The organism is Dorea sp. AGR2135, assembly GCF_000420885.1.
In the GTDB taxonomy this organism is placed as follows: Bacteria; Bacillota; Clostridia; order Lachnospirales; family Lachnospiraceae; genus Dorea; species Dorea formicigenerans.
In genome coordinates, this window is the sequence record NZ_ATVU01000026.1 from 1 (window position 1) to 47,909 (window position 47,909).

The 47,909-nt window shown below is 41.2% G+C and carries 44 protein-coding genes; 40 read left to right on the forward strand and 4 right to left on the reverse strand.

What is annotated here, in order from left to right; genetic code table 11:
• Window positions 1–435 precede the first annotated feature (435 nt).
• From G593_RS0114160 to G593_RS0114225, 14 genes are all read left to right on the forward strand, one after another.
• A complete protein-coding gene (locus G593_RS0114160; RefSeq protein ID WP_029732121.1) occupies window positions 436–885 on the forward strand; it encodes a MarR family winged helix-turn-helix transcriptional regulator in 450 nt (149 codons plus the stop codon).
• Window positions 886–963: 78 nt separating this feature from the next.
• Entirely contained in the window at window positions 964–1,125 is a 162-nt protein-coding gene (locus tag G593_RS0114165; protein WP_242827102.1) for a hypothetical protein, read from the forward strand.
• A complete protein-coding gene (locus G593_RS0114170) occupies window positions 1,125–1,349 on the forward strand; it encodes a hypothetical protein (protein ID WP_242827103.1) in 225 nt (74 codons plus the stop codon). Before G593_RS0114165 ends, G593_RS0114170 begins: the two co-directional genes overlap by 1 nt.
• Before the next feature lie 184 nt (window positions 1,350–1,533).
• Window positions 1,534–3,426, forward strand: coding sequence for a fructose-bisphosphatase class III (locus G593_RS0114175; protein WP_005340755.1), 1,893 nt, complete (start codon window positions 1,534–1,536; stop codon window positions 3,424–3,426).
• A 196-nt stretch (window positions 3,427–3,622) separates the two neighbouring features.
• Complete coding sequence (locus G593_RS0114180; RefSeq protein ID WP_005335465.1) at window positions 3,623–4,159, forward strand: hypothetical protein; 537 nt, start codon at window positions 3,623–3,625, stop codon at window positions 4,157–4,159.
• Window positions 4,156–4,800: a lysoplasmalogenase gene (locus G593_RS0114185; protein ID WP_029732124.1), complete on the forward strand. Its 645-nt coding sequence runs from the start codon at window positions 4,156–4,158 to the stop codon at window positions 4,798–4,800. Before G593_RS0114180 ends, G593_RS0114185 begins: the two co-directional genes overlap by 4 nt.
• Window positions 4,801–5,478: 678 nt before the next feature.
• Window positions 5,479–6,372 carry a DMT family transporter gene (locus tag G593_RS0114190; RefSeq protein ID WP_029732125.1) on the forward strand — a complete coding sequence of 298 codons (894 nt, stop codon included), beginning with the start codon at window positions 5,479–5,481 and terminating at the stop codon, window positions 6,370–6,372.
• Window positions 6,373–6,408: 36 nt separating this feature from the next.
• Window positions 6,409–6,855 (forward strand): D-aminoacyl-tRNA deacylase, encoded by a 447-nt coding sequence (dtd, locus tag G593_RS0114195; protein WP_005340750.1) that lies wholly within the window; start codon window positions 6,409–6,411, stop codon window positions 6,853–6,855.
• 326 nt (window positions 6,856–7,181) lie between these two features.
• Window positions 7,182–7,688 carry a MarR family winged helix-turn-helix transcriptional regulator gene (locus G593_RS0114200; RefSeq protein WP_005340748.1) on the forward strand — a complete coding sequence of 169 codons (507 nt, stop codon included), beginning with the start codon at window positions 7,182–7,184 and terminating at the stop codon, window positions 7,686–7,688.
• Window positions 7,689–7,743: 55 nt separating this feature from the next.
• Complete coding sequence (locus G593_RS0114205) at window positions 7,744–9,975, forward strand: ABC transporter ATP-binding protein (protein WP_029732127.1); 2,232 nt, start codon at window positions 7,744–7,746, stop codon at window positions 9,973–9,975.
• Between the two features lies 1 nt (window position 9,976).
• Entirely contained in the window at window positions 9,977–11,794 is a 1,818-nt protein-coding gene (locus G593_RS0114210; protein WP_029732128.1) for an ABC transporter ATP-binding protein, read from the forward strand.
• Between the two features lie 358 nt (window positions 11,795–12,152).
• The gene (locus G593_RS0114215; protein WP_022278638.1) at window positions 12,153–13,115 is read left to right on the forward strand and encodes a C39 family peptidase; all 963 of its coding nucleotides are present in this window, start codon (window positions 12,153–12,155) and stop codon (window positions 13,113–13,115) included.
• A 159-nt stretch (window positions 13,116–13,274) separates the two neighbouring features.
• Complete coding sequence (locus G593_RS0114220; protein WP_044994556.1) at window positions 13,275–14,729, forward strand: citrate/2-methylcitrate synthase; 1,455 nt, start codon at window positions 13,275–13,277, stop codon at window positions 14,727–14,729.
• A gap of 28 nt (window positions 14,730–14,757) precedes the next feature.
• Window positions 14,758–15,372 carry an HD domain-containing protein gene (locus tag G593_RS0114225; RefSeq protein ID WP_005340739.1) on the forward strand — a complete coding sequence of 205 codons (615 nt, stop codon included), beginning with the start codon at window positions 14,758–14,760 and terminating at the stop codon, window positions 15,370–15,372.
• Window positions 15,373–15,463: 91 nt separating this feature from the next.
• On the opposite strand, the gene G593_RS0114230 is transcribed toward G593_RS0114225, so the two are convergent.
• Complete coding sequence (locus tag G593_RS0114230) at window positions 15,464–16,108, reverse strand: YkgJ family cysteine cluster protein (protein ID WP_022278636.1); 645 nt, start codon at window positions 16,106–16,108, stop codon at window positions 15,464–15,466.
• Window positions 16,109–16,308: 200 nt separating this feature from the next.
• Here G593_RS0114230 and G593_RS0114235 point away from each other — a divergent pair, with 200 nt between their 5' ends.
• On the forward strand, window positions 16,309–16,617 hold the full coding sequence (locus G593_RS0114235) for a YerC/YecD family TrpR-related protein (RefSeq protein ID WP_005335489.1): 309 nt from the start codon (window positions 16,309–16,311) through the stop codon (window positions 16,615–16,617).
• A gap of 82 nt (window positions 16,618–16,699) precedes the next feature.
• Here G593_RS0114235 and G593_RS0114240 read toward each other — a convergent pair whose 3' ends face one another.
• Both G593_RS0114240 and G593_RS0114245 read right to left on the reverse strand, forming a co-directional pair.
• Window positions 16,700–17,950: an MFS transporter gene (locus G593_RS0114240; protein ID WP_005340737.1), complete on the reverse strand. Its 1,251-nt coding sequence runs from the start codon at window positions 17,948–17,950 to the stop codon at window positions 16,700–16,702.
• Between the two features lie 4 nt (window positions 17,951–17,954).
• Window positions 17,955–19,127: a M20 metallopeptidase family protein gene (locus G593_RS0114245; protein WP_029732130.1), complete on the reverse strand. Its 1,173-nt coding sequence runs from the start codon at window positions 19,125–19,127 to the stop codon at window positions 17,955–17,957.
• A 260-nt stretch (window positions 19,128–19,387) separates the two neighbouring features.
• On the opposite strand from G593_RS0114245, the gene G593_RS0114250 reads away from it, so the two are divergent.
• Window positions 19,388–20,707, forward strand: a complete 1,320-nt coding sequence (locus G593_RS0114250) for a hypothetical protein (RefSeq protein WP_029732131.1) — start codon at window positions 19,388–19,390, stop codon at window positions 20,705–20,707.
• Between the two features lie 10 nt (window positions 20,708–20,717).
• Here G593_RS0114250 and G593_RS0114255 read toward each other — a convergent pair whose 3' ends face one another.
• A complete protein-coding gene (locus G593_RS0114255) occupies window positions 20,718–21,332 on the reverse strand; it encodes a DUF1836 domain-containing protein (RefSeq protein WP_005340732.1) in 615 nt (204 codons plus the stop codon).
• Window positions 21,333–21,521: 189 nt separating this feature from the next.
• Between G593_RS0114255 and G593_RS20545 the strand changes: the two genes are divergently transcribed.
• The 24 genes from G593_RS20545 (at window position 21,522) to G593_RS0114385 (ending at window position 47,846) form a co-directional block, all read left to right on the forward strand.
• Entirely contained in the window at window positions 21,522–21,659 is a 138-nt protein-coding gene (locus tag G593_RS20545) for a hypothetical protein (RefSeq protein ID WP_022278633.1), read from the forward strand.
• Window positions 21,660–21,811: 152 nt separating this feature from the next.
• Window positions 21,812–22,867 carry a sensor histidine kinase gene (locus G593_RS0114265; protein WP_005340728.1) on the forward strand — a complete coding sequence of 352 codons (1,056 nt, stop codon included), beginning with the start codon at window positions 21,812–21,814 and terminating at the stop codon, window positions 22,865–22,867.
• Complete coding sequence (locus G593_RS0114270; RefSeq protein ID WP_005335503.1) at window positions 22,857–23,567, forward strand: response regulator; 711 nt, start codon at window positions 22,857–22,859, stop codon at window positions 23,565–23,567. The genes G593_RS0114265 and G593_RS0114270 overlap by 11 nt, the downstream gene beginning before the upstream one ends.
• 136 nt (window positions 23,568–23,703) lie before the next feature.
• Entirely contained in the window at window positions 23,704–24,099 is a 396-nt protein-coding gene (locus tag G593_RS0114275) for a DUF3783 domain-containing protein (protein WP_029732132.1), read from the forward strand.
• A gap of 21 nt (window positions 24,100–24,120) precedes the next feature.
• A complete protein-coding gene (gene pcrA / locus G593_RS0114280) occupies window positions 24,121–26,379 on the forward strand; it encodes a DNA helicase PcrA (RefSeq protein ID WP_029732133.1) in 2,259 nt (752 codons plus the stop codon).
• A 174-nt stretch (window positions 26,380–26,553) separates the two neighbouring features.
• A complete protein-coding gene (locus G593_RS0114285; RefSeq protein WP_005340723.1) occupies window positions 26,554–26,796 on the forward strand; it encodes a hypothetical protein in 243 nt (80 codons plus the stop codon).
• A gap of 71 nt (window positions 26,797–26,867) precedes the next feature.
• The gene (locus tag G593_RS0114290) at window positions 26,868–27,794 is read left to right on the forward strand and encodes an NYN domain-containing protein (protein WP_005340721.1); all 927 of its coding nucleotides are present in this window, start codon (window positions 26,868–26,870) and stop codon (window positions 27,792–27,794) included.
• 28 nt (window positions 27,795–27,822) lie between these two features.
• Window positions 27,823–29,517, forward strand: a complete 1,695-nt coding sequence (gene rlmD / locus G593_RS0114295) for a 23S rRNA (uracil(1939)-C(5))-methyltransferase RlmD (RefSeq protein WP_029732134.1) — start codon at window positions 27,823–27,825, stop codon at window positions 29,515–29,517.
• 100 nt (window positions 29,518–29,617) lie between these two features.
• Window positions 29,618–30,916, forward strand: a complete 1,299-nt coding sequence (locus G593_RS0114300) for a hypothetical protein (protein ID WP_029732135.1) — start codon at window positions 29,618–29,620, stop codon at window positions 30,914–30,916.
• A gap of 93 nt (window positions 30,917–31,009) precedes the next feature.
• Window positions 31,010–31,189 (forward strand): hypothetical protein, encoded by a 180-nt coding sequence (locus G593_RS0114310; RefSeq protein WP_029732136.1) that lies wholly within the window; start codon window positions 31,010–31,012, stop codon window positions 31,187–31,189.
• Between the two features lie 125 nt (window positions 31,190–31,314).
• Window positions 31,315–32,142: a ParA family protein gene (locus G593_RS0114315; RefSeq protein ID WP_029732137.1), complete on the forward strand. Its 828-nt coding sequence runs from the start codon at window positions 31,315–31,317 to the stop codon at window positions 32,140–32,142.
• Window positions 32,096–33,031, forward strand: coding sequence for a ParB/RepB/Spo0J family partition protein (locus G593_RS0114320; RefSeq protein WP_029732138.1), 936 nt, complete (start codon window positions 32,096–32,098; stop codon window positions 33,029–33,031). Before G593_RS0114315 ends, G593_RS0114320 begins: the two co-directional genes overlap by 47 nt.
• 189 nt (window positions 33,032–33,220) lie before the next feature.
• Window positions 33,221–37,363, forward strand: a complete 4,143-nt coding sequence (locus tag G593_RS0114325) for a SpaA isopeptide-forming pilin-related protein (protein WP_029732139.1) — start codon at window positions 33,221–33,223, stop codon at window positions 37,361–37,363.
• Window positions 37,364–37,508: 145 nt separating this feature from the next.
• Window positions 37,509–37,811, forward strand: a complete 303-nt coding sequence (locus G593_RS0114335) for a hypothetical protein (protein WP_029732140.1) — start codon at window positions 37,509–37,511, stop codon at window positions 37,809–37,811.
• A gap of 10 nt (window positions 37,812–37,821) precedes the next feature.
• A complete protein-coding gene (locus G593_RS0114340) occupies window positions 37,822–38,094 on the forward strand; it encodes a hypothetical protein (protein WP_029732141.1) in 273 nt (90 codons plus the stop codon).
• Complete coding sequence (locus tag G593_RS19725; protein WP_226840188.1) at window positions 38,084–38,230, forward strand: hypothetical protein; 147 nt, start codon at window positions 38,084–38,086, stop codon at window positions 38,228–38,230. The genes G593_RS0114340 and G593_RS19725 overlap by 11 nt, the downstream gene beginning before the upstream one ends.
• Complete coding sequence (locus G593_RS0114350; RefSeq protein ID WP_029732142.1) at window positions 38,223–38,825, forward strand: hypothetical protein; 603 nt, start codon at window positions 38,223–38,225, stop codon at window positions 38,823–38,825. The genes G593_RS19725 and G593_RS0114350 overlap by 8 nt, the downstream gene beginning before the upstream one ends.
• Window position 38,826: 1 nt before the next feature.
• On the forward strand, window positions 38,827–39,522 hold the full coding sequence (locus G593_RS0114355) for a hypothetical protein (RefSeq protein WP_029732143.1): 696 nt from the start codon (window positions 38,827–38,829) through the stop codon (window positions 39,520–39,522).
• A 14-nt stretch (window positions 39,523–39,536) separates the two neighbouring features.
• Window positions 39,537–39,743, forward strand: a complete 207-nt coding sequence (locus G593_RS0114360; RefSeq protein ID WP_006857236.1) for a hypothetical protein — start codon at window positions 39,537–39,539, stop codon at window positions 39,741–39,743.
• Between the two features lie 47 nt (window positions 39,744–39,790).
• The gene (locus G593_RS21785; RefSeq protein WP_442852376.1) at window positions 39,791–44,899 is read left to right on the forward strand and encodes a tyrosine-type recombinase/integrase; all 5,109 of its coding nucleotides are present in this window, start codon (window positions 39,791–39,793) and stop codon (window positions 44,897–44,899) included.
• Entirely contained in the window at window positions 44,883–46,400 is a 1,518-nt protein-coding gene (locus G593_RS0114370) for a tyrosine-type recombinase/integrase (RefSeq protein WP_029732145.1), read from the forward strand. Before G593_RS21785 ends, G593_RS0114370 begins: the two co-directional genes overlap by 17 nt.
• On the forward strand, window positions 46,366–46,749 hold the full coding sequence (locus G593_RS0114375; protein WP_029732146.1) for a DUF6262 family protein: 384 nt from the start codon (window positions 46,366–46,368) through the stop codon (window positions 46,747–46,749). The genes G593_RS0114370 and G593_RS0114375 overlap by 35 nt, the downstream gene beginning before the upstream one ends.
• A gap of 273 nt (window positions 46,750–47,022) precedes the next feature.
• On the forward strand, window positions 47,023–47,445 hold the full coding sequence (locus G593_RS0114380) for a cupin domain-containing protein (protein ID WP_005340178.1): 423 nt from the start codon (window positions 47,023–47,025) through the stop codon (window positions 47,443–47,445).
• 38 nt (window positions 47,446–47,483) lie between these two features.
• The gene (locus G593_RS0114385) at window positions 47,484–47,846 is read left to right on the forward strand and encodes a carboxymuconolactone decarboxylase family protein (RefSeq protein ID WP_029732147.1); all 363 of its coding nucleotides are present in this window, start codon (window positions 47,484–47,486) and stop codon (window positions 47,844–47,846) included.
• Window positions 47,847–47,909 lie beyond the last annotated feature (63 nt).

The following is a 47,909-nucleotide window of genomic DNA, read 5'->3' on the forward strand; positions in this document are numbered from 1 at the left end:
AAAGTCGTATGCTTATCGTAGTTAACCTTGTTTTTGTTCCATATGTTTCATCAGGCCTCCCTATGGAAGGTCTTGTCGGCATGCCTTGAAACAAAAAGTGTTTATTTAACACACTTGTTTTCAATTACAAAACACTTGTTTTCATTGCTTTTTGAGAAGATTTGAAAGATACAATCCCCATATACTTCTCAGAAAAACGTCCGCGAATTGGTACAATTATGAAGAATCACATTTAGAGCAGTTCCACATTTTTGAAAACTGCTCTTTTTATGTCTGCTAAAAATGTGATACTTCGCTTAAGAATTATAGCACAAAATGAAAGTGGCATGAAGAACTGATTGAAATGTTTTTGGTTTTTCTAACTTTATAAAAATAGTTGACAAATAATAAATATCACTCCACAATTGTTCTAAAAAGAACGATAAGGAGGAGGAAATGTATTTTTGGGATAAGCATAAAACAATAATAAGTTATTACGAGTTGCTTTCAGGTGCGGTATGTGACCGGTATGAGTTAACACAGATGGAATATGACATACTTATGTTCTTGCATAATAATCCGCAGAATAATACTGCAGCAGAAATTGTAAAGATTAGAAAATCAACAAAATCGCATGTGTCCACTTCGTTGAAAACCTTGGAAAACAAAGGGCTTGTTGAAAGGAAACAAAGTAAAGAGAATAAAAAGCATATTGAGATTTTTTTGCTGGATAAGGCAGAGCTAATTGTGGAAGCAGGATTAAATGCACAAAAAGAGTTTGCGAAAAATGTTTTAAGTGGAATGACAGATGAAGAGAAGCATATGTGTATGAAGGTATTTGATAAAATCTGTAATAATGCAGAAAAATGTTTAAGGGAGTATAAGGAGAAGGCAAATGAAAACTAAGTTTTGTGTAAAGAAAAAACAATTACTGTTGATTACCGGCCATTTTGGCATTTCTTTGATTGGAAAGCATATTTAATTATGACATGTATAATGAGTGGCGGAATCGGATTCCGGGCAGCTGGTATATTTATCGCATTTTTTTATTCCGGTCTGGGCTTAGCTTTGGCACTGGCAGGAGTTATTTTTACAAAAAATTATATGTTTTACAATCAATTAATTGAAAAGGAGCAGGATTTATAATGAAAGAGAACAGTTGCAAACCACAGATGCCAGATGTGATGGAAGCAATATTTGATGCAGCGTATTTGCTTTTTGATCTGGTTGCAGCTATCGTTATTTCTTTTGGCTGTTATCTTCCGGTAACTTTATTTTGTAAAACAAAACCAAAGATTGGATTATTAATGATTCCAAAGACTTGTGCATATATGTGGATTATTGCAATGGGACTTCAGCTTTTATTTTAACAAAATATAGCAAGAATGCCTCTTCCTCTACAGGTGGGAGCAAGTTACTTGATTGTGGATTTAGGAGAGCCGGGAAACCGACTCTCTTTTTGGGAGTATAGTTGCACTGGTGTGGAAAAAAATGTATACTTGTAACAGAAGCGGGAAAGCAATAATTGAGATAATATGGAAGGACAACAATTTTATGAATGACGATAGATATCTGGAATTATTAGCGGAGAAATATCCGACAGAACAGGCTGTCAGCAGGGAAATTATCAACCTGACGGCAATATTAAGCCTGCCAAAAGGAACAGAACATTTTATGAGCGATCTTCATGGCGAATATGAAGCGTTCTGCCATATTTTAAATAACTGTTCCGGTGTTATCCGAGAAAAAGTAGACCTGCTGTTCGGTGAGACACTTTCTGATTTTGACCGCGAGGAAATCTGTACATTGATCTATTATCCGGTGGAGAAGCTGGAACTTGTGCGCAAAGAAGGAAAGAATAATGAGGAGTGGTATCGTGCAACACTTGGAAAACTGATTGATATCGCACGGCTTCTTTCTTCAAAATACACACGTTCTAAAGTTCGTAAGGCAATGCCGAAAGAGTATGCATATATTTTAGATGAGCTGATTCATGTACAGAAAGATGAAGATGATAATCAGGTAGTTTATCACAGAAATATTCTAGATACGCTTCTGGAACTTGACAATGCAGATGAATTTATTGAAGTGCTGGCAGGGCTGATCAAACGTCTTGCAGTGGATCATTTACATATTGTGGGAGATATATTTGATCGTGGTGCATGTGCAGACCGGATTATGGATCTTCTGATGCAATATCACTCCCTGGATATTGAGTGGGGGAACCATGATATTCTCTGGATGGGAGCGGCAGCGGGAAGCAAGGCATGCATTGCAACGGTTGTCCGAAATAACCTGAAATATAATAATACGAAGATTCTTGAGAATAGTTATGGAATCAGTCTGCGGAATCTGGCTCTTTTTGCAGAAAAGATATATCCGAGCGAGGAACCAATGAAAGCTGCATTAAAAGCGATTTCTGTCATGCTTTTTAAGTTGGAAGGACAGGTAATCTTAAGAAATCCGGATTACAATATGACAGACAAACTGCTTCTTCACAAAGTAAATGTGGAAAAGCAGACAGTAGAAATTGATGGAACTGAACATGCAATTAAAGAAGAGGCATTTCCGACAGTGAATTTTGATTCGGGCGATATAGAAGATGTTTATCAGTTGTCTGAGGAAGAAGAACAGGTGATGGAAGGGCTTCGTATGGCATTTGTGAACAGTATACGTCTCAGACAGCATATTGAATTTCTGTATCAGAGGGGAAGTATGTATCGCATTTTTAATGGGAATCTGCTCTATCATGGCTGTGTGCCATTAGATGAAAGTGGTAATCTGGAAGGCGTTGCATTTGGCAAGAAGAGATATCATGGAAGAGAGTATCTGGATTACGCGGAGAGAATTGCCAGACGGGCGTGGTCAAAAGATGCCAGACAAAAAGACCGTGATTTTATGTGGTATCTCTGGTGTGGAAGAAAATCCCCTCTTTCCGGAAGAAATATTAAGACATTTGAGCGGACTTATGTACTGGATGAAAATACGTGGGTTGAACAATCAAATCCATATTATAAATTCTATCATGAGGAGAAAGTCTGCAATATGATTCTTCATGAATTTGGATTGTATTCCGAGAGCTCTCATATTATCAATGGACATACGCCAGTCAGAACATCAAAGGGAGAACATCCGGTACGGGCCAATGGGAAACTGCTTGTCATTGATGGAGGCTTCTGTAAGAGTTATCATAAGACGACTGGAATAGCAGGGTATACATTGATATTTAATTCTCATGGAATCCGAATCAAATCACATCAGCCATTCCAGAGTGTCTATGCGGCTTTGACAGAGAATAAGGATATCGAATCCAAATCAGAACTGGTGGAGACAGAGAGTGAACGACTGATGGTGCGCAATACGGACAATGGTAAGAAAATCAAAGAAGATATTGAAGGATTAAAGATGTTACTGCGTGCTTACCGAAGTGGAGATTTTGATGTATAGAGAGTTGAAACACAGATTGGAAATATAGATTAAAAATATAGAGGACAGTATCTTATTGTAAGTCATGATTTGACAAAAGTAGTTGGCGTGAGATAGAATAAGAAACAGAATGTAGAGGTATTCTTGAATTCGCCAGAACGGTGAAATATAACAGCAGAGTCCCATGAAGATTTGAGAATGGAGGCGGAGTGGAGTAATGAAAGAAAAGATTATACAGGGCGGTATTGTGAACGGCGTTAAGATGCTGGTATGTCCGACTTGGGAAGAGGATTTTCAGACTGAGATCCATAAGACCGGAGGCTGTCTTAGAATCAGCATGAATTATTCGGCTGTAGATGTTTCTTATTGGAAAGAATTGGAAGAGATAGCTGAGAGATACGGATATGATCTGGATGAGGAAGCCAAAGAGATTATAAATGAATATGTAAAAAAATATGAACAGTTCGATGATATGATCTGGATGAGTGGAGAGACTGAAATTGGGTTCGAGACTTTTTGCCGGGCACTTGCAAAAAAAGCAGGGATATCACCGCGTCAGGCAAAAGAATATGTTGTGTCAAATCTGCATAATCTGGAGCATGAAGAAGCAGTAGATGCATTGCTTCTGGCTTTGCAGATCATAAAATCAGAAAATGGACTGGAAGGGACACAGTGGAACAAACCGACCTGTGATTTTCTGAAGAAGGAATTTGAAAAGATGCTCGGACTAAACGACGGGCAGGCAAACGCATGATACATCAGATAGCAGCAACGCTGCTACTTATGATAGTATTTGGAACTTTATATGGTGCCCTTCGGGATCGCTGCCCGAAGGGTTCTTTAGGATTTAAAGCGTCAGCAACCTGTATGGCGGTCTGGAATTGTGGAAGCGGTCTGGCAGCGGGAAAACAGGGATTTTCAGACTGGATGATATTTGTCGGCCTTTTGTTCTGCGTGCTTGCAGATGTGCTTTTAGAATTGGAATTTTTATGGGGAGTCGTTACATTTGGTATTGCACATTTTTGTTTTATTGCAGGAATTTACAGGATAGAAGGGATTCAAATTGGCAGTATTCTGGGAATACTTGGAATCTACGGCGTGTTTCTTATGATTTTTCATAAAGGATTGCCGAAACTTGGGAAATTAAAGATTCCTGTACTTCTCTATGCAGCGGTCTTAAGTTCTATGGTATCTATGGCAGTTAGTGCAGCGGTTATTGTACCAGGAAGAAGCAGATATTTTCTGGCAGCAGGCGCCTGTGCATTTCTTATATCAGATAGCTTGATTGCAGTAAGAACTATTGAGAAAAAGCAGAGCCTTCTGATGGGTGCTGTGTTACTCATATTGTATTATGGTGCAGTTTATATGATGGGGATGTCAGTCTATATGCGCTAATCCTTGCAGTAACAATGTTGGAGAATTTTTGAATAATTAGGATGATATAAATTATTAAGAGCGCTTCATCAATTTTTTGTTTTGATGAAGCGCTCTTAATTTATCTCTTCTGAGTACATTGGACTATACCTTTCGGTTGATAACCCGTCCTTTCTTTTTATTATGGGGTATTTCTTTTATGTTCCTGGTGGTTTGTCCTCCTTTCGGATTTCTAGTCTTTTTATTTTTAATTTCTTCTTTTGTTTGACTATAATATATCACTCAATAATGAAAATGTCAATATAAAAAATGAAAATAATAAAAATAAAATCGAAATGTCAGATAATAGTGAAATTCAGATTGAAAAAATAGATTTTATCTCAGTCGAGAAGACTCCAACCTCTTCAGGTGGTGAGTAATAGCAAATTTGTCTCAGTGGGAGTTAGGTCTCCGACTAAGATAAACGCTCCGCGAGGATGCGCAGTGATTCTGATAGGAATATGTCAGCTTCTCTGACCAGAATCACGCGCCAAGTCTCACGGACGTTCGACTTGAATAATGGGAATAAGACATTGAAACAAGAATGTCGAGGTTATTATTGAAGAGATAAATAAAATACGAAAAGGTCAATAGAAGAATTTATGCAATATTTATAGAAAATATGCTATAATAATTTGAATTGCGCAAGGAGGAAGAGAGATGAAACCAAAGAATGCAGTTATGTTGTTACTGACTTCTCTGATTTGGGGAACCGCATTTGTTGCACAAAGCGTAGGAATGGACTTTCTTGAACCATTTACATTTAACGGAGTGCGAAGCTTTATTGGAGGAGTGACGCTTTTGCCGTGTATCTGGTTGTTGGAAAAGATGAATGGGAAGCCGGAAGTGGACGGAACAAGAAAAGATCTGATTCAGGGAGGAATTGCCTGTGGTCTGCTTTTATTTGCAGCAAGCAGCCTCCAACAGATGGGGATTCAGTACACAACAGCAGGAAAGGCGGGATTTATTACCGCATTTTATATTGTGTTTGTTCCGGTTCTTGGGATATTTCTAAAGAAAGCAGCAGGTTGGAAAGTGTGGATGTCAGTATTTCTGGCACTGATAGGTCTGTATTTCTTATGTATTAAAGAAGGATTTTCAATTGGCAAGGGCGACATTATGATTTTTGCCTGTGCATTGGTTTTTGCAGTACATATTCTGGTGATTGATTATTATTCACCAAAAGTAGATGGTGTGAAAATGTCATGTATCCAGTTCTTTGTGTGTGGAATTGCATCACTGCCGTTTATGTTCCTGACAGAAACGCCGCAAATTGGAAATATATTAGATGCCCGGATGCCGATTTTATATGCGGGAGTCATGTCCTGTGGGGTGGCATATACATTACAAATCCTCGGACAGAAGCATGCGAATCCGGCAATCGCATCGCTGCTTTTAAGTATGGAATCTTGTTTTTCTGTACTTTCCGGCTGGATAATATTAGGAGAAACACTGTCAGCGAGAGAAGGAATAGGCTGTGTGTTGATGTTTGTGGCAATTATACTTGCACAGCTTCCGGACAAGAGAGAAAAATTAAAAAATGGGCAGGCATAAAAGGATTATGTAAATACAAAAGACAGGAGAGAGAAAATGAGATTTGTAATTCAGAGAGTGTTAGAAAGTGAAGTAAAGGTAGATGGAGAGAGCCTTGGGAAAATTGGGAAAGGATTTATGGTTTTGATCGGAGTCAGCAATGATGATACAAAAGAAGTGGCTGACAAGATGGTAAAGAAGATGTTAGGACTTCGTATTTTTGAAGATGAACAGGGAAAAACCAATCTGTCACTGGATGCAGTAGGAGGAGAACTTCTTCTCATCTCTCAGTTTACATTATATGCAAACTGCAAGAGAGGAAACCGGCCAAGCTTCATCGAAGCCGGAGCACCGGATATGGCCTCGGAAATGTATGAATACATTATTGAAAAATGCAAGGAACAGGTAGAGGTTGTAGAAAGAGGAAGATTCGGAGCGGATATGAAAGTCAGTCTTATTAATGACGGACCATTTACAATCGTGTTAGATTCTGAAACTTTATAAGATTTAATCCTTGAATGGCAACAGGGCCGGGACGCAGTACATTTGTAATTATGTATTGTGTTCCGGTCCTGTTATTGCATATATAGATGAATCCTGGATAAGATTCCATCATGGATAATTATAAAAAAATAATAAACCCTATTGACATTTACATTCAAAGTGATTATTCTAACCGTTAGGCATTTAATAATTAGCCGTCTAATTATTAAATGATGAATTGATTTTACAAAATAAGTTCAAAACAATTCAAGTCGAACGTCCGTGAGACTTGGTGCGTGATTCTGGTCAGAGATAAAAAGAACTTTGAATTGGGAGGTGAGAAAACTGTGAATGATAAATGGATGGAATCTGGATTTATGCTGATTCAGCAGGTGGCGCATCTTGCTAAATATCAGACTTTGAAAGAGATGGAATCCTGCGGATTAAAACCAAATCAGGCAGGAATATTGGTTGTGTTGCGAAGTGAAGGTGGATTATCCCAAAAAGAGCTTGCTAAGCGCATGGGAGTGACGCCACCGTCTATGACAGCGGCGCTGAAAAAAATGGAAAAACAAGGGTATGTTCTGCGGGAGCAGGATGAGAAAGACCAGCGGATTACGAGGATTCGAATATCTGATCAGGGAATTGAGTGTCTGAATGGACTTCAGCATATGATGCGAAATCTGGAGAAAAGGCTGTATGAAGGTATTTCTGCAGAAGAACGGCAGGAAATGAAGGAGACGCTTTTAAAAATGAGAGAAAATGTGCTCAGGTACAAAGAGTTTCAAGGAATGGATATGTGTGAGATCATGGAGAAGACCAGACCGCCGAAAATGCCGGAAAAATCGATTTAATAGAAAAGAAAAATTTCATTTATTATAGTAATAACGAGAAAGGATAAGACAGCTTATGAGAAAATTATTTCAGTTTTTAAAGCCATATGCACCACGGGTACTTCTGATATTATGTGTCCTTGTCGTGCAGGCTTACTGTGATCTGTCTCTGCCGACCTATACTTCGAATATTGTAAATGTAGGAATTCAGCAGAGCGGTATCGATGAGGAAATTCCGGAGAATATTTCTGAAGAAGAAATGAACCGGCTGCTATTGTTTGTGCCGGAGGACGACAGGCAGGATATTCAGGATGCATATGAAAAAAGTAGTGAAAGCTTTGATTACGATGGAGAAGTGCTGACACTGAAAGATTCAGTGAAATCAGATAATGAAAAGCTTGATGCACTTACAGAAGAGATGAAACTTCCGATGATGCTGACTGCCGGATTTGAGAATGGCAGTGATACAACAAAGCAGATGGAAGGGCAGTTAAAAGAGCAGATGAGCCAGGTGCCGGGAATCGAGAAGATGTCTGTGTTTGACATATTTGGCATGATGGATGATACGCAGAGAGCAGCAATTGTTGATAAGATTACGGAGCAGATGGATAAGATGCCGGATTCGATTCTGGATCAGGCAGCAATTTCTTATGTGAAATCCACGTACGAACAGATTGGTCTGGATACCGGACATATGAGTACGGTGTATATTTTAAAAACAGGTGCAAAGATGCTGGGACTTGCAGCACTTGGCATGGCAGCAAGTATTCTGGCCTGTCTTATGGCGTCAAGAGTTGGAGCTAAGGTCGGACGTGGACTCAGACGTGATACCTTCCGCAAAGTCATTGGATTTTCTAACGCAGAGTTTGACAAATTCTCGACCGCATCATTAATTACAAGAAGTACCAATGATATTCAGCAGATTCAGCTACTGACAGTCATGATTCTTCGTATGGTGCTGTATGCGCCGATCATGGCAATCGGAGGAATTTTGAAAGTATCTAAGACAAATGTGAATATGTTCTGGATCATAGGCCTGGCAGTGCTGCTTATTGTTATGGTTGTGGCAGTGCTTTTCATTGTAGTTATGCCGAAATTCAAAATCGTACAGAACATGGTAGATAAACTGAATCTGGTCAGTCGAGAGATTCTGACCGGACTTCCGGTTATCCGTGCGTTCCATACAGAGAAACATGAGGAAGAACGTTTTGACAAGGCAAATAAAGATCTGACAAAACTGAACTTATTTGTCAACCGTGCCATGACATTTATGATGCCGACTATGATGCTTGTGATGAATGGGATTACCGTTCTGATTGTGTGGGTCGGTGGACACAGTATTAATGACGGAGCAATGCAGGTCGGAGATATGATGGCATTTATCCAGTATGCAATGCAAATTATTATGTCATTCCTTATGATTTGTATGATTTCGGTTATGCTTCCAAGAGCAGCAGTTTCAGCGGAGCGTGTGGATAAAGTCTTGAAGAGCGAGACAAAAATCCATGATCCAAAGGAGCCAAAGACACTTCCTAAAAACGGCAAAGGCGAAGTTGCATTTGAACATGTATCCTTCCACTATCCGGGAGCAGAAGAAGATGTACTGCATGACATTACATTTACCGCAAAACCGGGAGAAACGACAGCATTTATCGGAAGCACCGGATGTGGTAAATCTACACTGGTCAACCTGATTCCGCGATTCTATGATGTGACAGAAGGAAGGATTACGATTGACGGACAGGATGTAAGAGATCTGACACAGCATGAACTTCGTGATAAACTGGGATATGTTCCACAGAAAGGAGTGCTGTTCTCAGGAAGTATTGCTTCTAATATTATGTTCGGTAATCCGGCTGGAAGTGAGCAGGAGATGACAGAGGCGGCTCAGATTGCACAGGCTGTCGAATTTATCGACACGAAGCCGGAACGCTACAAGAGCCCGATCTCACAGGGAGGTGCCAATGTTTCCGGTGGACAAAAGCAAAGACTTTCCATCGCGAGAGCCATAGCAAAACACCCGGATGTATACATTTTTGATGACAGCTTTTCTGCACTGGATTACAAGACAGATACCGTTCTAAGAAGCGCATTAAAAGAAAAGACAACAGACAGTGTCGTTCTGATTGTGGCCCAAAGAATCAGTACAATTCTTCATGCAGAGCAGATCATTGTTTTGGATGACGGTAAGATCGTTGGAAAAGGAACGCATGAAGAGCTTCTGAAAACTTGTGATGCCTACTATCAGATTGCAGCGTCCCAGTTGTCGGAGAGTGAATTAAAAGAAGCAATGAAGGAGGAAGACTAATATGCCAAGAGGACGTATGGGTGGCAGACACGGTATGAGCACCGAAAAAGCCAAAGATTTTAAAGGTACCATGAAGAAGCTTATGGGATATCTTACACAGTATAAGATAGGTCTTCTCCTTGTAGTGATATTTGCAATAGGAAGTACTATATTTAATATTGCAGGACCGAAGATCCTTGGAAAAGCAACAACAGAACTATTTCATGGACTGATAAGTAAAGTTTCCGGTGGAAGTGGAATTGATTTTGATAAGATCGAAAAGATTCTCATCGGACTGATGTGCCTGTATATGTGCAGTGCATTGTTCTCATTTATCCAGGGATACATTATGACAGGAGTTTCCCAGAAACTGACTTACAGAATGAGAAAAGAGATTTCGGAAAAGATTGACAGACTTCCGATGGGATATTTTGACAAGATGACACATGGTGAGATTCTTTCACGGATTACAAATGATGTGGATACTTTAAGTCAGAGTCTGAACCAAAGTGCGACACAGGTCATTACTTCTGTTGCGACAATCATTGGAGTACTGGTCATGATGCTCAGCATCAGTCCGCTTATGACAGTGATCGCAATTTTAATCCTTCCACTTTCCATGGAGCTGATCGGAATGATCGTGAAGCGTTCCCAGAGATATTTCAAGGAACAGCAGGAGTATCTTGGATATGTCAATGGACAGGTAGAAGAGGTCTATGGCGGACATAATATTGTAAAGGCATTTAATAAAGAAGACGATGTCATAGATGAATTTGACAGAGATAATGACAGACTGTATCGTTCTGCATGGAAATCACAGTTCTTATCCGGAATGATGATGCCGATCATGCAGTTCGTTGGAAACCTGGGCTATGTTGCAGTTGTAATTCTTGGTGGTTATCTGGCAATTAAGAAGACGATTGAAGTCGGAGATATCCAGTCATTTATCCAGTATGTGAGAAATTTTACACAGCCGATCCAGCAGGTGGCACAGGTGGCAAATATGCTCCAGTCTACAGCAGCCGCTTCTGAGAGAGTGTTTGAGTTCTTAGAAGAGCCGGAAGAAGAGGCAGCACCAGAAAATCCGGTTGTATTAAAGAATCCAGAAGGAGCTGTAGAATTTGAGCATGTTCATTTTGGCTACAATCCGGAGCATACAATTATTCATGATTTCAGTGTAAAAGTAGAACCTGGACAGAAAATTGCAATTGTAGGACCGACCGGAGCCGGCAAGACAACGATGGTAAAATTACTGATGCGTTTTTATGATGTGTCAGGTGGTTCCATCAAGGTAGATGGACATGATATCCGCGAGTTTGACAGAGGAGAACTGCGTCGTATGTTTGGTATGGTACTTCAGGATACATGGCTGTTCAAAGGAAGTATTGAAGACAATATCCGTTATGGCAAACTGGATGCTACACATGAAGATGTGGTGAAAGCAGCGGATGCAGCTTATGCACACCGGTTTATCCAGACTCTGCCAGGTGGATATGGTATGGAACTGAATGAAGAGGCAAGCAACGTATCCCAGGGACAGAAACAGCTTCTGACGATTGCAAGAGCGATTCTTGCAGATCCGAAGATTTTGATTTTAGATGAGGCTACAAGTTCGGTCGATACACGTACTGAGGTGCGTATTCAGAAAGCAATGGATAACCTGATGAAAGGGCGCACAAGCTTTATTATCGCGCACCGTCTGTCTACGATTCGTGACGCAGATCTGATCCTGGTCATGAAAGAGGGAGATATCGTGGAGATGGGCAGACATGAAGAACTACTTGCGAAAAATGGATTCTATGCGGATCTGTATAATTCACAGTTTGAACAGACTGCTTAAAAAGGAATTTTGAAACATGAATGTGGAGCCGGGAAGGCTGTCAGATTAAGGGCAGTTTCCTGGCTTCATTTAAAGATGTTGGGGTCAAAAGCCCCCAACTATGATACCTACGGATTGTTCCGTGCTTTGCACTCCCACAATCCTCCCAATTATTCGCATATCGTGGGATTGTCATCCCACTTTTAGGCTCATATTGGGACGGATCCCAAGGTCTTTCATCCACTTATGAGCAAGCTCATGTGGATGAAAGACCTTTTGACCCTGGCATCATCTAAATTAAGTATTTTATAAGATTTCTATGGTTGTGCGAAGGACGGATTCTATAGTATAATGTAAATTCGTAAGGAGCTAAAGAGAAATGTTAGAAGAAAAACCAGAATATAAAAAACGAAAAAAATATACGAAAAGACGTCAGCAAGTTATCAGACAGTTATTCTTTACAGGAGTGGCAGTCGTTGTTGTTATCATCGGTTGTGCAACATGGACATTAAAGTCTGATAATATGGCAAGAAAGGCTGATATACAGGCAAAGACATCTCAGACCGGCAGAAAAGCGGATGCAGCAAAGACATCGGTTGAGAATGGGGTACAGGCGAACAGTGAAGCTGTGAAAGAGAAGACAGATGATAAGGATACATCAGATACGACTAAGAAGACAGAGACGACAGAGGAGCGAATTGCAAGGGTAAGACAGGAAGCAGTTACGGCAGGATATCCGGAGAAGGTCATTGAACTTCTGGATAAGAATCCGGAGACGGTACAGTTTGTGGAAGATTATGGAAAGAAGAAAGATCAGGCACCGGCTGCAACTGTGGAAGCAGAAGATGGCTATTCCGGTATGTTTCCGGAGATCCTCCAATGGGATGAAAGATGGGGATATTCTCCATACGGAACGAGTATTATTGCAGTAAGCGGCTGCGGTCCAACTTGTGTTTCTATGCTGGTCGTAGGGCTTACCGGAGATAAGACAGTGACTCCTTCAGTAGTTGCTGATTACGCAACACAGAACCATTATGTAGATGAGAATAATGATACGACCTGGGCATTTATGACATCAGGCGTGGAACATTGGGGACTGACGTGCCGTGAGAGTAATGGGAATGAGAGCGAGATTGCAAAAGAACTGGAGGCAGGGCACCCGGTCATCTGCAGTATGCGTCCGGGAGACTTTACAGATATCGGACATTTTATCATATTGACATCTTATAATAATGGAAATGTCACGATTTGTGATCCATTCAGCCTTGAAAATTCCAAGAAAAGCTGGAATTATTCCCAGATCAGTTCTCAGATCAAAGCAGTTTGGGTATATTCAAAATAATTCATAAAAATTCATAAAAATTCATAAAAATACAGCCTCTAAATAAAAGTAGAGGTTGTATTTTTTTAGAAAATGGGTTACAATTGTTTAAATGTATACAATAACACAATATAAAAAGACATCCCAAAGATACGGGAGGGCGCAAGGAGGGACCCTGGAATGAGTAATAATGAGGTCATGAAATTAGAAGAAGATAAAGATTTAAAAGGAGAATTTAAGGAGCTTTGCAAAGCCCTTCGTAATAACCATAGAATTGATCCCAATCTTTATGTAGAATATGATGTAAAGCGTGGACTGCGTGATTCAGCTGGAAAAGGAGTCCTGACAGGACTGACTGAAGTTTCAGATGTAACAGGATATAATCTGATCAACGGACGTAATATTCCGGCAGAGGGGCGTCTTTATTATCAGGGAATTGATGTTAATGATATTGTAGACAGTCTGAAAGACAGAAAATTTGGATTTGAGGAGACTGTATATCTGTTGATGTTCGGACATTTACCAAATAAGACAGAACTGGAACATTTCCTGGATGTAATGTTTGAATTACAGGAGCTGTCCGGACGATTTGTCCGTGATGTTGTCATGAAAGCTTCTAATGAGAATATTATGAATGCGATGCAGCGTTGTGTATTGACACTGTATTCTTATGATGAGAATCCGGACGATATTTCTCCGGAAAATGTACTTCGTCAGGCACTTGAGCTGATTGCAAAACTGCCACTTATTGCCGTATATTCTTATCATTCATATAGACATTTTCGTAAAGATGAGATGCTCTTTATCCGTAACCCGGAGAAGGGATTATCACTGGCAGAGAATATCCTTCTGATGCTCAGACCAAAGGGAGAATATACAGAACTTGAGGCAAAGGTACTGGATATTGCGCTTGTACTTCACGCAGAGCATGGCGGTGGTAACAATTCCACGTTTACAACGCATGTAGTAACATCTTCAGGAACAGATACTTACTCTTCAGTAGCAGCTTCTATCGGTTCTCTGAAAGGACCTAGACATGGTGGTGCGAATCTGAAAGTTCAGAATATGTTTGATGATATTAAAGCTCATGTGAAAAACTGGGGAAATGAAGAAGAAGTGGGTGCTTATTTACACAAGATTTTGAATAAAGAAGCATTTGACCATTCTGGATTGATCTATGGTATGGGACATGCGGTTTATACATTGTCTGATCCAAGAGAGGTAATCTTGAAGAGATTTGCCAAAGCTCTTGCAGAAGAAAAAGGACGGATGAAAGAGTTTGCTCTCTATGAGCTGGTAGAGAGTCTTGCAGGTAAGATGATCAAAGAGCAGAGAAATCTTCAGAAAAATGTCTGCGCAAATGTAGACTTTTACAGTGGATTTGTGTATTCTATGCTTGGTATTCCACAAGAACTCTTTACGCCAATCTTTGCAATTGCCAGAATGCCGGGATGGAGCGCACACCGACTGGAAGAGTTGACAAATGCGAACAAAATTATCCGTCCGGCTTACAAATATGTGGGACATCATACAGAATTTGAGACAATGGAAGAGCGCAGCGCAGAGAAGATTACAGATGAAGATGTAAAAGAAGAGCCGGAAAAGTGCAAGAAAGAAGAAAAAGGGAAAAAATAAAAAACATATAGATACAGGAGCATGAAATATGGAAGAGAAGCAGGAAAAGAGCAGAATAGACAGACAGTTTGATTTTATCCGGGAGATTGATAAGGAAAAGTTTATTACAAGACAGACTTTTTTATCAGATGCAAAGCGGCGTGAAAACGATGCGGAGCATGCATGGCATATGGCAATCATGACGCTGCTTTTAAGTGAGTATGCCAATGAGGAGATTGATGTTCTTCGGGTTCTCAGTATGCTTCTTATCCATGATCTTGTAGAGATTGATGCCGGAGATACTTATGCATATGATGAGGAAGGAAAGCAAACACAGAGAGTACGGGAAGTAAAGGCAGCAGACCGGATCTACGGAATCCTGCCGGAAGATCAGGGGGAAAAGCTTCGTGAACTTTGGGAAGAATTCGAGGAGGCTCAAACGCCGGAAGCTAAGTTCGCGCACGTGATGGATAATGTTCAGCCGGCGATGCTGAATGATTACACAGAAGGAAAAGACTGGATTGCCAAGGGTGTGCGGTTAAGCCAGATACTGGAACGCAATGCACATACAGCAGAAGGTTCACAAAAACTGTGGGATTATGCATATACAAACTTTATTGAGCCAAATGTAAAAACCGGTAAGATTAAAGATGACACAAAGTAGATACATTAGAATATAAAAGATCATAAATGCCATACAGACTGACAGATATCCGAAATCAGGATATTTATAGTCTGTATGGCATTCTTGTTTATCATTTTGAAAGCCGCTGATAGAACTGCTCATAAAAATCCACATCTTCTATGTAGGGGAGAAGATAAAAAGTCTGAAGTATCTGAATACTGAGTGCCTTTATCTTTTCACTGTCTTCGGATGTCATAGCATAGTTTTGTAACGGTTTGAGATAGTAGTGCCAATCAGATACGAATTTTTCGTGCCTTGAAAAATCCGGCTCATCAATCCATTTACGGACTTTGATCTTTGCCTTTCCGGGTTTTGGACATTCGTGAGTCTGGAGAAAATATGAAAAAGAATCATTTTCATAGTAACGCCCCAGTGGAAAGAGCCGGCAGAATCCCGGACGGAAAGGGTGTATGCTGCAGCGGCTATCTTTATTCAAATACATGCAGGAATCGGTATTTCCATTCATTTTAAGGTGAGGCAGGATCAGTCCGTCTACGACACCAAGTTCCAGGGAAGAAGCAAGAAGAGCCACAGGCGTGGTCTTAAGTCCCATGCATAACCGATACATATCATACGGGTCCAGAACAATGGAATCTCCCATGCCCTGACAGCAGGAAGCACACCCCTGACAGCCCATACAATCAGCTTTTACCATATCGTTGGCAGTATATAGTCTACCGTCTGAAATTTCATTTAAATCAATATCTCTTAACATATTTAAGTCCTCGTTATTTTATTATCACAGGCATTCATGAAATTAAAACTGCCTGGATTTATTATAATAAAAATATTGAGATAATGTAAAGGAAAAACAGTGTTTTTGTACCTTTCGAAAGGAAATGTATGGACTTTAAAAATTTACTGTGTTAAAATGTAACAGTGATGAGATATGAAAACAAAGGAGTGTAAATATATATGAGCAAGAAGATCAGAACGGAGGCGGTTGACTATCTTTTTAGCGCCATCTTAAGTCTGGAGAATAAGGAAGAATGTTATACATTTTTTGAAGATATCTGTACGATTAATGAGCTGTTATCGTTGTCTCAGAGATTTGAAGTTGCAAAGATGTTAAGAGAGCACAAGACTTATCTGGAGATTGCAGATAAGACAGGAGCTTCCACAGCAACGATCAGCCGTGTGAACCGTTCATTAAACTATGGCAATGATGGATATGATATGGTATTCGAACGAATTGGCATGGGAAGTGAAGAAGAAAATAAATAAGAAGAAAAAATTCAGATAGAATAATGAGAATGATATCAGGGACTGTTTCAGAAAAGAAACAGTCCCTTTGTTTAAGTGAGAATTATTTCTCTACATATTTTCTGGAAAGAGCGTAAGATCCGATCCATCCAACTAATGTTACGATAGTCAGGATAAACAGAAGAATCCAGGCACTTGTGTATGCTCCTGTTCCGTCATAAATCGCAGCAACCATAAGAGAACCGCATGTCAGACCAACCTGAGTAAAGCTGTTTGCAATACCATAAGCCTGTCCATATTTCTTTGTACCAAATACAGCAGCTGTTACAAGTGGTGGAGTTACAGTTCCTATGGCATCTCCAAGTCCGAAGAGGACTGCCATAATATAAAGCATTGTTACGTTGCTTCCCATTAACATGAAGATGAAAGATACTGCGAATGCAACACATCCACATACAGTACTGACAACAACACCGAAACGGTCATTTAACCATCCAAGTACGATCTTGCCAAAGATACCAACCATTGAGTAGATGGAAATAATTGCAGCCTGAATTGCCGGTCCGTGCATTTCTTCAATTGCCGGTGGGAATTGTCCCAGAGAACCGGAGTTAATAAGACCGTTGCAAAGCATACCGATCAGCATTAACCAGAAGAAGAATTTTGGCCAGCACTGCTGAACTTCTAAAGAAAGATCGGACTCTTTTTTATCAGAAGATTTATCAGCAGTTTTTGTATCGACTTCGTCACTTCCGTATGGTTTCAGTCCCATATCCTCAGGACGTTTACGAAGGATGAAGAAGGCAGCTGGAAGAGCGATTACAAGTACGATCAGAGCCATGATCTGGTATGTATGTCTCCAGCCATATTTTCCAAGTAACATAGTTACGATTGGACTGAAGATTGTACCGCCAACTCCGATACCAGCCATTGCAATACTCATTGCAAGACCACGTTTTTTAGCAAACCAGTTTGTGATCATCATACTTACTGGAATCAGTGCAGAATTTAACCAGAATACTCCAATGAATACAGAGGAGATATACAGGTGAATTGCATTCTGAGCCAATGAGTAAGAAGCGTAAGAGAGTGCGAATCCGATAATGCTGACGCACTGGATTTTACGCATATCGCCTTTTGCAAGTCTGGAAGAAACCATAGGGGAAATAAAAATTCCCAGTCCTTGAAGGATTGTATTTGCAAGAGTAAATCCGCTTCTTGAAAGACCAAGTTCTTCTGTTACCTGAATGAGGAATTTGTTACTAAGTGCCATGATCGGAGGTACCATTGTACATGTGATGAGAAGACATCCGATTACAATATACCAGCCATAGTGTATTTTTTTCTTTTCCATAGTCTTATTCTCCTTGTTTGTTTAACCAGTTGAATGCACAGGTTGCGTGTACAGCAGCTCCGTACGGAAGAGCATCTTCATTGAAGAGGACTCCTGGGTTGTGATGCTGTACCGGACATCCGTCTACCTTTGCTTCTATCATGAAGTAAGTTGTTGGCACATGCTCAGAAATAAAAGCAAAGTCATCGGAAGGTGTTACCATATAATTAGTTTTTCCGATGATTCCCGGTTCAATTTCAGAAGCGTATCCGGCTAATTCCTTTGTCATCTCAGGATCGGAGTATGTAGAAGGAACATCGGAAAGTACTTCATAGTCAACGGTTGCTCCGAAAGATTTTCCTTCATATTCGCAGATTTCATGCATTCTCCTTACAAGTTTTTTACGAAGTTCTTTATTGTATGTACGAAGAGTTCCCATCAGAACAGCCTCGCCTGGGACAATATTCGGTGTTGCTCCCGCATTAAATGCGCCAAATGTCAGAATCGCACGCTCAGCAGATGGTGTCTCACGTGCGATCAGGTTCTGAAATGCACTGTAAATGTGAAGACCAACGTTAATTGGATCGATACCAAGTTCCGGCATTGCTCCATGACAGCCATTTCCATGAACGGTAATCTTGAATCCGTCACAGGAAGAGGTCATATAACCAAGTCCGTAATTCAGGGCTGGTTTGGAAGAATCCAGCATAACATGCATGCCGACAGCAGCATCAACTTTTGGATTTTCCAGGATTCCGGCAGCAATCAGCTTTTTGGATCCTGTAAATGTCTCCTCAGCCGGCTGGAACATGAGTTTTACACTTCCGCACAATTCATTGCGGTGTTCATACAGCATCTGAGCTGCACATAACAGCATTGCTGTGTGAAAATCATGTCCACAGTTGTGAGCTGCATCAGTTTCAGTTTTAAATGGAAGATCGTTGTTCTCCGGCATTGGAAGAGCATCCATATCTGCACGAAGCAGAAGAACCTTTCCTGGCTTTGCGCCTTCAATCAGAGCAGTCACACCGGAAGGACAGATCTCAGTTGGAGTCAGTCCGATTTCACGGAGACGCTCCATGACGTATTTAGTTGTGTTTGGCAGATTCTCGCCAGCTTCTGCGTGCTGATGAAGATAACGTCTGTCTGCCTGCAATTGAGACTCAAGCTCTTTTGCACGCTTTAAAAATTGATTCATAGTAATTCCTCCTTATAGAATTAAAGACAATATAAAGACCTGTCTTTATTATAGGCAGATGTTATATTAAAGTCAATAAATATAGATAAAATATATGTATTGCACAAAATATAATTGCCTATATTGCATAAAAAGCAGTGATTTTAATTAGGAATAATTAATAAGAAATGTACGAATATAAGAAGTGTGAAAAGGGCAGTTAGCCATATCAGAAAAAGTGTGGTATCATATTATGGAACAAAGCAGAAGGAGGTCGGAATGTGGGGAAAAAGATAGCAATTATCGCGACCGATTTTTTGGAACAATTCATAAAGGATATGATTACTGAGTTGGATATGGGGTTTCAGTATCACATCTTTACATATGAAAAATTCGAAGATATTAAGGATATTTATAAAAAAATCGGACCGGAATATGATGGGATTTTAGCAAGCGGAAGTTTTCCGGCACATATGATTCATCTTTACTATCCGGAAGAGAAGCGTCCGATTGGATGTTTTAACACCGATGACACAGCCATGTATCGTCTGCTGCTGAAGCTTTTGCAGCAGAATCGAAAGCTTGATTTTAGAAGAGTATATGCAGATATCATGGAATTGTTTGGTGGTAATCTGACGGCATTTGTAGAAGGACGGGAAGCCATGCCGGATCTTACCATTCTTTCTAATGAGACATTTACATTGGAAAGGATGCAGAAACTGGAAGAGGAACAGTATGAGAAACATCTGAATCTGTGGAAGGAAGGAAAGACAGATCTTTCAATTACACGTTTTTCAAGCATTGTAAAGAGATTAAAAGAGCAAGGAGTCAATGTATATTTTCCTTATCCGGGACAACAGTATGTACAAAATGTCTGTGAGAGACTGCTCAGTGATATTGAAAAACGGGAACTGGAAGAACGCCAGCCATGTGTCATTGTAGTTCGTCTGTTAGGACAGGAGAATTCAGTTAGTTATTTGCGAGAGCTGGATTCTAATTACATTCGGTTGGAAAGCATGATGATGGAAATGTTTGGAAATGGTATCACAGAATTTTCACTTCACAGATATCATTATGGAATGGAGATTCTTGCAACCAAAAAAGATGTTCTTAAAATAACGGAGGATCTGTCAAGAGATGGATTGTTCGCAGAACTTAAGAAACGAAAGACCAGCTGGAACTTTTGTATTGGCTATGGTTTTGGAGCAGGAATCGCCCAGGCAAGATTGAATGCGTTGAATGCATGCCATGAGGCAGAACTAAAAAAGAATACGAGCTATGTAGTAACAGAAAAGGAAGAACTGATCGGCCCTCTTGGAGTGGAGGCAACTGAGACATTTATGGTTGATAATCAGTCTTACCGGGATATTAAGTCAAAACTATCACCGATCACGGTCAGCAAAGTTATGTCTGCCTTGGAGGCATCTGCAGAAAAAGAGATTACAGCACAGGAACTTGCGTTCAGGTTAGGAGTTACAAAAAGAAGTGCGAACCGTTTTCTGTCAACATTAGAGCGTGAAGAAATATTGAAAGTTGCATACAAAAAGAGAACTACTTCCAGAGGAAGACCGGAGAGTGTATTTGTGCGAAAAGAAAAGTAGCCGATGAAGGCTACTTTTTTTTGTGTACTGGTTCTGGTAATTCATCAATAATCCTTTCAATCAGAGCTTTCTTTGCATATACATCAAAGCTAAGAGAAGAAATTAGAGAAAATAACTGCAGATATTCCCGGTCACTGTCAGAGAGACCTTCCATATCTTTGAAAGTATTCTGAGAAGTCTCGTATGCTTCGCGGACTTCATCTTTTAAGTTCTGAATCTGGCTCTTTGCCGTGTCGCAGACTTCTTCGTAGATAGATGCAACATCGACAGCACTGTCTGTATCAAAATACTTTTCCGTAATTGGAGTAAGAATCGTCTCAATATCCTTGATGGACAGGATCGTTTTAAAATAATAGATAAAAATCATGACAACCACATGTTCTTTGGAATACTTCTTCTTAACCGGTGGTGGGAGAAGGTTGTTCTTTGCATAATTATTGATCATTGTCTTTGTCAGAATCTTATCCTTATCGTACCGCTTACTGGAGCTTAACTGTTCGTCCATAAAGCTAGTCACCTGATCCATATATAATTCAATATTCGGTATATCCTCAGAGCGTACATAATCCATATTGGAAATACCTTCTAACATGCTGTTCAGTAGTTCATCCATATTAATCTTCATAATTGCCACCTCAATATAGATATTATATAGTAATAAAAACTATATGACAAGCAAAAAATAAAATGTTCACATATTGTTAAGAAAATAACATAATGAGCTAATGAGCAGTTAAAAATAGGTTAGATTAGTGGAGAAGAGTACGTGTGTGTGGTAAGGTGAATGCAAGAAAATTACGAGGAGGCAACGAAGATGATCAATGCAATTTTAGTAGTCTTGTTAGTTTTGATTGGAGGAGTACCATCGATACTTTTGACATTAAGTGTACCGGTGATGTTGGTATGGAAGATTTACCGGAAAGTCAGATATGGGTATAGCTTATATCAGTAAGTGAAGATAGAAGAATCAAAAGGGACAGCATCTGAAAAAGGTGCTGTCCCTTTTGATTTTAGCAAAATCTTAACATATGTATGTGATATAATAGGAGCACCTAAAGAGATGTATTGTGCTATCAATTTGGCGGTGGAATGGAGAACATCTATATGAAAATTTTGAAAAATATAATTATTACGGCTGCAATGCTGGCAGCAGCGACAGCTATATGTTTTATTTTGAGGCCGCTTGTTCCGACAGACACGCATGTGCCGCTTATTTATGTGTTGTCAGTACTTTGTGTATCCAGACTTACAGAAGGATATTTTTATGGGGTGCTGGCATCTATGGTGGCAGTTGTGGGAGTCAATTATATATTTACCTATCCATATTTCCAAGTGGATTTTACTGTGACCGGCTATCCGCTTACATTTATTGTAATGTTGACAGTATCTATTTCAGTAAGTGCATTGATGACTCAGATCAAGATGCAGGAGCATGTGCGGTTAAAGGCAGAAAAAGAGAGAATGAGAGCCAATCTTCTAAGAGCAGTGTCTCACGATATCCGGACGCCTCTTACTTCTATAGAAGGAGCAGCGGCTGGAATTATAGATAATAAAGATGTTTTGACAGAGGAGCAGAAAGAAGAGCTGCTTTTGAATATCAAAGAAGAGGCACAGTGGATGGTACGGATGGTGGAGAACCTGTTATCCATTACCCGGATGAATGATGAAGGAACAAGACTTACGACACACGAAGAACTGGCAGAAGAGATTGTCAGCAGTGCAGTTGTAAAGTTTTCAAAGCGTTTTCCGGACATAAAAGTCGAGGTGGATATTCCAGAAGAAGTTGTTATTGTTCCGATGGATCCAATCCTGATCCGGCAAGTCATTGTGAATATTATGGAAAATGCTGTGATACATGGAGGATCGACGACGCAGGTGAAGGTAACCGTATCTGCGAATGAAACAGAAGCTATATTTTCTATTGAAGATAATGGGAAAGGAATTGATGGAAAGATTTTGCCCATGTTATTTACAGGTCAGATCAGTCACCGGGAAGGTGAGACGTACGATAATAAACGGAGTATGGGAATCGGACTTTCGGTATGTAAAAGTATTATAGATGCGCACAGGGGAAAAGTCTGGGCAGAGAATAAGATAGATGGCGGAGCAAAGATTTCATTTACATTACCGCTTGAGGAGGAAGAACAGAATGGAGATTAAAGACCGTGTATTAATAGTAGAAGATGATAAAAATATTCGAAAGTTTATACAGACAATCCTGGAGGCCAATGATTATGATGTAATCGCGACTGAGACAGGAAAGGAAGCATATAGTCTGATCACTTCCAGATGTCCAGATGTGGTGATCTTGGATCTGGGACTTCCAGATATGGACGGAATGAAGATTTTAAAAGAAGTCCGTGCGTGGTCCAATATGCCGATTATTGTAGTTTCTGCCAGAGATCATGAAAAAGATAAGGTAGAAGCGCTCGATATGGGAGCTGATGATTACATAACAAAACCATTTGGGACATCAGAACTTCTTGCAAGGATTCGGGCTGCGATCCGACATTTCCGGGGAACAAGCAAGAATCAAGGAGAGAGGCAGAAAGTCACATTTTTAAATGGAAAATTGGTGATAGATTATGATAAACACCGAGTCTATGTGGAGGAACAAGACGCAGGACTGACCCAGAATGAGTTCCGGTTATTAAGTCTCCTTGGAAAATATGCAGGCAAGGTTCTGACATATGATTACATGATGAAAGAAATCTGGGGACCAAACATGAAGGGGGATAACCGTATCCTGCGTGTGAATATGGCGAATATCCGTAGAAAAATCGAAAAAAATCCCGGTCAGCCACAGTTTATATTTACAGAAGTCGGAGTGGGATACCGTATTATAGAAACAGATTCTTAATCAGTGATAGCGCTTGTTTAACACAGGAACAATAGCTTTTCAGCTTCATAGGTCATTGCGCTTCTTCTTTATCTTTGTTATAATATGAAAATATGCTTTGGAATATTCTTGGTTATTGGAAGACAGGAGGCTTAAGGTGCGGGCAACAGTACTTTGTTATAATTTAAAAGGGACGACCAAAGGTCGGAAGATTGGATTGATTTTTGGATTTTTAGGCTACAGAGTCCGTCATGTGGAGGAAGAAGAATACTTGCTTCCGGTTGGTGAAGTTGTAGAAGGCAGAACAACGGAATCAATAAATGAAGAAGCTGGTGTTAAAAAGAAAGAAATAGAAGCTGTATTTCAAGAGGAGATGCTCTTAATGTGTCCGGAAAATGAGCGTATGCTGGATCAGGCATTGCAGCGTATGAGAAAAGAAAAAGTTCAGGTTCCGTTAAAAGCCGTTTTGACAGAGATGAATAAGAACTGGACATCGGTGGCACTTCATGATGAGATCATGCGAGAGCATGAGAAGATGACAGGTGAAAAATAATAGAAAGGAAACGAAAAGAACTTGAATATATATGATACGTTAAATGATAAACAGAAGGAAGCAGTCTTTCACACGGAAGGACCGCTTCTTATTTTAGCAGGAGCGGGATCAGGTAAGACAAGAGTCCTGACCCACAGGATTGCGTACCTGATTGAAGAAAAAGGTGTCAATCCATGGAATATTTTGGCAATTACATTCACGAACAAAGCGGCAGCAGAGATGCGGGAACGTGTGGATAATCTGGTTGGGTTCGGCTCAGAAAGTATTTGGGTGAGTACATTCCATTCTATGTGTGTGCGGATACTAAGACGCCATATTGCATTGCTTGGATATGACACGAATTTTACAATTTATGATACAGATGATCAGAAGACACTGATGAGGGATGTGTGCAAGTTGTTGCAGATTGACACAAAAATCTACAAAGAGCGTATGCTGATCGGAATCATTTCTCATGCAAAAAATGAGATGTTGACTCCGGAAGAATTTCGGCTTCAGTCGGGCGGAGATTTTCATCAGAAAAAGATTGCGGATGTGTATGAAGAGTATGAAAAGCAGCTCCGGGCTAACAATGCACTGGATTTTGATGATCTGCTTTTAAAGACAGTTCAGCTATTCCAGACACAGCACGATGTGTTGGAATATTATCAGGAGAGATTCCGCTATATTATGGTAGATGAGTACCAGGATACGAATGGGGTGCAGTTTGAGTTGGTACGTCTGCTTGCTTCCAGGTATCAGAATCTGTGTGTAGTCGGAGATGATGATCAGTCTATTTATAAATTCCGTGGGGCAGATATCCGTAATATTCTGGATTTTGAGAAAGTATTTACAAAGGCAGCAGTCATTAAATTGGAGCAGAATTATCGCTCCACAGCAAATATCCTGAATGCAGCAAATGCTGTGATCAGCTACAATCACGGAAGAAAGGACAAGACGCTGTGGACAGACAATGAAGATGGTGATAAGATTGCATTTCGTCAGTTTGATACTGCATTCGATGAGGCAGAATATATAGTATCCGATATAAAAGAACACGTGGAAAAAGGCGAGTGCGACTATCAGGACAACGCCATTTTATATCGTACGAATGCACAGTCCCGTATGTTTGAGGAAAAATTCGTAACAGCAAATATTCCATATAAGATTATTGGCGGCATTAATTTCTATGCAAGACGGGAAATTAAAGATATTCTTGCATATTTAAAAACCGTAGATAATGGTCAGGATGACCTGGCGGTGCGAAGAATTATCAATGTACCAAAAAGAGGAATCGGTCTTACCAGCATTAATCGTGTGCAGGAGTATGCTGCGATGCATGAAAAAGGATTTTATGAATGTCTTAAGGGAGCTGACCTTATCCCGGATATCGGAAGAGGCGTGTCAAAGCTTGAGTCATTTGTAGCATTGATCGAGCACTTTAAAGTAGATGCAAAGGAATTGACACTTCATGAACTGATGCAGGAAATTATTGACGAAACCGGATATATCGAGAGCATTCAGGCAGAGAGTGAGATAGAGGCTCAGGCGAGAATTGAAAATATCGATGAGCTTTTAAATAAAGTCGTTGCTTATGAAGAAGTATGCGAAGAGCATGATGAACCGGTAACACTGAGTGGATTTCTTGAGGAAGTCGCTCTGGTGGCAGATATTGACAATCTGGATGAGAACAGTGATTATGTGGTGCTCATGACTTTACACAGTGCGAAAGGACTGGAATTTCCACGCGTTTATCTTGCCGGAATGGAAGACGGACTGTTTCCAAGCTATATGACCGTGACGGCCGATGATCCGGACGAATTGGAGGAAGAGCGAAGACTTTGTTATGTAGGTATCACAAGAGCCCAGAATGAACTGACTATGACTTGTGCAAGAAAACGTATGGTCCGCGGTGAGACGCAGTATAATAAAATGTCACGTTTCTTAAAGGAAGTTCCGCTGGAACTGATATCTACGGGAAATAAATTTTCAGGAAATGGAAAAAGTCTTACAGACCACGCGGATTATGAAGAACCGGAAAGAAAAACGGACTACCAGATGGCGAGACAGGCATTTAAGACGAAAGCATTTGCAGCAGTACAGCAGGGAAAATCCTTTGGAAAGCCTGCAGGGGGAAAGCTGGAGTATGGAGTCGGTGACCGTGTACGCCATATAAAATTCGGTGAAGGTACAGTTTTGTCGATAGTCGAAGGCGGACGTGACTACGAAGTGACGGTGAATTTTGACGGGCCTGGAACGAAGAAGATGTTTGCAGCATTCGCAAAATTACAGAAGATATAAGAAATATGCAGAAGCAGAGAATTTTGCAAAGGTAATTTTACACTGACAAACTTTGCAGCTTTCAAATTATACTTTAAAATTTTATAAAATAAATGTGTAGTAATATTTTCAGACCAGTGTTATAATAATATACAATAATGTAACTTGCAAAGGGCAAGGGAAAGGACGAGGGATATGAGTAAAATTGATGAGCTTATTGCAACAACAAAGCTGAACGATCTGATTAACAAAAAGGAAGAAGAGAAAGCTTCCAAGACAGTTCTTTGGATACTGGCAGTGATCGGTGCTGTGGCAGCAGTTGCAGCAATCGCATATGCAGTATATTGCTTCTTTACCTCGGATTATCTGGAAGACTTTGAGGATGATTTTGACGATGATTTCGATGATGACTTCTTCAATGACGAAGATCAGATATAGGTTCAGAACAACAAAACAAGTAAGTAAAAAGCAGGCTGAGATGCCTGCTTTTTTACAGGACGAGGTGGATGATGGATGGACAGTGCTTTGCTCTGTTGATTGATGCAGATAATGTATCTGCAAGGTATATAAAGCCGATTTTAACAGAGCTTTCAAAATATGGAAATATCACGTACAAAAGAATTTATGGAGACTGGACGAATACGCAACATTCAAGCTGGAAGGATGAGCTGCTTAAGAACTCGATTACACCAATCCAGCAGTTCTCTTATACGCAGGGAAAGAATTCCACAGATTCTGCGATGATTATAGATGCGATGGATATTCTTTACGCAAAGGATGTGGATGGATTCTGCATTGTATCCAGTGACAGTGATTTTACGAGACTGGTGAGCCGATTAAGAGAGAGTGGTAAGATGGTTATTGGAATGGGCGAAAATAAGACGCCGGAGCCATTTCGAAAAGCATGCGACAAATTCACAATTCTGGAAAATCTTCTGTCAGAGAAAGGCTTGGAAGATGGAGAGGAAGAATCTCATGAAGTGCTGGGGCGTGAGAAGGTCGAAGATGCAGTTATTAAGATGATCATGGAGAATCAGGATAATAATAAGCAGACCGGACTTGGCGAAGTAGGAAGCCGACTGGTCAGCCTTTATCCGGATTTTGACGTGCGAAGTTACGGATATAGCAGCCTTTCCAAATTTTTTGAGGAATTTGATAGAATACAGCTTGTGAAACATGGTCATGTAGCTTGGGTTACATTAAAAGAGAACCGTGCGAGAAAAGAAGACGTAGACCAGTTTGTGCGTAATTTGGTGAAAGGTGCCGGAGAAGCAGGTATGGATCTTGGTGCCATCGGAAATCGTGTGTATGATAAATACAAAGATTTCAAACTAAATGATTATGGATATTCCCAGTTCAAAAAATATGTTAAGAGCATTTCTCATATGAAGCTGGAACAGGATGGTAAACGCTGGAAAGCTCATTATAAAAAATAGATAGTCTGTAAAGGAGGACGAGAACGCTATGAAGAAAGGACAGGTATACGAAGGAGTCATCGAATCCGTAGAGTTCCCGAATAAAGGAATTGTAAATGTATCACAGGAGGACAGATGCGTCATTGTAAAAAATGGTGTGCCTGGTCAGAAGGTACGTTTTTCAGTAAATAAAGTGAAAAAAGGAAAAGCAGAAGGAAGGATCCTGGAGGTAATCGAGAAAGCGCCTCAGGAGATAGAACCTGCCTGTCCGCATTTCGGACAGTGCGGTGGTTGCACTTATCAGAATCTGCCGTATGAAGAACAGGTAAAATTAAAGGAGTCACAAGTCAAGGCAATGATGGATGAGGCAGTTGACGGAGACTATATCTGGGAAGGTGTACTGGAAAGTCCATTCAAAAGTGAGTACCGTAATAAGATGGAGTTCTCTTTTGGTGACGAATACAAAGACGGACCGCTGGCACTTGGTATGCACAAACGAGGCAGTTTCCACGATATAGTCAATGTATGTGATTGTCAGATTGTAGACAGTGATTACAGAAAGATATTGGCCTGTACACTGGAATGTGCGAGAAAATCAGGCCTGCCATATTATCACCGCATGAGACATGATGGGTATTTCAGGCATTTACTCGTGAGAAAAGCAGTGAAGACGGAAGAAATCCTCATTGATATTGTAACAGCATCAGAAGAAGGCTTTGACAGTAAACCAAAGGAATTTCTGGATAAATGGGCAGCAGCACTTCAGGCACTTGAGCTCACCGGAAAGATTGTCGGAATTCTCCATACGAAGAATGACAGTCTCGCAGATATTGTAAAAGACGAAGGAACAGAAGTACTTTTTGGTCAGGATTATTTCTATGAGGAATTACTTGGACTGAAGTTCAAAATCACACCATTTTCTTTCTTCCAGACTAATTCGCTGGGAGCGGAAGTGCTTTATGAAAAAGCGAGAGAATATATCGGGGATACGAATGAAAAAGTAGTTTTTGACCTTTACAGTGGAACCGGAACAATTGCACAGATTCTGGCACCGGTAGCGAAGAAAGTAGTCGGTGTTGAAATTGTTGAAGAAGCAGTTGAGGCAGCTAAGGTCAATGCAAAATTAAATGAACTGGACAACTGTACTTTCTGGGCAGGAGATGTCTTAAAAGTCATCGATGAACTGGGGGAAGTTCCGGATCTGATCATGCTGGATCCGCCGAGAGACGGTGTGAATCCGAAGGCACTTATGAAGATCCTGAATTTCGGAGTGGAGCGTCTGGTGTATATCGCATGCAAACCGACCAGTCTGGCACGGGATCTGGAGATGATTCAGGGAAGAGGATATAAAGTAGAGAAGATTGCATGTGTGGATTTATTCCCGAACACGGTTCATGTCGAGACGGTAGTACTGCTTTCCCACAAAAAACCAGACGGACATATCAACGTAAAAGTTGAGTTTGGCGAGGGTGAGGGAAAAGTTCCGCTTGATAATATTGCTAAAAGAGCGGAAAGCTACAAGCCCAAAGAGCGAGTGACCTACAAAATGATAAAGGAGTACATAGAAGCTAAATACGGCTTCAAAGTACATACCGCATATATCGCAGAGGTAAAGAGAGATTTAGGATTGCCAATGTACGATGCTCCTAATGCGGTAGAAGAGTTGAAACAGCCGAGGAAGCATCCGACAGCGGAGAAAGTGGAAGCGATAAAGGATGCATTGAAGCATTTTGAAGTGATTTAATAATGATGAGCGTATCATTAAAAATAGTGGTACGCTTTTCTTTAAAATATTTGGGAAGCAATATATAAGTGCTGAATATGCTTGAAAGGAGGAAAATGGAGTGAACCGTATTACAGAAATAACAAAGCGAGATATTTTAGATTTATTTCAGAATGGATTAGAGATAGACGAATTTTTTCAAACCCGAACCATTACTTACAATTATTATGGTCGCCTTGAAGAAATAGATTTTCTTAAAAGATTATATGATTTAGAGAGAATGCCAAGTTTTGATTCAAGATTTGCAAATGCAGAACAGGATATTTGGCAACATACAGTGAATAATGATGATTATCCATACTGCTGGGTTTTTGAAGACAAAAGATTCAATTTACAAGATGGTAGCGATGAAGTATATTTAAAATTTCTTTGTGAAGTATTTCACCCTGCTGTTCGATATGATAAGGGATACTGGAAAGAATTTTTAGTGGCAATTAACAAGCTATTACAAAATGACGGTTATGAGATTTACCCTGCTGAGAAACTATCCAATCGTGATGTTTATGGATGGAGAATATATCAGCAAGAAGATAATACGTTGTTTATTCCATATTCTCAACGAAATGCAAAGGACATAAAAGCAAAAAAGATAGTATTGTCCATAAAGCGGAAAGCGAGAAATCAAATTTATCAGTTTCTGGAGCGATATAATATCGTATATCAAGCGACTGACGAAACGGGATGGAATTATAATACAACAGTAGCTGAGGATGTTTTTAATGAAATAAGGCAATTTTATGTGCCAAAGTGTTATAATGATAAAAAAGAATATGTTGAAACTGCTGATTTGCAAGCATTCATACTTTCTAATTCTCCATTTTGCGTGTTGGACGCAATAGAGTTTTTTGCGAAACATAGTATCTCAGATGACTTTGAACCACAGATTAATGCTATATTAAAACTGAATGAGATACCGTTTCAGCTTTCCAAGGGGAAGCTAATTAATACATTTGATACCCAGATAAATAAAAATTCATTAGTGTCTGTTCAAGAAGTAGGACTGAAAGAGTTATTACAAGAGGCGTCAAAATATTATGATGAAAACAATTTGCAAATTGCAGTGGAGAAACTTTGGGATGCATTTGAGAGACTAAAGACATATTACTGCTCATCGACTGTAGATAAGAAGAAATCGGTTAATAAGATTATAATGGATATGGGTAATAATCAACAGCCGTTTTTAGAATTATTTGAAAAGGAATTTCATGAGCTTACCATACTTGGCAATAATTTTAGAATTCGACACCATGAAACAACAAAAACGGATATTCAGGATAAAAGGCATTATGAATATTTTTATAGACGTTGCCTGTCTTTAATTTCAACCGCAATCCAGTATTTAGATGGAAGAAATTTATGATAGGAATGAGTTTTTATCAAAATCTCCCATTTATAGATTTGTATATTATTTTTCCGAAACTTATAATGAAGCTAAAGATGTGGAGGTGTGCTTATGAGAGAGAAATTTAATCATCTGTATTTGGATAGCCACGAAAGAATACTTTTGATACATAGCCTTGTAGAGTTAAAAAATCAGCTCATTCAGCAAGGCAGATATACAGACTGCGTTGACGAGCTTATTTTTAAGGTCATAAATGCACCGACCAAGAGAATGAAAATTGAATATGTCTAAGGCAAATTACAAAGCCGCTTATTCTTATTGATTTTAAGAATAGGCGGCTTTTTTGCGTTCTCTGGTACTGTTTACATAGCCACCTTGACAAAGTGGCTAAATCTATGCGAAAGGAGGACGCATCTATGTCAAATTGCAAAGTGATTGCTCTGACTAACCAGAAAGGCGGTGTCGGAAAAACAACCACAGCGGTCAATCTGGGTGTAAATCTGGTGCAACAGGGTAAAAAAGTCCTGCTGATTGATGCCGATGCACAGGCAAATCTCACGATGGCTTTGGGCTACAACAGACCAGACGATATTCCCATAACGCTTTCTACTGTGATGCAGAACATCATAGACGATAAAACGCTTGATGTTTCACAGGGTATTATTCACCATAGCGAGGGCGTTGACCTGCTTTCGTCAAACATTGAGATGTCGGGCTTTGAGGTAAGGCTAATCAATGCAATGAGCCGTGAGCGTGTGCTGAAAACCTATGTCAATGAGGTTAAAAAGAATTACGACTATGTGCTTATTGATTGTATGCCGAGTTTAGGTATGATAACCATCAATGCTCTGGCGGCGGCTGACAGTGTAATTATCCCGACACAGCCCCACTATCTCTCGGCTAAAGGTCTGGAGCTTTTGCTTCGCTCCGTATCAATGGTCAAGCGGCAAATCAACCCCAAGCTGCGGATAGACGGTATCTTAATGACTATGGTAATGCCCCGTACCAACATTTCTAAGGAAATTACGGCAACGGTCAAAAGTGCATACGGTCAGAAAATCAAGGTGTTTGATACCGAGATACCACATTCTATCCGTGCGGTGGAAGCTACCGCAGAGGGCAAAAGTATTTTTGCCTACGACAGAAGCGGCAAGGTTGCCGCAGCCTATGAGCAGTTAGGAAAGGAGGTGGCAGAGATTGGCGAGAAGCAGAGAAACCAAAATCGAGCTGACCGCATACGATGACCTTTTTCAGACGGACGAAAGCCGTGAGGAAGCAAAGCTCTCTAAGATAAGGGATATTCCCATATCGGAGATTGACGAGTTTCCAGACCACCCGTTCAAGGTTTTAATGGACGAGGATATGGAACAGCTTGTTGAGAGTATCAAGCGAAACGGTGTAATGACCCCTGCGACAGTTCGCTTAAAAGAGGACGGACGGTATGAGCTTATCAGTGGTCACAGGCGGAAAAAGGCTTGTGAACTTGCGGGGCTTGAAACGCTGAAATGCGAGGTTAAAGAGCTTACCCGTGACGAAGCCATTATTGTTATGGTGGAAAGTAATCTCCAACGCTCTGTTATTTTACCAAGCGAAAAAGCCTTTGCTTATAAAATGCGGTTGGAAGCTATGAAACGACAAGGTGAAAGAAGTGATTTAACTTCGTCCCCAATGGGGACAAAGTTGAGGAGTGATGCTGAACTTGCAGAAAAGGTTGGAGAAAGCCGCAATCAAATCCAGAGGTATATCCGTTTAACAGAGCTTGTTCCCGAAATCCTGCAAATGGTAGATGAACGGCAGATTGCTTTCCGTCCTGCGGTTGAAATTTCCTATCTGACCGAGGAACAGCAATACACCTTGCTTGAAGCAATGGAGTACAACGATGCTACCCCGTCATTGGCACAGGCTATCAAAATGAAGAAGTTTAACCAAGACGGCAAGCTCACTTCCGAGGTTATCCAGTCCATTATGGAGGAAGAAAAGCCCAACCAGAAGGAAAAACCCGCTTTCCGTGACGAGAGGATAACCAAGCTCATTCCCAAGACTGTTCCCAGAGGGCAGGAAACGGATTTTGTTGTCAAGGCGTTAGAGTTTTATAACCGACACTTGCAGCGGAATAAGGCTCACGAGAGATAGCCACACACCGAGGGCGAGGTCTGCCCATTTGAGTGGTTAGCCATTATTTTGGTTTCCCCCTCTCCACACCTCACCCCCTAATTACTGCCAGTAACTATCCGAGAAAAGAAATACTTTAAGCTGTCCATATCGGGCAGCTTTTTTCGGTCAGTAAGGCAAAATATTCAATCCAAATTACAGGAGGTAACTATGAAAATCCCTAAATTATTCAAAAAGGCTGCGGCTTTTGTAATGGCTGCGGTCACGGCATTATCCATAATGCCTGCGACGGCGTTTGCTGCGGGTGACATCGGTACGATTTCCTTTTCCCACACCTATGACAGCAACGGTAATGCGATGAGGTACAATTCCAGTGCGAATATCGGCGGTTATACCGCAGGCGGAACAGGAAATTACAAGTACCGTATGTTTGTGGACGGCGAGAATGCGTTTTGTATTCAGCCGGGAGTACCGCTGAAAACAGGAAACACCTTGAAAAAGGCTTCCTCTGATACTTGGAACGCCCTTTCAGCAAACCAGAAAAAGGCAGTTGGGCTTGCCCTGCTCTATGGGTATCAGGGCAACCGAAATAATCTGTCGGGAAGTGATGATGAAAAATGGCTTGCCACGCAGACCCTCGTATGGGAGTTTGTCACAGGCTGCCGTGAAGCCACAGGCTCATATAACCAGACAAGCACTACAGTTTACAGCCTGCACTTCGGTTCAAATTATGCCAACAGCGGAGCAAGGGCAGTGTATGACCAGATTGTTGCGATGCTGCGTGAGCATAACACCATTCCGAGCTTTATGTCGGGTGCTAAGAATGACATCACAAAGGAGCTTGCATACAAGGACGGAAAGTACAGCATCACATTGACAGACAGCAACGGCGTCCTTTCTGATTACAGCTTTTCAAGCTCTGACAGCAATGTGAGTGTATCGAAGTCTGGAAATAAGCTGACAATCAGCTCCACCGTAGCTATCAGCGGTTCTGTACGCATTACGGCAAAGAGGAACAATGTGCCGATGGTCAGCAGCAGTGCAAAGCTCATTGCCTATGGCGACCCGAACTTGCAGGACTTGGTAACAGGTGTGGAGAATGCTGATACCGTGTTTTCATATATCAATATCGAAACGCCGACAGGCACGATTGCCCTCAAAAAGACTTCGGAGGACGGAGTTGTGGAGGGCATCTCTTTTACAATCAAAGGCGATAACTTCAACAAAACAGTTAAGACAGGAAAGGACGGGTCTGTCTCCGTGGAGGGATTATTCCCTGGCACATATACGGTCACAGAACAGTCCATTGACCGTTATGAGCCGCAGAAAACCCAGACCGTCACCCTTATTGGAGGAAAAACCTCTACTGTGACCTTCAGCAACACTTTGAAGCGTGGCAGTCTGGAAATCGTCAAGACTTCCGAGGACAATCTGGTGGAGGGAATGAAATTCCACCTTTACGGCACATCTTTAAGCGACTTGCCTGTTGACGAGTATGCCGTGACTGATAAAAACGGTCTGGCTAAGTTTGAAAATGTCCTTATCAGCGGCGATACCCCGTATGTAGTTGAGGAAGTGGATACCGCAGTCCGCTATGTCGTTCCCGCTTCTCAGACAGCTCCGATTGAATGGAACAAGGTCACAAAACGCAGCTTCGAGAATGTATTGAAGAAATTCCAAGTGACTGTGACAAAGACCGATGCAGAAACAGGTTCTCCACAGGGCGATGCTTCCCTTGCAGGTGCGGTTTACGGCATTTATAAGGGTGAGGAACTGATTGACACCTATACGACTGATGAAAACGGTCAGTTTACGACCAAGTATTATATCTGTGACAATGATTGGACTGTCCGAGAAATCAGTCCGTCCGAGGGGTATCTTCTGGATACCGCAATCCACAAGGTAGGTGCAGAACCAGAGCTTTACACGGTAGAGCTGAACAGTACCTCAAACGCTGTGAATGAACAGGTCATCAAAGGCAATATCGCAATCATCAAGCATACGGATAACGGGGAAACCCAGATTGAAACACCCGAAGAAGGTGCGGTATTTGAAGTGTTCCTCAAATCCGCAGGCAGCTATGAAAATGCAAAGGAAACCGAGCGTGATGTGCTGACCTGTGACGAGAATGGCTTTGCCCAGACAAAGGATATGCCGTATGGCATTTATACCGTCCGTCAGACCTCTGGTTGGGAGGGGCGTGAGTTGATGAAAGACTTTGATGTGTTTATCAGCAAGGACGGTCAGACTTACCGCTACCTTATCAACAACGCTAACTTTGAGAGCTATATCAAAATTGTAAAGAAAGATGCGGAAACAGGCAATACAATCCCGTATGCAGGTGCAGGCTTCCAGATTTACGACCCGAATGGAAACCTTGTGACTATGACTTTCACTTATCCCGAAGTGACGACCATTGACACCTTCTATACTACGGCAGACGGCGACCTTATCACACCGCAGACGCTGGAATACGGCAAAGGCTATTCCATTGTGGAAGTGCAAGCCCCGTATGGATATGTCTTAAATTCCGAGCCTGTTTATTTTGATGTGGTACAGGAAAACTCCGAGGAAGAAAGCGGCATTACCGTTATTGAGGTAGTACGCTCCAATATGGCACAGAAAGGTACAATTACCGTAGAAAAGTCTGGTGAGGTATTCAGCTCCGTGGCAGGCGATAAGGGATTGTATCAGCCGATTTTCTCTGTCAGCGGTCTTGAGGGTGCAGTCTATGAGATTACCGCAGCCGAGGATATTGTCACTTTGGACGGAACGGTCAGAGCAAACAAGGGCGAGGTTGTGGATACCGTTACTACAGGAAAGGACGGTACAGCAAAATCCAAAGAACTGTATCTCGGAAGATATGAGGTTAAGGAAATCACAGCTCCGTATGGAATGGTGCTGAATGAGGAAGTCCATTCTGTTGAGCTTGTGTATGCAGGACAGAATGTTGATGTAACGGAAACGGACACTTCTTTCTATAATGAAAGACAGCGTGTTGAAATCGACCTTATCAAGAGCCTTGCCATTGATGAAGCCTACGGCATTGGCAAGAACGGGGAAATCTTTGATGTGACTTTTGGCTTGTATGCCGCAAAGGAACTCACAGCCGCAGACGGAAAGACCATTCCTGCGGACGGTCTGATTGAGGTCATTTCCCTTGATGAAAGCGGTCACGGGAAAGCAATCAGCGACCTGCCGATGGGCAGCTATTATGTGCAGGAAATCTCGACCAATTCAGCATATATTGTCAGCGATGCAAAATACCCTGTTATTTTTGAATATGCAGGACAGGATACCACAACCGTCCACATCACAGCCAACGAGGGCGAAGCTATCACAAATGACATTATTTACGGCTCTGTAAGCGGTAAGAAATCTGATGAGGACGGAAAGGCTCTGGGCGGTGCAGTTATCGGTATCTTCAAGACAGGAACTACCGAGTTTACAAAGGAAAATGCGATTGCAGCTACCACATCAAAAGATGATGGTAGTTTTTCTTTTGCCAAAGTGCCGTATGGAACTTGGATAATCCGTGAAATCGAAAGCCCGAAGGGATATGTACTCTCCGAGGAAGAAATCGCCGTGACTATCGGCAAGGTGGAAGAAGTTGTGGAAATCGAACTTGTCAACTACTTCATTAAGGGCAATATCGCTTTGACAAAGGTTGATAAGGATTATCCCGACAACAAGCTGTCGGGTGCGGTATTTGAGGTTTACTCCGATATAAACGGCGATGGGAAACTGGATAAGGACGATACGCTGCTTGGCGAAATGAAAGAACTTGACGGCGGCGTTTACCAGATGAGTGAACTCCGCTACGGCAAATATCTGGTAAAGGAAACCAAAGCTCCGACAGGCTTTGTGCTTGATGAAAATGTTTATGCCGTATCCGTTGAGGAGAACGGCAAGACCTACACTGTGGAAAATAAGGCGGGTGTGGGCTTTATCAATGCAGCACAGAAAGGCTCTCTTAAAATCGTAAAGACTTCCTCTGACGGTAAGGTGGAGGGCTTCTCTTTCCGTGTGACAGGCGTGGACTATGACCAGACCTTTAAGACAGATAAGAACGGAGAAATCGTGATTGAGGGCTTGCGGATTGGCGACTATACCGTATCCGAAGTAAGCGACAAGGCTTCCGCAGGATATATCCTGCCTGCCGATAAACAGGCAACGGTCAAGGCGGACGCTACGGCTATCGTGCAGATGCACAATGAATTCAGGGATACCCCGAAAACAGGCGATGACTTCAATCTGGGCTTATGGGTAAGCCTTGCAGCTCTGTCTGTTGTCGGTGCGGGCGTTCTCGGATTTGTCGGCTATAAGAACAGAAAGAAGAAAAAGGAGGACTAATTGATGGACGCTAAAACCATTATCGCAATCGTGCTTGTCGTGTTCATTGTGGGTGCGGCGGTATGGCTGAATATCCGTAACAGAAAGAATAAGTAAGTGGTTTGGGCGGCTGAAAGATGCCGCCCTTTCTTTTATGGAGGTAACAATGAGAAACCTTAAAACCATTGAAAAGAAAGTCAGAGCTGTTCTGGAAAAGAATGAAGATGCCAGAAATGACGATATGGTGCTGTATCTTGCACTTTGTAATGCCTGTCTGAAGGATGCAGGGGCAATGCCGCTTGCAGAGATAATGACGCAGCACAAATATCTTGGTCTGCCGAGCTTTGAGAGCGTCAGCAGGACACGCCGCAAGCTGCAGGCACAGTATCCAGAGCTTGCAGGGAGCCGCCCTGTTCAAAAAATGAGAGCCACGGGCGAAAAAGCCTATCGGCGTTATGCCAAAGAATAGAGAGGTGCTTATGGACGAAGAAAAACGCTCCAATCAGAACTATGAAATCATTGAGAGCTGTACTATCGGGAGTACAGAGCTTGTCATCGGTCACAATCCCAACGCACCCAACCCTTATGTGTGTTGGTACTGCAAGGGCGGCTCAAATTATTTCTGGGGTTATTACACGAATGAGCTTGATGCTGCACGGCAAAAGCTGAATGAACGATACCAGTCAGAGTGCCGTATGCCCTATAATCAGCCTGCCCAGAAGCAGAAAAACGGTGATGACCGTGAGCGATAAAATAAAATATGACTGCACGACCTGTCCTTATCCCCGATATAAGGACGGGTCAGTTATTTTCTGCGATGTCTGTATCCGCAAGATTTTAGACGAGCAGAAAGAGAAAAAGGAAAGAAAGGAGCAGCCGAATGAGTAAAGAAAAAAGAATGCTCGGTAATTACGAGATTACCCAGAGCATCTATATCGGAGATAAAGAGGTCGTGTTCGGTGTTGATACAAAAGACCCGCATCCCTTTATGGTCTGCTATTGCGACTACAACAACCCTCTGTCAGCAGCGTGGCCGACAGAGGGGGTTGCTTCGGACGATTATCTGGAAGCAATGCAGATTTTTGTTGACCGAGTGCAGTCACAGATTGACCGCACAAAAGAAGAATTATTCAAGTTCCCATTTGATAAGACCGTGCTTACAGAAGAGCATTGTATCCCTGATGACGGTATGCGTAATATCGTGGGTAAAGTGGTAGTCATCAATTCCGAGCCGAAGCGGTATGAATATCAGCACCCTGCCTATCAGCTTATATTGGCAGACGGCGGACACGGAGCAACAGGCGGCAGAGGTCAGGCGGTGTTCGGAACTTGTCTTGCCACAGGCGAAAGAGCCAGATGGGAAAGGTATGATGTGCTTGGCGAGATTAAACCCAAATGTATGCCCGATTGGGCAAAGGAAGCCCTTGTGAAAATAAAACAGCAGGAAAAAGAGAAAAAGCAACGAAATCGGGAGGAACGCTGATATGGATATACGACCTTTGACCCCGACAGAACAGAAATACACCTATGCCCAGAGTATGCAGCTTGAGGGGCAGACAGGTACTATCGGGCATCTGCGTGGTGACTTTGCCACGACGGGCTATGGCTTTTACACCACTTGGTTTGATACCAGACCCCAATGGAAATCTGACGAATTTAAGGCAGACCTTGATACGGTCATCAATGCTTTACGGGAGGATAAAGGGCTTTTGCACAACCGCTATGATATGAGTGCGTTTGCAAGGCATTTTCCCGAAAGTGCTATTAAGGGCAACTATTGTACTGAGTACGGTTTCCGTGTGGATACGGAGAAACACGCTTTTCTGCTTCGATGCAATCTCACCAAAGGCGACTATAATTTTTACTGCTATTGTTATGTGAAGGAATGGCTTGATAAGCATATCCAGAAAGCGGAACAAGGTATCCGCTTTATTGACCCTCAATATAAAGAACTGTTCCGTATCCCAGACGGCGGAAAGGTCATTGTCACGACCTCTTGGGGAGAGAAACGGGAGTATCCCTGCCGCTTCATTGATGAATACCATACCGAAGTCGGTAGCAATCTTTACCACATCTGCGAGTTTGCTGAGCGTATGCAGAAAAACGGGGCGACCTATGAGCCGAAACCTGCGGAACAAACGCCGCAGAAAACACCGAAGCACAAGGATTTAGAACGATAAGGAGGATTTAGAATATGGCTGTTAATCAGAAAGCCGTCAAGGTCTTGAATAAGGTCTTGGAAGCAGGCTTTACCGATGAAAAAGCAATTGCCGCTATGACTATGGACGATATTCTTTCTATGCAGGGCATCACGGTTGCGGATATTACCCTCATCAATGACCTGCAAAAGAGCATTAAATCGAACAAGGTCATTTCTTTTCTTGGCGGTGGTGCGGAGTGAGTAAACAGAAATATTTAAAACAGAAACGATAAGGAGGTGTAGGTTGAATGGCTGCGAAGTATCAGCTAATCACAGAACTGTATCGGCGTACAGGCGTTGCGGTTGCAAAAAATCCGCAGGCGTGGCAGGGCTTTCTGTCCTCTGCCTGCCGCAACTATAAATGCCGTTTTGACGAACAGCTTTTAATATACGCCCAACGCCCCGATGCTGTCGCCGTTGCGAAGCTCGAAACTTGGAACAGGCAGTTCAAGCGTTGGGTCAATAAGGACAGCAAGGGTATTGCCGTATTTGACCCGAAAGGTCGCAGAAATACGCTGAAATACTATTTTGATGTGTCCGACACCCACGAGGGCTATTATGGCAGCCGCCCTGTTCCGATATGGCAGATGGATGAGCGATACGAGCAGGCTGTTATGGAAAGACTCTCGGACAGGTTTGGAGATGTGGAAAGCACTGACCTTGCTTCTACCTTAATGGAAACGGCAAAGAACGCCGTGGAGGACAATCTGCAAGACTATTTTTCTCAGTTAAAGGACTGCACGAAAGACAGCTTTTTGGAAGAGCTGGACGACTTTAATATAGAAGTCATTTACAGGCGGCTGGCAGCAAACAGCGTTGCTTTTATGCTGATCAGCCGCTGCGGTCTGGATACGAATGAGTTTTTTGACCGAGATGATTTTGCGGATATTGTAAATTTCAATACCCCTGCAACGATAAACGCCATCGGCATTGCCACGAGCGATATTGCGGAAATGGCGTTACGGGAAATCTCACAGTCTATCCGAAATGTGCAAATAGCGGAAAAAGACCAGAATCGCACCTTTGCACAAAGAACGCAGGCTCAGTATGATAAAGACAGACAACAACCCGAAAGGAGCGAATACAATGAGCGAAATCACTTACAGCAGACAGGGGGATTATCTTATTCCCGACCTAACATTACCGACAGAGCCAGAGCTTCCGCTTGGCAGGTACGCTTTGATGCACAGGGATTATCTGGAGAAGCACAAGCGAGTGACCTATCTCAATCTGCTGACATCGGGCAGGCTGAACGGGCATCTGCACGAGGTAGAGCAGACAGCACTCCAGAGGTTGGAGCTTCTGACGAAGCAGCTCTCAGCCGAGCAGGGCGTGACAGAGGAACTGAAAGAGAAAGCACCGATGCAGTGGGTCGGACTGATGAACAACATCCGCAGCCAAGCGGAGGAAGTGATACTGACCGAACTGATTTACAAGTAAGCGTTGCCAAAGAGGATGAGGTTAGGGTCAATCTTCCAACCGTAGATGAACAAATCGAAATGATAGCAAAAGCAGAGGACGAAAAAGCCTCTGCTTTTGCTATTTCCAAAGAAGATATTGACTCCGTACTTCAGAAAGGCAGCGGTGTTGCGGACGGAAAATACCGCATCTACCGCCAATTCCAAAAGGGCGTGGACAGACAGAAAAATATTGAGTTCCTTAAAAATGAGTATGGAACGGGCGGCGGTACGCACATCTTCCCCGATGGTTTCAGCGGTCATTCTTGGTATGACAGCAAAGGTCTTGCCATTGACCGAAACGGCACTTATACCAATCACGACCTTGTGTTGAAATGGTCACAGGTTGAAAAGCGTCTGCGTGAGCTGATTAAGGATAACCGCTATCTCAATCCGAAAGAAAAAGACCATTATGCCGATTATCTGGAGAGCGTGTCAGCACCTCAATATGAGATTGACACCCAGAGGGAAATAGCAAGGCAGCGTTTTATCGACGCCCACCGTGACCTGCCGCCTGCCGACAAACGGGATACCCTTGCTTTGCGGCTATCTGACTTTATCCGTGACTTGGACAGGTACGAAAAAGACCTGTTATCTGTTGTGGAACGAAGCGACCTTGCAGATGTTACCGCCGAGCAAATGGAACAGCACTTATCCGACCCCTCAACCGTTCAACAGCTCATAGACTTTCTTGCACAGGTACAATGGAAAACGACCTCAGTTTTCAGCCGCAGTAATGGGTGGAAGTTTACCGAGGAATTAAGGGAGCTGCACCCACTTTGCTACCTCTACAATGAGGGCGATGTGGTGTATATCGGTGCGGATAAATATGAGATTGCAACACTTACCGAGGAAAAGGTTTATCTGCAAAATGCCGAGTTCCCTATCTTGGGGCAGGAATACAGCCGAGCCGACTTTGAAGAAAAGCTAACGGAAAATCCTGCAAATGACCATCTGAAAGTGGTCGTAACCGAGAAACAGAGGACAGAAACACCGTCCGAGAAAAAGCAGGACGGAATACAATTTTCTATCGGTTTTTCCGAACACCCTGCCTTTTATGACAGACAGCTTAATGACCGCTATACAGATTTGTGCTTTGCTCTGGGGAATAAGCTGCTTGGTATTTTGGACGAGAAACAGCACCGTGAGCGTGAGGGCGATAAAAATATCGGGTGGTATCACAAGACCGATTTTGTTATCAAGGCTGTTATCGGCGGCGAGGAATTTAACTATGAAGGGCGGTTTGATATTGGCGATGGTGAGGGCGATTTAATTGCCCACATTAAGAATTTTTACGATTATGCCTTATCGCCAAAGGGCGAACAGCTATATGGAGATGACCGAGAAAGCCTGCTCCGTGGCAGAGATGAGTTTATCCCATTCTTGGAACAGCACACCGAGCTGACCCAAGAGGACGAGAAGCTCCTTGATGAGATTATGGCTACCGAAAGTGATTGGTACAGGACAGCCGAGGAAGCCGAAGAAAAACCACAGGCGTATGCCGATATAATGAATGGCTCAGAAGCTCCTGCCATTGAAATGGAGCAATCCGCAGACGACCTCATAGGCAGGGAAATCATCATAGATAACCGTAAATATCTCATTGAGAACATTGGCAAAATCAGCGGCGATGTGTCCCTGCGTGACATCACATTCCAGAACAATGTGGGCTTTCCGATAAACCGAGTGGAGAAAATCGGCTATATCCAAAAGCTATTGGAACAGGAAAAAACCGAATTACCGCCCAAAGAAAAAACGGAAGCTCCTGCCGCAGACCGTCATAATTTCCGTATTATTGATGACGCCATCGGTGTCGGCGGGGCAAAAGAAAAATTCCGTAACAATATGGCGGCAATCAACCTGCTGCACGAGCTTGAAATCGAAAACCGCCTTGCCACACCTGAAGAACAGGAAGTCCTATCTCGGTATGTCGGTTGGGGCGGTCTTTCTATGGCATTTGATGAACACAATGCAGCGTGGGCGGAGGAATTTAAGGAGCTATATGCCAGCCTATCCCCAGAGGAATACCGTGCCGCTATGGAGTCAACGCTGACCGCTTTTTATACGCCGCCTGTTGTTATCAAGGTGATGTATGAAGCACTTGACCGCCTGGGCTTTTCACAGGGAAATATCTTGGAGCCGTCCTGCGGGACAGGCAATTTCTTTGGTCTGCTTCCCGAAAGTATGCAAAACAGCAAGCTCCACGGCGTGGAAATCGACTCTCTTACAGGCAGGATTGCAAAGCAGCTCTACCAAAAAGCGAACATTGCCATTGAGGGCTTTGAGAAAACGAATCTCCCAGACGACCATTTTGATGTAGTCATCGGCAATGTGCCGTTTGGGGAGATAAGGGTCAATGAACGAAACAGGCGAATACAGCAGCTACGGAACGAAGTGACTGAAATAATGGAACTTAATGTTATGGATGTCACATATAGAATGTTGGTAGAATTTCTGGCAGATGAAGGAATTGAACATATTTCTGAGATGGATTATATCTTAAGAAAAAGATATGAAGTTTATATGTCTGAACTGATAAAAGAAAAAAGTGTTTCAAGATATCTAAGAATATTTGATAAAGTCAAACAAGAGTATATTCGAAAACGGATCGAAACTCCGATGGGAAGGCTGGAATGTCAGTGGACGTATAAGAATACTATTTTATTTATTCCTTATCATTCGGATCAAAAGATTGTTCTGTCAGTGGAGCGGGTCAAAAATCGCAGTAATATGGTATGGGATTTCCAGATATTTCTGGAACGGAAAATTGAAAATGAACAGAGAAGAAATAGGCTGTGGAGTATTGTTGGCCTTGCCTGTAGGATCACATTTTTACAAACAAAAGAAATTCGCTGGGATGCAACGATATGGTATTTGGAAAAGTTTAAAATTCCGAAAGAAAGATTAAATCCGAGTGATCCGGTGGAAAGAATATCATTTAGAGAAGTGCTACATCCGGAAAATCGAAAACTACTTCAGGAATATATGAAGTATGAAATAGGAATTGGTGAGATGGCAATAAGTACTGTCTATGAAAAATTCCGGATCATTCGTAATTTTTTAAAAGAGATAAGCGATGAGCAACAGAAAGTAACTACCTGTGACGCAGAAAGAATTGACCAATATTTAAAAAAGCGGCAGGAAGATGCTAATGAGGCGAAAACTTTTAATACTCAAGTAACGAGTATACAATACTTTTTCAAATTTCTTGAGGTAAGAGGATATGTAGATAAAGTACCATTTCGTGCAGAATACTATTGGGAAAAACAGATGCTGGTACATCATGACAGATGCGTAGAAGAAGATGTATATATGGAGATTATCCAAAAATTATCTAATTTTCCAGAACATCTGAGAATGATGTTTTTACATTTATGGTGTATTGGTCTGAGAATCAGCGAAGTGTGTACGCTGAAAGGAGATGCATACTATCATCAAAATGGTGATTATTGGATGAAAATATATCAGGTCAAAATGAAGAATTATAAAAGAGTTCCAATACCTGAAGCGTTATATGATCTTATGCAGGTATACCTTAATAAGAATAGAATCGCAAAAGAAGATTATATTTTTCAGAATCGAAAGGGTGGAGCGTTTTCAAAAGCTACCTTTAATGAACAAATGAAAAAGTATTGTGCAGCGTGCGACATACAAAATCGTGAATACCTGTTTAAGTCGCATGATTATCGACATACGGTAGCAACCAATCTTTATGATCATGGAGTGTCACGACAGGGAATCCGGGATTATCTGGGGCATAATTATGAAGAAATGACAATGCAGTATATTGATTATATGCCAAAAAAAATAGCAAGAAGGAATGTAGAATATTTTTCAGATGAGAAGAATAGCTTACTGTCCTATGTGCAGAAAGGAGAGAAGGATGAACGAAAGAGTTGAATATTCACAATTAGATTGTTATAAGCGTGCTACAGATGAACAGAAGAGAAAATTAAATCAAGAACAATATTTTGATTTAGGAAAACTTCCAGAGGAAACATTGAGAAAAGAATTTGAAAAGTACATCCGATATAGGGGAACAAAAGTATCTATTTTAACAATTAAGACAGAACGAAATTATTTTAATAGTTTATGCGAGTTCCTGCAAAAGCCATCAAATCAGGTAAAGAGCCTGATGGAAAGAGACGAGAATGTTTGGATTAAACAGTTAAAAGCATGGATGTTACAGAAAGGCAGAGCATTAACCAAAGCGAAAAAAAGAGTATATCAGAATGAATCTGTGGAAAAAGTAGCTTTAATAAGATATTTTGAAAATATTATACAATTTACAGTTGATTTGTCGGAAACAAATGAACTGACAAAAGATATTTGGTATTTGGAGAGGCTTCCGATTATAATCAGGTCTAATCCGATTGTAAATCATAAAACAATCAATTTTAGAAAAATTGAACAGCCAGACATTCGGGAAGAAATGAAGAAGGCAATTTACTATCATTTACAATATGAAGCAATTGCGACTGTTACGCGAGAAGTATCAGTAATGAATAAGTTTTCAAAGTATCTAAAAGAGAAATATCCTCAAGTGGATTCCTGCGAAGAAATTGATAGAAATATCATAGAAAAATTTTTGATTTATTTGAAAATAGAAGTGGAAAGCGGAAACGGAAAAAGGGATGATTTAATCAAATTAAGGGATGTGCTGGAGACAGTTGGAAAGATATATGGATGGGAGCAATTAGGAAGATTATTTATAAAATCAGATTTTCCACCGGAACGGCGGGGGGAATTTAAATATTATTCTGATAGCGAATTGAAAAGATTAAATGCACATATTGTAAAGCTGGAAGAACAAATAGCCAGAGCGTTGATTATACATCAATTATTAGGAAACCGAATATCAGATACATTAACTATGAAGAAAGACTGCCTTTATAGAAGGGATAATCAGGATATGGTGATTATTTATCAGCCTAAAAGCAGAAGATTTGAGAAGCCTGTCAGTGCAGAAGTTGCTCAGTTAATAAAAAAAGCAATTGTCTATGCAGAGCAGAATTATAAAGAAAGCATATACATATTTGCAAATAAAGATAATCCACAAAAACCATTAAATTATCAGACATTACGGGAAAAGGTCATCCGTATGATTTACGAAAATGATTTGCGAGATGATCAGGGAGAATTATTTGGATTTGGATCACATTTATTCCGACATACCTATGGGGTGAAATTAACAGAATTACATGTTGATGACTGGACGATATCAAAGCTTATCGGGCATAAAAATGTAAAAACTGTCAAGTATTACCGTAAGATGAGCAATCAAAGTATGGCGGATGAAACAAGAGAAGCACGAAATTATATGTCAAATGTTATTTTAGCAAATTTAGACGGATGGGGAGAGGAATATGAACAAATACGACAAAATGTTAGAATTAAATAAGAAGAAAAGCGAAGAAAAAGTAACAAGTGCGGTAAATACCATAAGAGAGATGGTAGTAGAAAAAGAAAAGGTTTCGATTCCAAAACTGATGAAAAAAACTGGGTTGTCCAGAGGATTCTTTTATAAAAATCCGATTGTCAGAAGTGAAATTGATCGTGCATTAGAACAACAGGCAGGAATGATAGATCCAAGGAGAACGATTATTGATCAGGCAATGGAAAGAGAGATGGAACTACTGCAACAACAGGTTCGAAAACTGAAATATGAGAATGAAAATTTGAAAAAAGAGAATGAGAAATTGAAAAAGGCATTAGCAAGAAAAGAATTGAATCTTATAAAACAGCTTTAAAAGTCTATACTATAAGCCAAAGCAGGTCTGCAAAGAAGTAGACCTGTTTTGGCTTGTGATATAGGCTGTGATAATTTTAACATATTGCTGAATTATGCTTGAAAGGCATAATAAAAGATAAAAGATAGATATTGGACATAAAAGATAAATGTGGGGTAAGATAAATATAGTTAAAAAATTCTACAGTATTCAGAGTGAATAGGAAAAAACTATTGACCTGGAGTTTACTTTAAGTTGTAGGATATAGATAGTGAAATGAAGGAGGTAAATCTTATGGATATGGAAAAAATGAAAAAAGATCTTGGCGGTGGAGCAGTATTTGAACTTGGAGAAGAAAATGTTGCATTTGCAAAATATTTTACAGGTGAATGCTATCTGAATATGCTTACTACTGAGAGAGTTCCGGTAGGATTAGTAACATTTGCACCAAAGACTATAAATGCATTCCACGTACATCATAAGGGTGGACAGATTCTGTTAGTTACAGGTGGAAGAGGATGGTATCAGGAAGAAGGAAAGCCGGCTCGTGAGTTAAAAGCAGGAGATGTTGTGAATATTCCACCAGAAGTAAAACATTGGCATGGTGCAGCAAAGGATAGTTGGTTCCAGCATATTGCTGTTGAAGTTCCAGCAGAGGGTGCTTCAAATGAGTGGTTAGAGTTTTTACCGGAAGAAGAGTATAACAAATTAAAATAAAAGAATTTATTAATTGAAGAAAGTAGAGGATGAGAATAATGGCAAAAATTGTTCAGACAGCAGGAAGAAATGCTCTTGGAGAATTCGCTCCTGAGTTCGCGCATTTTAACGATGATGTTCTTTTTGGAGAAAACTGGAATAATGAAGATATTGATCTTAAGACAAGAAGTATTATTACAGTTGTAGCATTAATGGCACAGGGAATTACAGATTCTTCTTTAAAGTTCCATCTTAAGAATGCAAAAGATCATGGAGTAACACAGAAAGAGATTGCTGCGATTATTACTCATGTAGCATTTTATGCAGGCTGGCCAAATGGATGGGCTGTATTTAATCTGGCAAAAGAAGTATGGGATGTTGAAGAAAAAGAAAATAGCCTGCAAATAAAAAGTCAAGGCTAAATTGAAAGAACATTGAAAATTTTATACAGGTTGAAAATTGGGTATCAAAATAAGACCACCACA

Excerpts from the sequence above, each read along its gene's own strand:
- G593_RS0114160 (WP_029732121.1), top strand. The coding sequence starts at position 436 with ATGTATTTTTGGGATAAGCATAAAACAATAATAAGTTATTACGAGTTG.
- G593_RS0114165 (WP_242827102.1), top strand. The coding sequence starts at position 964 with ATGACATGTATAATGAGTGGCGGAATCGGATTCCGGGCAGCTGGTATA.
- G593_RS0114170 (WP_242827103.1), top strand. The coding sequence starts at position 1,125 with ATGAAAGAGAACAGTTGCAAACCACAGATGCCAGATGTGATGGAAGCA.
- G593_RS0114175 (WP_005340755.1), top strand. The coding sequence starts at position 1,534 with ATGAATGACGATAGATATCTGGAATTATTAGCGGAGAAATATCCGACA.
- G593_RS0114180 (WP_005335465.1), top strand. The coding sequence starts at position 3,623 with ATGAAAGAAAAGATTATACAGGGCGGTATTGTGAACGGCGTTAAGATG.
- G593_RS0114185 (WP_029732124.1), top strand. The coding sequence starts at position 4,156 with ATGATACATCAGATAGCAGCAACGCTGCTACTTATGATAGTATTTGGA.
- G593_RS0114190 (WP_029732125.1), top strand. The coding sequence starts at position 5,479 with ATGAAACCAAAGAATGCAGTTATGTTGTTACTGACTTCTCTGATTTGG.
- dtd (WP_005340750.1), top strand. The coding sequence starts at position 6,409 with ATGAGATTTGTAATTCAGAGAGTGTTAGAAAGTGAAGTAAAGGTAGAT.
- G593_RS0114205 (WP_029732127.1), top strand. The coding sequence starts at position 7,744 with ATGAGAAAATTATTTCAGTTTTTAAAGCCATATGCACCACGGGTACTT.
- G593_RS0114210 (WP_029732128.1), top strand. The coding sequence starts at position 9,977 with ATGCCAAGAGGACGTATGGGTGGCAGACACGGTATGAGCACCGAAAAA.
- G593_RS0114215 (WP_022278638.1), top strand. The coding sequence starts at position 12,153 with ATGTTAGAAGAAAAACCAGAATATAAAAAACGAAAAAAATATACGAAA.
- G593_RS0114220 (WP_044994556.1), top strand. The coding sequence starts at position 13,275 with ATGAGTAATAATGAGGTCATGAAATTAGAAGAAGATAAAGATTTAAAA.
- G593_RS0114225 (WP_005340739.1), top strand. The coding sequence starts at position 14,758 with ATGGAAGAGAAGCAGGAAAAGAGCAGAATAGACAGACAGTTTGATTTT.
- G593_RS0114230 (WP_022278636.1), bottom strand. The coding sequence starts at position 16,108 with ATGTTAAGAGATATTGATTTAAATGAAATTTCAGACGGTAGACTATAT.
- G593_RS0114235 (WP_005335489.1), top strand. The coding sequence starts at position 16,309 with ATGAGCAAGAAGATCAGAACGGAGGCGGTTGACTATCTTTTTAGCGCC.
- G593_RS0114240 (WP_005340737.1), bottom strand. The coding sequence starts at position 17,950 with ATGGAAAAGAAAAAAATACACTATGGCTGGTATATTGTAATCGGATGT.
- G593_RS0114245 (WP_029732130.1), bottom strand. The coding sequence starts at position 19,127 with ATGAATCAATTTTTAAAGCGTGCAAAAGAGCTTGAGTCTCAATTGCAG.
- G593_RS0114255 (WP_005340732.1), bottom strand. The coding sequence starts at position 21,332 with ATGAAGATTAATATGGATGAACTACTGAACAGCATGTTAGAAGGTATT.
- G593_RS20545 (WP_022278633.1), top strand. The coding sequence starts at position 21,522 with ATGATCAATGCAATTTTAGTAGTCTTGTTAGTTTTGATTGGAGGAGTA.
- G593_RS0114265 (WP_005340728.1), top strand. The coding sequence starts at position 21,812 with ATGAAAATTTTGAAAAATATAATTATTACGGCTGCAATGCTGGCAGCA.
- G593_RS0114270 (WP_005335503.1), top strand. The coding sequence starts at position 22,857 with ATGGAGATTAAAGACCGTGTATTAATAGTAGAAGATGATAAAAATATT.
- G593_RS0114285 (WP_005340723.1), top strand. The coding sequence starts at position 26,554 with ATGAGTAAAATTGATGAGCTTATTGCAACAACAAAGCTGAACGATCTG.
- G593_RS0114290 (WP_005340721.1), top strand. The coding sequence starts at position 26,868 with ATGGATGGACAGTGCTTTGCTCTGTTGATTGATGCAGATAATGTATCT.
- rlmD (WP_029732134.1), top strand. The coding sequence starts at position 27,823 with ATGAAGAAAGGACAGGTATACGAAGGAGTCATCGAATCCGTAGAGTTC.
- G593_RS0114310 (WP_029732136.1), top strand. The coding sequence starts at position 31,010 with ATGAGAGAGAAATTTAATCATCTGTATTTGGATAGCCACGAAAGAATA.
- G593_RS0114315 (WP_029732137.1), top strand. The coding sequence starts at position 31,315 with ATGTCAAATTGCAAAGTGATTGCTCTGACTAACCAGAAAGGCGGTGTC.
- G593_RS0114325 (WP_029732139.1), top strand. The coding sequence starts at position 33,221 with ATGAAAATCCCTAAATTATTCAAAAAGGCTGCGGCTTTTGTAATGGCT.
- G593_RS0114335 (WP_029732140.1), top strand. The coding sequence starts at position 37,509 with ATGAGAAACCTTAAAACCATTGAAAAGAAAGTCAGAGCTGTTCTGGAA.
- G593_RS0114340 (WP_029732141.1), top strand. The coding sequence starts at position 37,822 with ATGGACGAAGAAAAACGCTCCAATCAGAACTATGAAATCATTGAGAGC.
- G593_RS0114350 (WP_029732142.1), top strand. The coding sequence starts at position 38,223 with ATGAGTAAAGAAAAAAGAATGCTCGGTAATTACGAGATTACCCAGAGC.
- G593_RS0114355 (WP_029732143.1), top strand. The coding sequence starts at position 38,827 with ATGGATATACGACCTTTGACCCCGACAGAACAGAAATACACCTATGCC.
- G593_RS0114360 (WP_006857236.1), top strand. The coding sequence starts at position 39,537 with ATGGCTGTTAATCAGAAAGCCGTCAAGGTCTTGAATAAGGTCTTGGAA.
- G593_RS21785 (WP_442852376.1), top strand. The coding sequence starts at position 39,791 with ATGGCTGCGAAGTATCAGCTAATCACAGAACTGTATCGGCGTACAGGC.
- G593_RS0114370 (WP_029732145.1), top strand. The coding sequence starts at position 44,883 with ATGAACGAAAGAGTTGAATATTCACAATTAGATTGTTATAAGCGTGCT.
- G593_RS0114375 (WP_029732146.1), top strand. The coding sequence starts at position 46,366 with ATGAACAAATACGACAAAATGTTAGAATTAAATAAGAAGAAAAGCGAA.
- G593_RS0114380 (WP_005340178.1), top strand. The coding sequence starts at position 47,023 with ATGGATATGGAAAAAATGAAAAAAGATCTTGGCGGTGGAGCAGTATTT.
- G593_RS0114385 (WP_029732147.1), top strand. The coding sequence starts at position 47,484 with ATGGCAAAAATTGTTCAGACAGCAGGAAGAAATGCTCTTGGAGAATTC.